The organism is Heliorestis acidaminivorans, assembly GCF_008933955.1.
Taxonomy (GTDB): Bacteria; Bacillota; Desulfitobacteriia; order Heliobacteriales; family Heliobacteriaceae; genus Heliorestis; species Heliorestis acidaminivorans.
This window is the reverse complement of sequence record NZ_WBXO01000006.1, coordinates 1-57,671: the sequence shown is the minus strand read 5'-3', so window position 1 is coordinate 57,671 and position 57,671 is coordinate 1. Positions and strand designations below refer to the sequence as shown.

At 40.6% G+C, this 57,671-nt stretch carries 51 protein-coding genes, 1 rRNA gene and 1 other annotated feature; of the genes, 44 read left to right on the top strand and 8 right to left on the bottom strand.

Annotated features, from left to right (window positions below):
- Positions 1 to 17: 17 nt before the first annotated feature.
- The 3 genes from F9B85_RS09050 to F9B85_RS09040 all read right to left on the bottom strand — a co-directional run bounded on the left by F9B85_RS09050 (position 18) and on the right by F9B85_RS09040 (position 4,586).
- Positions 18 to 791: a spore coat protein gene (locus F9B85_RS09050; RefSeq protein WP_243138131.1), complete on the bottom strand. Its 774-nt coding sequence runs from the start codon at positions 789 to 791 to the stop codon at positions 18 to 20.
- A 76-nt stretch (positions 792 to 867) separates the two neighbouring features.
- Complete coding sequence (locus F9B85_RS09045) at positions 868 to 3,360, bottom strand: DNA internalization-related competence protein ComEC/Rec2 (RefSeq protein WP_151620116.1); 2,493 nt, start codon at positions 3,358 to 3,360, stop codon at positions 868 to 870.
- Positions 3,361 to 3,422: 62 nt separating this feature from the next.
- The gene (locus tag F9B85_RS09040; RefSeq protein ID WP_151620114.1) at positions 3,423 to 4,586 is read right to left on the bottom strand and encodes a CotS family spore coat protein; all 1,164 of its coding nucleotides are present in this window, start codon (positions 4,584 to 4,586) and stop codon (positions 3,423 to 3,425) included.
- Positions 4,587 to 4,685: 99 nt separating this feature from the next.
- Here F9B85_RS09040 and holA point away from each other — a divergent pair, with 99 nt between their 5' ends.
- Positions 4,686 to 5,777 (top strand): DNA polymerase III subunit delta, encoded by a 1,092-nt coding sequence (gene holA, locus F9B85_RS09035; RefSeq protein ID WP_151620112.1) that lies wholly within the window; start codon positions 4,686 to 4,688, stop codon positions 5,775 to 5,777.
- Between the two features lie 39 nt (positions 5,778 to 5,816).
- Here the strand turns inward: holA and rpsT are convergent, their stop codons facing one another.
- A complete protein-coding gene (gene rpsT / locus F9B85_RS09030) occupies positions 5,817 to 6,086 on the bottom strand; it encodes a 30S ribosomal protein S20 (RefSeq protein ID WP_151620110.1) in 270 nt (89 codons plus the stop codon).
- 169 nt (positions 6,087 to 6,255) lie between these two features.
- On the opposite strand from rpsT, the gene F9B85_RS09025 reads away from it, so the two are divergent.
- From F9B85_RS09025 to F9B85_RS08860, 35 genes are all read left to right on the top strand, one after another.
- On the top strand, positions 6,256 to 6,612 hold the full coding sequence (locus F9B85_RS09025) for a phage holin family protein (protein WP_151620108.1): 357 nt from the start codon (positions 6,256 to 6,258) through the stop codon (positions 6,610 to 6,612).
- Positions 6,613 to 6,769: 157 nt separating this feature from the next.
- Complete coding sequence (gene spoIIP, locus F9B85_RS09020; protein ID WP_170270362.1) at positions 6,770 to 7,816, top strand: stage II sporulation protein P; 1,047 nt, start codon at positions 6,770 to 6,772, stop codon at positions 7,814 to 7,816.
- 130 nt (positions 7,817 to 7,946) lie between these two features.
- On the top strand, positions 7,947 to 9,575 hold the full coding sequence (murJ, locus tag F9B85_RS09015) for a murein biosynthesis integral membrane protein MurJ (protein ID WP_243138130.1): 1,629 nt from the start codon (positions 7,947 to 7,949) through the stop codon (positions 9,573 to 9,575).
- Between the two features lie 86 nt (positions 9,576 to 9,661).
- Positions 9,662 to 11,467 (top strand): translation elongation factor 4, encoded by a 1,806-nt coding sequence (lepA, locus tag F9B85_RS09010; protein ID WP_151620104.1) that lies wholly within the window; start codon positions 9,662 to 9,664, stop codon positions 11,465 to 11,467.
- A gap of 12 nt (positions 11,468 to 11,479) precedes the next feature.
- Positions 11,480 to 12,640: a radical SAM family heme chaperone HemW gene (hemW, locus tag F9B85_RS09005; protein WP_151620102.1), complete on the top strand. Its 1,161-nt coding sequence runs from the start codon at positions 11,480 to 11,482 to the stop codon at positions 12,638 to 12,640.
- A gap of 95 nt (positions 12,641 to 12,735) precedes the next feature.
- Positions 12,736 to 13,767: a heat-inducible transcriptional repressor HrcA gene (hrcA, locus tag F9B85_RS09000; RefSeq protein ID WP_151620100.1), complete on the top strand. Its 1,032-nt coding sequence runs from the start codon at positions 12,736 to 12,738 to the stop codon at positions 13,765 to 13,767.
- Between the two features lie 80 nt (positions 13,768 to 13,847).
- Positions 13,848 to 15,410, top strand: coding sequence for a TCP-1/cpn60 chaperonin family protein (locus F9B85_RS08995; RefSeq protein ID WP_151620098.1), 1,563 nt, complete (start codon positions 13,848 to 13,850; stop codon positions 15,408 to 15,410).
- Positions 15,407 to 16,048, top strand: a complete 642-nt coding sequence (gene grpE, locus F9B85_RS08990) for a nucleotide exchange factor GrpE (protein ID WP_151620096.1) — start codon at positions 15,407 to 15,409, stop codon at positions 16,046 to 16,048. The genes F9B85_RS08995 and grpE overlap by 4 nt, the downstream gene beginning before the upstream one ends.
- 40 nt (positions 16,049 to 16,088) lie before the next feature.
- Positions 16,089 to 17,927 (top strand): molecular chaperone DnaK, encoded by a 1,839-nt coding sequence (gene dnaK / locus F9B85_RS08985; protein ID WP_151620094.1) that lies wholly within the window; start codon positions 16,089 to 16,091, stop codon positions 17,925 to 17,927.
- Between the two features lie 69 nt (positions 17,928 to 17,996).
- Positions 17,997 to 19,118, top strand: a complete 1,122-nt coding sequence (gene dnaJ, locus F9B85_RS08980; protein WP_151620092.1) for a molecular chaperone DnaJ — start codon at positions 17,997 to 17,999, stop codon at positions 19,116 to 19,118.
- 35 nt (positions 19,119 to 19,153) lie between these two features.
- Positions 19,154 to 20,089 (top strand): 50S ribosomal protein L11 methyltransferase, encoded by a 936-nt coding sequence (gene prmA / locus F9B85_RS08975; RefSeq protein WP_151620090.1) that lies wholly within the window; start codon positions 19,154 to 19,156, stop codon positions 20,087 to 20,089.
- 2 nt (positions 20,090 to 20,091) lie between these two features.
- A complete protein-coding gene (locus tag F9B85_RS08970) occupies positions 20,092 to 20,841 on the top strand; it encodes a 16S rRNA (uracil(1498)-N(3))-methyltransferase (RefSeq protein ID WP_170270360.1) in 750 nt (249 codons plus the stop codon).
- Positions 20,838 to 22,160: a tRNA (N(6)-L-threonylcarbamoyladenosine(37)-C(2))-methylthiotransferase MtaB gene (mtaB, locus tag F9B85_RS08965; RefSeq protein WP_151620086.1), complete on the top strand. Its 1,323-nt coding sequence runs from the start codon at positions 20,838 to 20,840 to the stop codon at positions 22,158 to 22,160. Before F9B85_RS08970 ends, mtaB begins: the two co-directional genes overlap by 4 nt.
- Before the next feature lie 22 nt (positions 22,161 to 22,182).
- Positions 22,183 to 22,527 (top strand): histidine triad nucleotide-binding protein, encoded by a 345-nt coding sequence (locus F9B85_RS08960; RefSeq protein ID WP_151620084.1) that lies wholly within the window; start codon positions 22,183 to 22,185, stop codon positions 22,525 to 22,527.
- A gap of 161 nt (positions 22,528 to 22,688) precedes the next feature.
- On the top strand, positions 22,689 to 22,865 hold the full coding sequence (gene rpsU / locus F9B85_RS08955; protein ID WP_151620082.1) for a 30S ribosomal protein S21: 177 nt from the start codon (positions 22,689 to 22,691) through the stop codon (positions 22,863 to 22,865).
- 43 nt (positions 22,866 to 22,908) lie between these two features.
- A complete protein-coding gene (locus F9B85_RS08950) occupies positions 22,909 to 23,358 on the top strand; it encodes a GatB/YqeY domain-containing protein (RefSeq protein WP_151620080.1) in 450 nt (149 codons plus the stop codon).
- Between the two features lie 136 nt (positions 23,359 to 23,494).
- Positions 23,495 to 23,779 carry a sporulation protein YqfC gene (gene yqfC, locus F9B85_RS08945; protein WP_151620078.1) on the top strand — a complete coding sequence of 95 codons (285 nt, stop codon included), beginning with the start codon at positions 23,495 to 23,497 and terminating at the stop codon, positions 23,777 to 23,779.
- Positions 23,780 to 23,795: 16 nt separating this feature from the next.
- Positions 23,796 to 25,034, top strand: coding sequence for a sporulation protein YqfD (gene yqfD, locus F9B85_RS08940; protein ID WP_151620076.1), 1,239 nt, complete (start codon positions 23,796 to 23,798; stop codon positions 25,032 to 25,034).
- 51 nt (positions 25,035 to 25,085) lie between these two features.
- Positions 25,086 to 26,066, top strand: a complete 981-nt coding sequence (locus F9B85_RS08935) for a PhoH family protein (protein WP_243138129.1) — start codon at positions 25,086 to 25,088, stop codon at positions 26,064 to 26,066.
- A 14-nt stretch (positions 26,067 to 26,080) separates the two neighbouring features.
- Positions 26,081 to 28,291 (top strand): HD family phosphohydrolase, encoded by a 2,211-nt coding sequence (locus tag F9B85_RS08930; RefSeq protein WP_151620074.1) that lies wholly within the window; start codon positions 26,081 to 26,083, stop codon positions 28,289 to 28,291.
- Positions 28,292 to 28,305: 14 nt separating this feature from the next.
- Positions 28,306 to 28,797: an rRNA maturation RNase YbeY gene (gene ybeY, locus F9B85_RS08925; RefSeq protein ID WP_151620072.1), complete on the top strand. Its 492-nt coding sequence runs from the start codon at positions 28,306 to 28,308 to the stop codon at positions 28,795 to 28,797.
- The gene (locus F9B85_RS08920) at positions 28,787 to 29,152 is read left to right on the top strand and encodes a diacylglycerol kinase (RefSeq protein WP_151620070.1); all 366 of its coding nucleotides are present in this window, start codon (positions 28,787 to 28,789) and stop codon (positions 29,150 to 29,152) included. The genes ybeY and F9B85_RS08920 overlap by 11 nt, the downstream gene beginning before the upstream one ends.
- A gap of 12 nt (positions 29,153 to 29,164) precedes the next feature.
- Positions 29,165 to 29,635 carry a cytidine deaminase gene (cdd, locus tag F9B85_RS08915; RefSeq protein WP_207707089.1) on the top strand — a complete coding sequence of 157 codons (471 nt, stop codon included), beginning with the start codon at positions 29,165 to 29,167 and terminating at the stop codon, positions 29,633 to 29,635.
- Positions 29,636 to 29,726: 91 nt separating this feature from the next.
- Entirely contained in the window at positions 29,727 to 30,653 is a 927-nt protein-coding gene (era, locus tag F9B85_RS08910; RefSeq protein WP_243138139.1) for a GTPase Era, read from the top strand.
- 35 nt (positions 30,654 to 30,688) lie between these two features.
- The gene (gene deoC, locus F9B85_RS08905) at positions 30,689 to 31,357 is read left to right on the top strand and encodes a deoxyribose-phosphate aldolase (RefSeq protein WP_151620065.1); all 669 of its coding nucleotides are present in this window, start codon (positions 30,689 to 30,691) and stop codon (positions 31,355 to 31,357) included.
- 51 nt (positions 31,358 to 31,408) lie between these two features.
- Complete coding sequence (gene recO / locus F9B85_RS08900; protein ID WP_151620063.1) at positions 31,409 to 32,263, top strand: DNA repair protein RecO; 855 nt, start codon at positions 31,409 to 31,411, stop codon at positions 32,261 to 32,263.
- Positions 32,220 to 32,657 carry a DUF4342 domain-containing protein gene (locus F9B85_RS08895; protein ID WP_151620061.1) on the top strand — a complete coding sequence of 146 codons (438 nt, stop codon included), beginning with the start codon at positions 32,220 to 32,222 and terminating at the stop codon, positions 32,655 to 32,657. The genes recO and F9B85_RS08895 overlap by 44 nt, the downstream gene beginning before the upstream one ends.
- A 48-nt stretch (positions 32,658 to 32,705) precedes the next feature.
- Positions 32,706 to 32,928: a binding site (T-box leader), on the top strand.
- A gap of 130 nt (positions 32,929 to 33,058) precedes the next feature.
- Positions 33,059 to 33,955: a glycine--tRNA ligase subunit alpha gene (gene glyQ, locus F9B85_RS08890; protein ID WP_151620059.1), complete on the top strand. Its 897-nt coding sequence runs from the start codon at positions 33,059 to 33,061 to the stop codon at positions 33,953 to 33,955.
- An 84-nt stretch (positions 33,956 to 34,039) separates the two neighbouring features.
- On the top strand, positions 34,040 to 36,115 hold the full coding sequence (glyS, locus tag F9B85_RS08885; RefSeq protein WP_151620057.1) for a glycine--tRNA ligase subunit beta: 2,076 nt from the start codon (positions 34,040 to 34,042) through the stop codon (positions 36,113 to 36,115).
- A gap of 121 nt (positions 36,116 to 36,236) precedes the next feature.
- Positions 36,237 to 36,878: a transcriptional regulator CcpN gene (ccpN, locus tag F9B85_RS08880; RefSeq protein ID WP_170270386.1), complete on the top strand. Its 642-nt coding sequence runs from the start codon at positions 36,237 to 36,239 to the stop codon at positions 36,876 to 36,878.
- A gap of 84 nt (positions 36,879 to 36,962) precedes the next feature.
- Entirely contained in the window at positions 36,963 to 37,766 is an 804-nt protein-coding gene (locus tag F9B85_RS08875; protein ID WP_151620053.1) for a pyruvate, water dikinase regulatory protein, read from the top strand.
- The gene (ppdK, locus tag F9B85_RS08870; protein WP_151620051.1) at positions 37,759 to 40,443 is read left to right on the top strand and encodes a pyruvate, phosphate dikinase; all 2,685 of its coding nucleotides are present in this window, start codon (positions 37,759 to 37,761) and stop codon (positions 40,441 to 40,443) included. Before F9B85_RS08875 ends, ppdK begins: the two co-directional genes overlap by 8 nt.
- Positions 40,444 to 40,491: 48 nt before the next feature.
- Positions 40,492 to 40,638, top strand: a complete 147-nt coding sequence (locus F9B85_RS14395; RefSeq protein ID WP_170270358.1) for a hypothetical protein — start codon at positions 40,492 to 40,494, stop codon at positions 40,636 to 40,638.
- Between the two features lie 208 nt (positions 40,639 to 40,846).
- Complete coding sequence (locus F9B85_RS08865) at positions 40,847 to 41,629, top strand: CheR family methyltransferase (RefSeq protein ID WP_151620049.1); 783 nt, start codon at positions 40,847 to 40,849, stop codon at positions 41,627 to 41,629.
- 21 nt (positions 41,630 to 41,650) lie between these two features.
- The gene (locus F9B85_RS08860) at positions 41,651 to 42,172 is read left to right on the top strand and encodes a gamma carbonic anhydrase family protein (protein WP_151620047.1); all 522 of its coding nucleotides are present in this window, start codon (positions 41,651 to 41,653) and stop codon (positions 42,170 to 42,172) included.
- A gap of 9 nt (positions 42,173 to 42,181) precedes the next feature.
- On the opposite strand, the gene F9B85_RS08855 is transcribed toward F9B85_RS08860, so the two are convergent.
- A complete protein-coding gene (locus tag F9B85_RS08855) occupies positions 42,182 to 42,688 on the bottom strand; it encodes a 3D domain-containing protein (RefSeq protein WP_151620045.1) in 507 nt (168 codons plus the stop codon).
- Positions 42,689 to 42,890: 202 nt separating this feature from the next.
- Between F9B85_RS08855 and F9B85_RS08850 the strand changes: the two genes are divergently transcribed.
- From F9B85_RS08850 to F9B85_RS08835, 4 genes are all read left to right on the top strand, one after another.
- On the top strand, positions 42,891 to 43,136 hold the full coding sequence (locus tag F9B85_RS08850) for a type II toxin-antitoxin system HicA family toxin (RefSeq protein WP_170270356.1): 246 nt from the start codon (positions 42,891 to 42,893) through the stop codon (positions 43,134 to 43,136).
- 123 nt (positions 43,137 to 43,259) lie between these two features.
- A complete protein-coding gene (locus tag F9B85_RS08845) occupies positions 43,260 to 45,434 on the top strand; it encodes a cell division protein FtsA (RefSeq protein WP_170270354.1) in 2,175 nt (724 codons plus the stop codon).
- A gap of 292 nt (positions 45,435 to 45,726) precedes the next feature.
- Complete coding sequence (locus tag F9B85_RS08840) at positions 45,727 to 46,167, top strand: hypothetical protein (protein ID WP_151620039.1); 441 nt, start codon at positions 45,727 to 45,729, stop codon at positions 46,165 to 46,167.
- 181 nt (positions 46,168 to 46,348) lie between these two features.
- Positions 46,349 to 47,602, top strand: a complete 1,254-nt coding sequence (locus tag F9B85_RS08835; protein ID WP_151620038.1) for a LysM peptidoglycan-binding domain-containing protein — start codon at positions 46,349 to 46,351, stop codon at positions 47,600 to 47,602.
- Positions 47,603 to 47,707: 105 nt separating this feature from the next.
- Here F9B85_RS08835 and F9B85_RS08830 read toward each other — a convergent pair whose 3' ends face one another.
- From F9B85_RS08830 to F9B85_RS08820, 3 genes are read right to left on the bottom strand one after another with little or no spacing between them, the layout of a single operon-like run.
- Positions 47,708 to 49,402 (bottom strand): DUF2357 domain-containing protein, encoded by a 1,695-nt coding sequence (locus F9B85_RS08830; RefSeq protein WP_151620037.1) that lies wholly within the window; start codon positions 49,400 to 49,402, stop codon positions 47,708 to 47,710.
- Entirely contained in the window at positions 49,386 to 51,356 is a 1,971-nt protein-coding gene (locus F9B85_RS08825; RefSeq protein ID WP_151620036.1) for an McrB family protein, read from the bottom strand. Before F9B85_RS08825 ends, F9B85_RS08830 begins: the two co-directional genes overlap by 17 nt.
- On the bottom strand, positions 51,353 to 52,447 hold the full coding sequence (locus F9B85_RS08820) for a hypothetical protein (RefSeq protein ID WP_151620035.1): 1,095 nt from the start codon (positions 52,445 to 52,447) through the stop codon (positions 51,353 to 51,355). Before F9B85_RS08820 ends, F9B85_RS08825 begins: the two co-directional genes overlap by 4 nt.
- Positions 52,448 to 52,581: 134 nt before the next feature.
- Here F9B85_RS08820 and recJ point away from each other — a divergent pair, with 134 nt between their 5' ends.
- The 4 genes from recJ to F9B85_RS14605 all read left to right on the top strand — a co-directional run.
- Positions 52,582 to 54,282, top strand: coding sequence for a single-stranded-DNA-specific exonuclease RecJ (gene recJ / locus F9B85_RS08815; protein WP_151620034.1), 1,701 nt, complete (start codon positions 52,582 to 52,584; stop codon positions 54,280 to 54,282).
- Positions 54,283 to 54,603: 321 nt separating this feature from the next.
- Positions 54,604 to 55,782 carry an ATP-grasp domain-containing protein gene (locus F9B85_RS08810; RefSeq protein WP_151620033.1) on the top strand — a complete coding sequence of 393 codons (1,179 nt, stop codon included), beginning with the start codon at positions 54,604 to 54,606 and terminating at the stop codon, positions 55,780 to 55,782.
- 279 nt (positions 55,783 to 56,061) lie between these two features.
- The gene (locus F9B85_RS08805) at positions 56,062 to 57,219 is read left to right on the top strand and encodes an MFS transporter (protein WP_151620032.1); all 1,158 of its coding nucleotides are present in this window, start codon (positions 56,062 to 56,064) and stop codon (positions 57,217 to 57,219) included.
- 370 nt (positions 57,220 to 57,589) lie between these two features.
- A 16S ribosomal RNA gene (locus F9B85_RS14605) occupies positions 57,590 to 57,671 on the top strand; the annotation flags it as partial.

Genomic DNA, 57,671 nt, shown 5'->3' with positions numbered 1-57,671 from the left:
CTCTCTTAGCAGTGAAGTTACTGTAATGGCATCGTTCCCTGAGTGGTGAAAGTGCCGGTAGGCTGGTAAGTGTTAATCATCGTTTGTGTTGTATTGGAAGCTAGAGTGGGAACTTGGTACATACCTTTTTGGTTCATAAATTGGAAAGTTTCATAAGCTTGGTTGATGCAAGATTGGATGGTGCTGTTCATAATTTGACGTAGTGTAGGATCAGCACATTCCAAAGCGGCAACAGTTGTTTTCATTGCTAAAGATTTACTGCAACTGAGGATACCAGAAGCAATATCACGATCGTCAATTTGGTTAACGTTACTATTAGGTTGTTGTGGAGCGGGGTTACGAAGTCCGTAAGCAGGACTGCTTTGGATTGGTGTACGGTAGGAGTGAGATGATTGGTTTTGGCGAGTCTGTAAGAAACTTACTAAGCTTTGGTAGTTAGATTGCATGTGACGAAGCTGATTATCAACGATTTGTGAGAGACGTTGGTCTTTAATATGAGGGCGATAAAGTTCAAAAGTGTTGATGGTGTCAATCGTTGAGGTTAGAACTTCATGGGTCATTATTAACTCATGGGCACCAATTTTTTGCTCTGTGCCTCTCATATCTTGTTGCATGATGCCACCATAAGGAGATTGGGTGCCATAATTAATGCCTGTACTAATGTTAGTACTCATAGCAGGACCAATGTTGCCAGGACTAATATTAGTACCCATAGCAGCTCCAAAGGCTGTTCCCAGATTAGTTCCCTGTCCTGTTTGGTTTTGCTCTGTTCTAAATGTTTGATTTTGCATAGCCATCAACCTCCATAAGCATTTTTCCAAGTATTAATGTGCCACTGTTACTTGAAAAAATACGAACCATAAAGTGTTAAATATTCTCAATAAATCGTACCGTCTGATACCATAGTCTTTGGCCATCGCTCTCTATAAGAACCGCACCATGTTGGTCTGTTCTGAACAAGTCTGCTCCTAAGGATGTCCAAGCTTCTATAGCTTGTGGCGAAGGGTGTCCAAAGTTATTTCTACCTACCGTAATGACAGCAATTTCTGCTTTCGTTTCCTCAACAAAGGTAGAGTTAAAATACTTACTACCATGATGTGGTATTTTTACCACATGAGCTGCTAGATCGATAAGCTTGCGCTCCGCTAGAGAAGTCAGTGCTTCTTGTCCTTCCACTTCAAGATCGCCTGTAAAAAGCATTTTTACTTGGTCGTATTGTAGCATTAAGACAATAGAACTATCGTTGATCTTATCTGCTTGTGTATTTGCTAAGGGATATAGAACAGTTAAGGCTATTTTACGATCAGGGCTAATATCTTTGCCTGTAACAGGGCTTTCCCAGATCGGTATATTTCTAAGTTCTGCTATATTTTTGAGCTCTTCATAGGCAACTACTTCTTTTGGCGGTGGTGAAAGCACCAACTGCCCTATGGAAAAATTTTGAGCCAAATAAAGCAGACCACCAATATGATCTTGATCGGCATGGGTATTGATAACCAAATCAAGATGGCCGACTCCTTTATGACGAAAATAGGTGGCAAGGATTTTTTCTCCGGGATCGTAAGGTCGAGCCGTTGAATGAGTTGTCCAAAAACTTTCACGGCTCTGCTCTTCCCTTTGTCTTTGCGGGAAATTGACGGGTCCCGGGGCATCGATGAGGATTCTTTTTCCTTGTGGTGTCTCTATCAGAATACTATCTCCTTGTCCCACATCGATAAAAGTGACTTTTACAGTAGCTGCTGTAAAAAAGGAAGTTAAAACTATAAATGATAAGAATAGGGCTGAAGCAGGCAAAAAAGATTTTTGCAGGCGACAAAGTATTTTGGGACTTAAGTTGTTGAGAAAAACTTCTCGTCCTAAGATTAAAGCCATGTAATAGGCTAAGATAAGCAAAGGAGATGGTGTAGCTACCGTTAAAGCCGAACCAGGCACAGTAGCTAGTTGACGCAAGATGCGTGTAACCGCTTCAACGACGAGAGAGAGGGAAGCTAAGAGCCAGGAAGCACCTGTTTCCCAGATAAAGATTAGAACAAAGATGACAAAACCGAAGATGACTATTAAAGCGATAAATAGGCCTGCCAGCAGATTAGCAACAAAACCAGAAAGAGATAGCATGTTAAAGTAATAGATTGTTAAGGGTGCTACGGCAAGTTGAGCAGACAATGATAGAGCTAGTACGGCAAGAGGTGCTTTAAGATATAAGGAGAGACTACTGCGATTCATCCACTGATGAAAAAGGGGTAGAAAGTATAAGATGCCCCAGGTGGCGCCAAAGGACATTTGAAAGCCTATGTCACTAATCATGAGGGGGTTATAAAGCAGAATAGTTAAAGCCGCGGCAGCAAGTATGGTGGGTGGATCAACTTTTCTTTGTATGCCATAAGCAATGAGACCTCCAAGGGCCATTAATATTGCCCGTTGTACAGATGGTGGAAAAGCCGTCATAAAGCCATAAAACATAAGAACAGTTGTTGTAATTATGATGCTTGTCCAGATCGGTAATTGCCATTGACGCCATCCTCTCAAAAGCACCATAACAGTTCCAGCTAGAACTCCTACGGCAGTACCAGATACGGCAAAAGCATGGGCTACACCGGTAATTCGGAATACTTCACGATCTTCTTCGGTCAACTGATCTTGACCACCAAAGATAATGCCAGCAATGACGGCGCTTGCAGTCGGTGTTGCGTAAGATTTTACAAAAGCAACCATTTTTTCGCGCAGACTATGAGCGCGATTGCCGATGATCTCTAAGATTTTTTTGCCTTCTGAAGATTCTAAGAATACTATATCGTCAGCAGAGCGCAGGGTCATTTCTCGAGAAATACCTTGACGCCATAGATAAGCTTGATAATCAAAAGAGCCTGGATTTCTTCGTTGATTAGGTATATAAAGTTGCCCTGACAGTGATAACTTCTCACCAATGACGGGCTTTCTATCTAGTGCTGGACCTGTATACTTGACACGAACCTTTTCACCATCAGGGCGACGTAAGTCTAGTATCAACTGGTGCGGTTTTTCGTTGATCGCTACAATCGTTCCAGAGAAGGGAGCATTTTCTTCAAGCAGATAGTTCTGTGGAATAAGAGTATGTTGAAAGCTATAATACCAGCTTAGGCCAAAAAGTATGAAATAAAGTAGAAAGCGTCCTAGTGTTTTAGCAGGCTTAAGTGAAAAAGAATCTTGCGGAAAGAGGTGCTTATCTCCTCCGTAGAATAGAAGGGCTGTTATGATGGTAAAAGCAAGCCATAAGTGTATGGTCTCTGCAGAAATAGGGTATCGGTATATTTCTCCATGAACTACCCCTCCGGTAATACCTAAAGCTTTGAATAAAACAAAAACCACTAGAGGTCGTTGCATAAAATCACCTCGAGTGGCATTATTCTACAGAAAAACCAAATATCCTCTTGTGGTAACAGTTGTTAGTAAGTCGATTTAGCTATTTTTTTGTACAAACCTAGTTGATAAGCAAGACCTATACGGGATTCTTCTAGCCATTGAGAGATTTCTTCTCCTTCTGTTTGCTCATTGAGAGAAGGAATGGTAACTTTGTGACGGCTAAAAAAACCAAGACAATATTCTTCAGCAAAACGATGCAGGAAGCGGGTTTTTGAAGCAAAGTCAGAGCTGATAACTTTCATTCTTTCCAAAAAATCTTTTATGCTATGGACACTATTTTCCCGAAAAAAGCGGTGACAGAGACGCCAAAATTTTTGAGGAAATGTTAATAAAGCTAGTATTAAAGGGTACTCTGCAGGCTCAAGAGGGCGGATTTCATCGTAAGTTTTTATTATTTCTTGTCCTCGTTGGAAAGACCATCGATAGTAACGCAAGGAACGATCGAGTAAACGAACCAAGTCGCAGATATAGATGTCCCAGCGACAATAATCGAAGTCGATCAATCGTGCTTGATTATAATGGTCAAGTACGAAATTACGAGAGGCTATATCACGATGAACAAAAGTTGCTTCTTTTTTGGCATTATCGCTAATTTCTTGGTATTGAGAGTTTTCTAAAATCTTCAGAGAACTTTTTGCTTGTTCAATCGATTGATCAAGTAAAGCGAGCATTTTTTTCTGTTCTGTCATAGTTAAGAATATTTTTTTCTCTGCTACTAAAGCTCGATATTTTTGCAGGTCTTTTGTGCGACGGCTAAGGACTCTGGGCCAACGCTTCCAGTAGGCACGACGGTGATTTTGCTGAGGTGTTTTTAGTCCCTTGGCATGTTGATGAAACTGTGCAAGCGTTGCTGTAGCCGCTGTAAGATGACTTTCCCGCTGGAAGTCACAAGGTCGATCAGCAACCCAATCGGTCAAAAAAGCAAAGCCACCTTGGAAGGGTGTATAGAGTTTACCCTGCCAGGTGGGGATAACTTGGGGAGTGAGTGTAAAGTTTTGTTGTGTTAAGTGATCCATGGCCTGGCAGATAAAGTGTAGTTTTTCTTCTTCGTAGGTCACTTTTTTGAGGCAAAGCGGACCGAGCTCACTTTCCAATCGCCAGACTATAGAAAGCTGTTGAATGGCCCTAATATTGATCTGATATTGTTCCTTGAGCAAAGTGACCAATTCTTCTGCTAATAAATCCAACTTTGATCACCTGCTGTTTTGGACTTGAGAGGCTCTTGTCTTTCTATTACAATTATATGAGCAAGATATCGAAGTCGTTTCTAGGGAAAGGCGGGTATTATGGACTATTTAGCCATGCAGGCAACAATAAGAGGCCGTCTTTTTGCACCGATCTACTTGATTACAGGTGATGAAACCTATATTATGCAAGAATTAATAGAAGAGTTAACTGCCACTTTTACAGAACTATCGGGCGGCGACTTTAATACTGAACGATATGATGGAGAAAGTTCTGCTGAGACAATAATAGAAAGTGCCCAGATGATGCCTTTTTTTGCAGAGAAAAAGCTTATTCTCGTTAGAGATTCTCAATTTCTCCGACCTCCCAAAAAGTCTCAGGAAGAGGGGGAAGCAAAAAAAGAGAATCAGCCTTCAAAGAAAGGTAAAAGTCACCAAGGAGGTGCTGAAGAAGCTTTAATAGCTTATCTTGAGAATCCATCGCCAACGACTACCTTAATTTTTTACTCTCCCTCTGGTGTTGATAAACGCAAGAAATTTTACAAGGCTCTTGATAAGTGCGGCTTAGTAGTAGAGGTAAAAAAACCAACGACGGCTGGAGTTCAGGCATGGACTATTGAGAGAGCGAGAAAAATGGCTTTGCCTTTTGATCCAGATGCCTTAAATTTACTTTTGGAAAGAACAGATGGCGATATTGGGCGCATTGCTCTTGAACTAGATAAGCTTTATACTTTTTTGGGACAACCTTCACAGAAGCGCCGTGTTACTTTTGAAAGGGTACGTCGTCTTGTTCCAGCAGAAGCAGAAGATAATGTTTTTGCTATGGCTGATACAATAGGTGCTAAACAATTTGATAAAACACTGCTCATTCTTCGCGACCTGATCCGGCAAGGACAGCCTCCCGTTCGCTTATTATTTTTACTTGTTCGTCATATTCGTCAATTATTGTGGCTCAAAGACATGAAAGCCAAGAAATTTAAGGCTAGTGATTGTGCTAAAGAGTTAAAAGTACCGCTTTCAATAATTGGTAAGTTGGAACGGCAGGCTAATCAATTTAGTGTACAGGAATTACGCCATTTCTATCATGTCTTAAGTAAAGCTGACTGGGCTATTAAGACAGGTGCGGGGGAAGCAAAAACAGAGCTAGAACTAGCTATCCTTGACTTTGCTAAAAACAAAAAGCTCTTCTCATAAAAGTATGAGAAGAGCTTTTTTCGTTCATCATGACAAAGCTTACTGAGCGGAAGCTTTGTTAAGTTTTTGAGTAAGACGGGACTTTTTGCGGGCCGCCATGTTCTTATGAACCAAACCTTTGGACACAGCTTTATCAAGAGCTCGAACAGCCTTCGCAAGAGCTACACGAGCATTATCAACATTGGCGGAGGCCAGGGTTTCTTCAAAGCGCTTAATAGTGGTGCGCAAAGCAGAACGAGCAGATGCATTTTTTATGTTCCGCTCACTGCTGATTTTTACTCGCTTAATAGCAGACTTAATATTTGGCACAATCCTCACCTCCTTGCCACTTTACACAAATGCCATTTTATCATGAATTGCTGGGTCATGCAAGGAAGAGTTTACCGAATTATTGATTAAGTCTCTAATAGTATGGTTTTTTTTTTGGGGGGTCATACTATTTGACAATATTGAATGAACCACAAGGAGGAATTGTAACTTGATGGGCTTACTTGTTCGATTTTTAATTTCTGCCGTCGTTCTATTAGTAGCAAGTTGGATCATCCCTGGGTTCTTTGTCGCTGGTTTTGTCGGTGCTATCATAGCGGCCTTGGTCATTGCTCTGCTAGGTTACGCTGTAGAAGCAATTTTTGGAGAAAAAATCAGTGGAGGTCAGCGTGGTCTTGTAGGTTTTATTATTGCCGCCGCAGTGATTTGGGTAAGCCAACTTCTAGTTCCAGGTGCTATACAAGTTAGTATTCTAGGTGCTTTAATTGCCGCTCTAGTTATTGGTGTAGCTGATGCTTTTCTACCTACACCACTCGACTCAAGAGCTATAAAAGAAGGAGAAAAGTAAGACATAGTAATGCCCCCCTAATCATATCCATAGTAATGGAGGAAAGGGGGGGTATTGTTTGCTTTTTAGAAGGACAAACCATTGGGGAAGGAGAAGGCTCCGTCTTCTAGGACCAGTTTTTTTAATTCTTTTTCTACTTCTCGTGGTCTGGATGAGCATGGGAAGAGCCATAATCCCTTTTTGGTCTCTCCTACCGGCAAACGATCTAATGAAGCTGGCTATGCCTGTACTTGCTTTAGAATCGGATAAAGCTTTTGATGATGATTCTATTAATGTCTCCAGAACTGGATGGATGGAAAGCCTCAAGAAAGAGCCCTTCCATCTCTGGATGGAAAGTCAACTTCCTTTTCTGGGACAAAAGTCAGATCAAGTTGACAGTAAGGCATTACAAATTGAATCACAATACTATGTAAATTTACAAGATGAAGCAGTGGCGGTAACAGCCATGAATCATAGTTCGGAACAAAGCCCTCTCCTTCGTGAAGAAGGTGATGACTTCCCCGAGCTTCACATCTTACGAGAAGATCCGCGAGGTGATGTGCCGCCGATAATTGAGCGAGCGGCTCAAGAAAAAATGCCTCAGCGACCTATCGTCTTACTCTACCATACACATAACGGCGAAACATATGGGGCTACAGACGGAAAATTTCATCTAGATGGCCAAAATGGTGGTGTCTACTTGGCAGGAAAAAGATTTGCCGAGACCTTGGAAAAAGAATATAACATAGAAGTGCTTCATAATGATGCTATTCACGACTATCCTTCCTATGCCCTAGCGTATACGCAATCTCAAAAAACAGTTATTGATCTGCTCAATCAACATCCTAATCCTCTTGCTATTTTGGATATTCATCGTGATGCTGTACCTCGACGAGAAACAGTAATGATTGAAGGGAGAGCAGTTGCTCCAATACTTTTTGTTGTAGGCACTAATGCTCGTGCTCCTCATCCCCGGTGGCAAGAAAACTTGCGTTTTGCCGAAGAGCTATCCAAAAAACTTGATCAGCTTTACCCAGGGTTAAGTAAAGGTGTCATGACTAAGCAAGGACGCTATCACCAGCAAATGCATCCACGAGCTTTACTTGTAGAAGTTGGAGGTCACTTAAACTCAACTCCAGAGGCTTTAGCGGCCGCAGAATTATTAAGCCATGCCTTGGTAGAAGTCTTACAAGAAAGAAATCTTTTTGAAATTATGAAAGAATAGAGTTCTCATCAAAAGTAGATGAGAGCTTTATTCTTTCTATTTACACTGTCTTTTTCGAAAAATATTCTTGTCTTTATGTCGAAAGGCAATACAATAATGTAGTGAGTCTATTGACGAAAGGGGCTTGTTCGTGGACGATAGACCAGAAGATCAGTATCCTTACAAAGATAAAGAAAAAAAAACACCTACAATTGGTGGAGAGCAAGTTGCAACAGCCGCCGCTTCTATAATGATTGCCATGTTGATTTCGCGGATTCTTGGTTTTGTCCGTGAAGCTGTTATCGGAGCAAAGTTTGGTCAAAATGAAATTACAGACGCTTATATTGCCGCTTTTACCTTGCCTGATTTTTTATATTTTTTACTTGTAGGCGGAGCTTTATCTGCCGCTTTTATTCCTGTCTTTTCTTCTTACATAGCTACCCAAAATGAAAAAGAAGCTTGTTATGTAGGCTCTTCTTTTATTAATGCCATGATTTTAGCTATTACGGTAGGCGTTATACTGGGTATTATTTTTACACCTTATCTAATTCCTTTAGTTGCCTATGATTTCAAAGGTGAGACACTAGAAAATGCTATTTTTCTGACTAGGATAATGTTTCCCTCTGTTCTTTTTACAAGCTTAGCTGGCTTGGCTATGGGTGTCTTAAATTCTCATCGTCACTTTCTCATGCCTGCTGTTGGCTCTGTCGTTTATAATGTAGTTATTATTTTGTGCGGCCTTCTTCTGGCCGACCAGTTTGGAATTGCCGCCTTTTCCATTGGTGTTGTCTTAGGTGCTATGGCCAACTTTTTAATTCAAGTTCCAATGCTTAGAAAAGTAGGCTTCCGTTATTCCTTTACTCTTGATTTATCTCATGAAGGAGTAAGAAGAATCGGCAAATTGATGATACCAGCCATTATAGGGCTTTCTGTCCTCCAATTTCAGGAGATTATTACCCAAAACCTAGCGTCAGCTCTTGAAGCAGGATCGATTACAGCACTTCGTTTTGCCAATCGTTTAATGCAATTACCCTTAGGTGTCTTTGCTATAGCTATCTCTGTAGCTATTTTTCCAACGCTAACTCATAGTGCCGCGCGGCAAGAGTGGACAGAGTTTCGTCAAAATCTATCTTTAGGTCTGCGCAGTGTTATTTTCATCACTTTACCTGCCGCTGTAGGAATGGCTATATTACGCGTTCCTATTGTACAAGTTCTTTTTGAACATGGTAAATTTGATCATTTCGCTACTTTGACAACAGCTTCTGTATTACTCTTTTTCTTAATAGGACTTTTTGCGCAAGGTGCGAATCAGCTTTTACCGCGAATTTTTTATGCTATTCAACGCCCTCAAATACCTGTTCGCATTAGTATTGTAGTGCTTATCGTAAATACAGTTCTAAGTTTACTCTTTATTCCTTATCTTGGTGCTTCGGGCTTAGCTCTAGCTTTTTCGATTAGTGCCTTTGTAGCTTTTGGCCTTTCTCTTGTAATAGCGCGCAAAGCTTTAGGAGGCATTGATGGCAAGAAGTTGCTCTTTTCTATAGGAAAAAGTGCTGTTGCTTCTGCTGTTATGGCTCTTGTGTTAAAGGTTTCATTATTATTTTTGCCTTATATTTTTGATATTTCTACAAAAATCGGTCTAATAGCTTTCCTAGTAGTTGCTGTTACTATAGGGGCTTTCGTCTATGCAATAATAGCTATGTCGCTTAAGATGGAAGAAGCTCGACTTGTTCGGACGACATTTATGAGCCGCTTTGGTCGACTCTTTTCTCGTTCTTGATCGTTCCTTTATTGTTTATCAGTGGAATGGTCGGTTATAATAGTTTGGATATCTTTCTAAGATAGGCAAGGGAGGAAGCGAAAATAATGACACAAAGGTTAGATAAAATTCGGAATTTCTGTATTATTGCACATATTGATCATGGGAAGTCAACCCTTGCCGACCGTATATTGGAATATACAGGGGCTCTATCGGCAAGGGAGATGGAGGCTCAGGTTCTCGACTCCATGGATTTAGAGCGGGAACGCGGTATTACCATTAAGTTACAAGCAGTTCGTTTGCAATATAAAGCAAAAGATGGAGAAACATATATGCTCAATCTTATTGACACGCCAGGTCACGTTGACTTTACTTATGAAGTTTCACGATCTCTGGCTGCATGTGAAGGGGCTTTGCTTGTTGTTGATGCCGCTCAAGGCATTGAAGCGCAAACTTTGGCCAATGTCTATTTGGCTTTAGAAAACGATTTAGAGCTTATTCCTGTTATCAATAAAATAGACTTACCTAGTGCCGAGCCAGATCGTGTAAAAGCAGAAATTGAAGAAGTGATCGGCCTTGATGCTTCTGACGCTGTATTGGCTTCAGCCAAATCAGGCATTGGGATTGAAGAAGTTTTGCAAGCAGTCGTTGCAAAAATCCCTCCCCCAGAAGGTGGTTTGGACAACCCCTTACAGTGCATGATCTTTGACTCTTTCTATGATGCTTACAAAGGAGCTATCTCATATGTGAGAGTAGTGCACGGCAAGGTCAAAAAAGGAACAACTGTTCAAATGATGTCAACGGGTAAAAAGTTCGAGGTTACTGAAGTTGGGGTATTTACACCATCTCCTCGTCAAGTAGATGAGCTAACAGCCGGTACTGTTGGTTTTATTGTAGCGTCTATTAAGAATGTTAAAGATACACAAGTGGGCGATACTATCACCGATGCTAAAAATCCTGCCCCAGAGCCTTTGCCAGGTTATCGCAAAGTGACTCCTATGGTTTACTGTGGTCTCTACCCTGTAGAAGGAGCTCAGTATGAAGACTTGCGCGATGCTTTAGACAAGTTGCGCTTGAATGATGCAGCTTTGATATATGAGCCTGAGACTTCAGTTGCTTTAGGCTTTGGTTTTCGCTGTGGCTTCTTAGGCCTACTTCATATGGAAATCATACAAGAACGTCTAGAAAGAGAATTTGATCTAGAACTGATAACAACAGCGCCAAACGTTATTTACCGAGTTACTCAAACAGACGGTGAAGTAACGCTTGTAGATAACCCAACGAAATTACCACCAGTACAGAAGATCGAAACTATTGAAGAGCCTTACGTAAAAGCTTCTATTATGGTCCCTTCTGATTTTGTTGGTGCTATTATGGAGCTTTGTCAGGAAAAACGGGGTACCTTTATCAACATGGATTATGTATCAAGTCAAAGAGTTATGTTGACTTATGAACTGCCTTTAGCTGAAATCATTTATGATTTCTTTGATCAATTGAAGTCACGAACGAAAGGCTATGCTTCGCTGGACTATGAGATGATCGGCAATAAGGTCTCCAATCTCGTAAAATTAGACATACTGCTCAATAATGAGTTAGTTGATGCTTTTTCGGTCATTGTACATCGTGATCGAGCTTACAATCGTGGTCGTGGTCTTGCTGAAAAACTGAGAGAACTTATTCCTAGACAAATGTTCGAAGTGCCTATTCAAGCTGTTATTGGCAACAAGGTCATTGCCCGAGAAACGATCAAAGCAATACGCAAAAACGTTTTGGCCAAATGTTATGGCGGTGACATTAGCCGGAAAAGAAAGCTTCTAGATAAACAAAAAGAAGGTAAAAAGCGGATGAAGCAAGTAGGCAGTGTAGAGATTCCACAAGAAGCCTTTATGGCTGTACTGCGCGTTGACGACTAAACAGGTCTGTTCATGATGAAAACAGATTGGGGTCTCTATGTGCATATTCCTTTTTGTCAGAGTAAGTGTTATTACTGTGACTTTTACTCACATCTTTCCACAGCAACGGTGAGAGAACAGTATGGACAAGCAATTTTAATGCACATGAGGGAGTTTTTTAGTCAATCAAGTTTTGATAAGACTGGTCCACCTGCTACGTTATTTCTAGGTGGAGGGACGCCATCTCTGATGTCACCACTGTTTTTAAGACAGATAATGGCGCTTTTACGCACCTACTTTGAAATACCTCAAAATTTTGAAGTAACGATAGAAGCTAACCCCGGTACTTTAACGGATGCAGAAATGTATCAGTGGGTGGAGCAGGGTTGTAATCGTCTCTCTATGGGTGTACAAGCTTTTCAACAATCGAACCTAGACTTTCTAGGACGCAACCATACTCCTGAAGATGTAGATAAAGTTGTTCAGTCAGCAAGACACAGTGGACTTACTAATATTTCTTTTGATTTCATCTATGGAATACCTGGTCAGACTTTGGAGGATTGGCTTTTTACCTTAGAAAAGGCTTTGCAATTGAAACCAAAGCATCTTTCTCTGTATAACTTGAAAATAGAAGATCATACAGTTTTGGCTCAGAAGTTATCTCAAGGTTCCTTTAACCTTCTCTCTGAGGATGAAGAAGTTGCTATGTACGAAAAAGCTGTAGCATTACTGCAAGAAAAGGGCTTTCAACAGTACGAACTTTCTAACTTTGCTTTACCTGGCTTCGAATGTCGCCATAATATAAACTATTGGAGACGAGGCGATTACCTTGGCTTTGGAAGTGGCGCTGTGTCTATGAAAGGCTTGCATCGCTGGACTTGGATTAAAGACAGTAGAGCATATATGGAAGCTCTACAGAAAGGCTTCCAAGTTCCCAAAGCAGAAGAAGAACAGCTTAGCCCAATAGAAGGCGCTGAAGAAGTTCTCTTTCTCGGACTTCGTCATCAAGAAGGTGTTGATTTACAGCAGTTAGAACGAGAATACGAAGTACCTGCAGACATTATGGCTTTTTGGAAGAAGATTTCTAGAGAATTCTCCTTACAAGGCTGGCTTGATTATAAAGATCATCGCATTACTTTACGCCCTGCTAGCTACCTGTTATCAAATGAGGTTATGAAGCGCTATCTGCTTTAAGTGGTATTGACAAGACTTTTTTACAATGGTATTTTTTATCTAAAGAACGTTAGCACTCATTATCTAAGAGTGCTAACAACGGGAGGTTGTTGGGAATGCAGATGGATGAAAGAAAACAAAAAGTATTATCTGCCATCATCCGTGACTATGTTTCCACAGCTGAACCAGTTGGCTCCCGAACAATAGCTCGTAAGTATAATCTCGGTGTAAGCCCTGCGACGATTCGTAATGAGATGTCCGACTTAGAAGAACTGGGCTTTATTGAACAGCCTTATACTTCAGCAGGTAGGATACCATCGGATGGTGGCTATCGTTACTTCGTCGATTGTTTGATGGAGCGCGAACAGCTTAACGATTCAGAACTAATTGTAGTTAGAGAGTCGCTACATGATCACTTAGAAGTGAATATGCTCATGCAACAGGCAACAGACTTGTTGTCGCAGATGACCAATTACACAGCTGTTGTACTTAGCCCAGAGGTGGGCAAAACAACTTTTCGACAAATGCAGTTGATTCCCATACAACCTAACAAAGCTGTTGCGGTAGTCATTACATCAGCGGGAATTGTTGAAAGTAAGATTCTTGACATACCAGAATTCTTATCAGCAACTGATTTGAAGAAAGTAGCTCGCTTTATTAATCGCAGTCTAATGGGTTTATCCCTTGATAAAGTACGCATGGCTCTCTTTAGAGAGCTTGCCGAAAAATTAAAAAAAGAAGAGCAAGTACTGAGCCAGGCTCTCGAGGTCATTGATGAAGCATTGAAAGCTGAAGGGCAAGAAAGGGTCTATCTAAGTGGTACACTCAACATTTTTAAGCAACCAGAGTTCAAGGATGTAGAAAAAATCCAAACACTTTTGGGTATACTACAAGAACAGAATACGGTACGCCATATTCTGAATGAGACTTCAAAGCATGGAATCAATGTAAAGATAGGTCTAGAAAACGATCACCAAGGCTTTCGCAATTGTAGCATGATTACAGCAACTTATCAGGTAGATGGCGAAACCCTAGGTGTCATTGGATTGATTGGTCCTACAAGAATGGAGTACTCAAAAGCTATGGCGGCTGTTGAAACCCTAACAGATCAATTGTCGCTTGTATTGAGAAAATATTTTCGGCGCTGATTGCTTTAAAAAATAGGGGCTTTGCAAAAAGTCCCTATTTGCCTGCCAATCAAGCGTTGTCGATCTTGGAGGAAGTTTCTTTGAGTGTTAAGCAAGTAAGTAACAATGCAGATGTAGATGAACGTTTGACAGCCTTAATCACTAATTCAAATGCTATTCGTGCTATTACATCGGCTGTAGAAGGTACTTTAGGCCCTAAAGGTCTAGACACTATGTTAGTAGATAAGTTTGGCGATGTAGTTATTACTAACGACGGTGTAACTATTCTGCAAATGATGGAAGTAAATCATCCGGCCGCTCGCATGTTAATTAAGACGGCAAGAGCACAGCAAGATGAGATTGGTGATGGTACTACTACAGCAACAGTCTTAGCCGGTAGTCTAGTAGCAGAAGGTGTCAACCAAGTTAGCAAAGGCGTACCTGTATCTAGGGTAATTGAAGGACTCAAAGGTGGCGTAAAAAACGCTATTGATTTGTTTTATCAAAGTGCTCGTCCCATAGAGAGTCTACATGATCCTATGTTAGAAAAAGTAGCCCTAGTAGCTGGTCGAGAGCATCTTGATATTGCTGAGCTTATCATCGAAGCGGCAAGATTAATTGGAGAAGAGAAACTAAAAGAACATAATTTCAAGCTTTCTGACGCCGTAAAAGCGCAAGAAAACGCGGAAAATCAAGTTTTCTCTGGTGTTATTGTCAATAAATTACCGATGAACGAAGATATGCCTCGGAAGCTTGACGAAACTGCTATATTGATTGTCGATGATGCTTTAGAACCTGAAGAGTTAGGTGAAGAAGCTTTAAGCACAGAAGCAGGATTTGCCTGGTATCGCCAAACACAACAAGAATTCATTGAGAATATCCGTAAGATTATAGAGCTTAAAGTTCAGGTTGTGTTAGTCGATCGAGGTGTAGAAGCTATTGCCGAAGAAATGCTTGGTGACGCCGGCATTTTAGTCGTACAAAGAGTATCTAACAAAGAGTTAAAGAAAGTAGCCGAACACACCGGTGCTCGAGCGATTAAAAGAACAGGACTGAAAAAAGACCCAGCCGATCTAAAGCGCTATTTAGGCGTCTGCGGAAAAGTAATTGTCGATGAGAAGTTAGAACAGATTCGACTTTTAATGGGCAAAGGGAAGCCTGTTGCTACCGTTCTAGTTGGAGCCGCTACGGAAGAAGTAGTTGGTGAAAGAGAAAGAATTGCTAAAGACTCTGCTTCGGCAGTGCAAGCGGCCGTTAAAGCTGGTCTTGTTCCTGGTGGTGGCGCTATAGAGCTCAGTGTAGCGAGACAAGTAGAAGAACTAAGACGAGAAATGCGAGGAATGTCTGCTTATGGTCTAGATTGTGTAGTATCTGCACTGAAGAGACCTTTTTCGCAGATTGTGTCTAATGCAGGTTTTAATCCTTTAGAAAAACTAGGTGACGTCATTGCCGCACAAATGGAGAACAACAGTGATAGTCTTTCCATCAATTGCGACAATGGCGAAGTAACGGATATGTGGGAAATAGGTGTTATCGATCCAGTCCTAGTAAAGGTTCATGCCTTGAAAGCTGCTGGAGAAGTGGCAGAAGCGATTTTACGCATTGATACAATTATCAAAAAGCGTGAAGATCGAAAAGGAGAAGCAGGGGAGGGCAATTGGTGAGCCAAGAAAAAAATGTAGAACAATCAGATAAGCAAGAAGTACTAGACGCTATTTCTGAAACCGAAAGCTTTGAAGCAACGATGGAAGAAGATAGAGGTCAAGAGGCACAGCATGAAGAACAAGATGGAGGATCTGAAGAAGCGGCCAAGCGTTTGACTGCTTTTTTAGAAGAAGTAGCCAAGACAAAAGCTGAATTAGAGGAAAGCCAAAAAGAAATTCAAGAATGGGAACAACGCTACAATCGCTTGCGAGCTGATTTTGATAATTTCAAGCGTAGAACAGCTAAAGAAAAAGAAGAATTATCTTCTTATGCTACCGAAGGCTTAGTGACTAACTTACTACCTGTATTAGATAATTTTCAACGAGCCTTACAAGCTATGGATGGGGAAATAAACAGCAATTTATTGTCCGGTATTGAGATGATTTATCGGCAACTCATGGACCAATTAACCAAAGAAGGCTTAGAGCTAATGAATGCTGTTGGCCAACCTTTTGATCCTAATTACCACGAAGCAGTCATGTACGGTCCTTCAACAGAAGAATTCTCTGACGGTGTGGTTATGGATGAGCTCCAAAAAGGATATCTTCTGAAAAATAAAGTCATACGTCCTGCTATGGTAAAGGTAGCTCAAGGATAAATACTTAATTTACCTAAAAAATACGGAGGTTTCATGGATAATGAGTAAGATTATTGGAATTGATTTAGGTACAACTAACTCTTGCGTGGCTGTTATGGAAGGCGGCGAATCTGTTGTTATCGCCAACAAAGAAGGTGCACGTACAACTCCATCTGTAGTTGGATTTGCCAAAAATGGCGAACGTCTTGTAGGTCAAGTCGCAAAACGTCAGGCCATCACAAATCCTGATGGAACTATTGCCTCTATCAAAAGACATATGGGTACAGACTACAAAGTAACGATTGGTGATAAGAATTACACACCTCAACAAATTTCTGCGATGATTTTGCAAAAGTTAAAAGCAGATGCTGAAGCTTATCTAGGTGAAACAGTTACTAAAGCCGTCATTACTGTTCCTGCTTATTTTACAGACTCACAACGTCAAGCAACAAAAGATGCAGGTAAAATTGCTGGCTTAGAAGTAATGCGCATTATTAACGAACCTACAGCGGCCGCTCTCGCCTATGGTATCGACAAAGAAGAAGATCAAACTATTCTTGTCTATGACTTAGGTGGCGGTACTTTCGACGTATCCATCTTAGAGCTTGGAGAAGGCGTATTCGAAGTAAAATCCACCTCTGGCAACAACAAGCTAGGTGGAGATGACTTTGACGATCGCATCATTGATTGGATGGTTAAAGAATTCCAGAAGGAAAAAGGCATTGACTTAACTAAAGATAAAATGGCAGTACAGCGCCTCAAAGAAGCGGCCGAAAATGCCAAAAAAGAACTTTCAACAGTTCTTTCTGCAAATATTAATCTTCCCTTTATTACAGCCACAGCTAGTGGTGCAGAACACTTGGAAATGACTTTAACAAGAGCTAAGTTTGACGAATTAACGGCTGATCTAGTAGAAAAAACGATGATTCCAACCCGTCAAGCTCTCTCTGATGCTAACCTAGAGCCTAACAAAATTGACAAAATTATTCTTGTAGGTGGTTCAACTAGAATACCTGCTGTCAAAGAAGCTATTCGCAAGCAATTTGGCAAAGATGCTTTCCAAGGCATCAACCCCGATGAAGTTGTAGCCATGGGCGCGGCCATTCAAGGCGGTGTCATTGGCGGTGAAGTAAAAGGTATTATTTTAGCTGATGTAGCGCCTCTATCCTTAGGTATCGAAACACTTGGTGGTGTTTGTACCGTACTTATTGAAAGAAATACACGCATTCCTTCCTCCAAAAGCGAAATATTCACCACAGCGGCAGACAATCAAACTTCTGTAGAAGTTCACGTCCTACAAGGGGAAAGAAAATTTGCAGCTCAAAACAAAACGCTAGGTCGTTTTCACTTGACCGGAATTCCACCAGCGCCTCGCGGTATTCCTCAAGTAGAAGTTAAGTTTGATATTGACGTAAATGGTATTGTTAACGTCAGTGCGAAAGACATGGCCTCAGGCAACGAACAGAAGATTACGATTACTGCATCTACAGGCTTAGGCAAAGATGAAATTGATCAGATGGTCAAGGATGCGGAACTTCATGCAGAAGAAGATCGTAAGCTACAAGAACAAGTAGAGATTCGTAACCGCGCTGACTCTTTAGTCTATCAGACCGAAAAAACAATTAGTGAACTTGGAGAAAAGGCAGAGGCAACAGAAGTAGAAAAAGTAAATAAAGCTAAAGAAGAACTGAAAGAAGCCTTAACTGGTGAAGACTCTGAAGACATTAAGAACAAGACAGAAGCTTTGACAGTAGTACTCTACGAGCTCACTACCAAAATGTATCAGCAAACTGGACCTGCAGGTCAACAACAAACAGAAGCAGAACCAGAACCACAAGATCCTAACGTGGTTGACGCAGAGTATACTGTTGTTGATGAGGACAAAAAGAAGGAATCGTAAGGTTTAGCATGATCGGGGAGGCACTACAAGGGCCTCCCTGTCAACGCTTTTATTGGAGGGAGGGGCAAGATGAGCAAGCGCGATTACTATGAGGTCCTTGGTATTGGAAAGGATGCCTCAGAACAAGAAATCAAAAAAGCATATCGTAAGCTATTAAAGCAGTATCATCCTGATGTACATCCTAATAAAGAAGAAGCAGAAGTAAAAATCAAAGAGATTAATGAAGCCTACGAGGTTCTCTCTAATCCGGAGAAGCGTGCTAAATACGATCAGTTTGGTCATATGGGACCAGGCGGCGGCTATGACTATGGCAACATGGGACCTGATATGGGCGGCTTTGGCGACATCTTTGATATGTTCTTCGGTGGAGGTTTCGGAGGAAACCAACGTCGAGGCCCACAAAGAGGTGCTGACCTTCGCTTCAACTTACGCATTTCTTTTGAAGAAGCTGCTTTTGGTCTAGAAAAAGAAGTTGAAATTGCGCGCATGGAATCATGTGATGTATGTGATGGAAGCGGCGCTGAACCAGGCACAAAAGCAACAACTTGCCCCACTTGTAAGGGAACAGGGCGTATGGCTACAATAAAAAAGACCATTCTTGGTCAAGTACAAACAGTAAGCGCTTGTTCTACATGCCATGGGGAAGGCAAAATTATAAATAGCCCTTGCAAACATTGTTCGGGACAAGGTAAAGTTCGTAAATATAGAAGAATTAAAGTAAACGTACCTGGTGGCGTTGATACAGGTAACCGAATTCGTGTTCAACAAGAAGGCGAAGCAGGCACGAATGGTGGCCCACCTGGTGACCTTTACGTGTTCATTGAAGTAGAGCCTCATCCTTTCTTTGATCGCGAGCAAGATGATGTCATTTGCCAAGTTCCCATTAATGTTGTGCAAGCGTCACTAGGTGATGAAGTAGAAGTTCCAACGCTAGATGGCAAAGTAATCATCAAAGTTCCAGAAGGAACACAAAATGGAGCTATTATTCGTGTTCGTGGAAAAGGCTTAAAGCGCTTGCGTGGTACAGGTCGAGGAGATCAAAAAATTCAAATAAAAGTGTCTATACCTACCAATCTGACAGAAAAACAAAAAGAACTGTTGCGGAACTTTGGGAGTACATTGAACAAAGATAATATGAGTTCAGATAAAGAAAAGTCTTTCTTTGAAAAAGTGAAAGACGCCTTTATGTAACCGATCCTGTCAACTATGGGAAGGGTGTGGCAACTTTGAAATGGCGAGAACTATCCATTACGACCTGGCAGGCCAACATGGACGCCTTATCGGACATCTTCGAATCAGTAGGCGCTATAGGCATGGTCGTTGAAGATCCTCAACTGATTGCTGATTACATTGCCAGCAACAGTTGGGACCATTACGATGTGGAAATACCAGACGTTCCTCCAGGCATGGTTCGGTTAAAAGCGTACTTACCTGTAGACTCTCGCCTTGACGAGCGTCTAAACCTTCTACAGCATGAGTTACTAGCTAGAGAAAATACAGAAGGATGGTCTGGACACACTGTTACCTTTAACGACCTTTTAGAAGAAGACTGGGCAAATGCTTGGAAAGCTTTTTTTAAGCCCGAAAAAGTCGGCCAGAGGATAGTCATCCGCCCATCTTGGGAAGATTATGAAGCTAAAGATGACGAACTGGTTATTTCCATCGACCCTGGAATGGCCTTTGGAACTGGAAACCATCCTACAACGGTCATGTGCATTCGCGCTTTAGAAGACTACCTGAATACAGATGAGCTAGTTATGGACGTAGGCACAGGGTCTGGTGTGCTAGCTATTACAGCAGCTTTATTAGGGGCTTCATCCGTAAAGGCCTTCGATAATGATCCTATTGCTGTAAATGTTGCTAGAGAAAATGTTGCTATGAATGAGCTTGATTCGATTGTTAAGGTAGAAGAAAAAGATCTTCTCCAAGGTGTTGAAGAAGAAAGTCCTGACATTATCGTTGCCAATATAGTAGCTGATATAATTATCCGCTTCCTCCCCCAGGCTCAACAAATTCTTCGGAGTGGTAAACTTCTTATCACTTCAGGAATTATTCAACATCGTCTTGACGAAGTTGTGGAAAAGCTGACAGACCATAATTTTATTGTAGAAGAACTGATCAGTCATGGTGAATGGGCGGCCATTGTAGCACGGAGAGAATAAAAATGCATCGTTTTCTATTTCACCCCGACGAACGCAAAAATGATCTAATCTATCTCGATGAAGAAGAAAGTCGCCACCTTATCAAAGTGCTTCGTCTTAATGTAAGTGATGAAGTAATAGCTTTTGATGGGCAAGGACAGGAATTCAAGGCAACCATAGTAGAGAAGAGCTCCTCAAAAGTTATATTGTCTCAGTTAGTTCCTACAGGATTTATGAGAGAAGCTCCTATTGAAATAGAGTTAGTTCAGGGTATTGCCAAAGGCGAAAAAATGGATTGGATTATCCAAAAAGCCACTGAACTAGGTGTGCACCGTATCACACCTGTTTTTACAGAGAGGACGGTTGTTCATCTAGATGAGAAAAAGGCTAGAGAACGACAAGGTCGATGGCAAAAAATTGCTCGTGAAGCTGCTAAACAAAGTTGGCGTACTATTGTTCCCCATATAGAGATCCCTCAGAAGCTACTACATTGGTATGATAAGTCATGGAATAAACAGCTCTTAATCATTCCCTGGGAAGAAGAAAAAAGCAAAGGATTGAAGGAAGTAGTAGAACAATTAGCTACTAACAGACCTTCTCAAATTGCTCTTCTGATCGGTCCTGAAGGCGGTATAACAGAAACAGAAGTGACAGTAGCTCTGCAAAAAGGTGCTGCTCATTCTGTACGTTTAGGACCAAGAATTCTGCGCACAGAAACAGCAGCAGTAGCTGCCCTAGCGCTATTGAACTATGAACTGGGGGATTGGGGATGATAGAGCAGTCCACAGTCGCCTTTTACACACTAGGCTGTAAAGTAAATCAAGGTGAAACAGATGCCTTATCAGGGCTATTCAAAAGACGTAATTATCAAATTGTTTCTTTTGATGAACCTGCCGATGTTTATGTCATCAATACATGTACAGTAACCCATCTCAGTGATCGCAAGTCAAGACAAATTATTCGCAGAGCTCACAGAATGAATCCCCAGGCTGTGGTAGTTGTAACAGGATGCTATGCCCAAGTGTCACCTGAAGAAGTACAATCTATCGAAGGGGTAGACGTTATTGTTGGCACAGATCAACGTAAAAAAATAGTTGATCTTGTCGAAGCCCATCGAGAAGCAGGGTCTCAAGTCAGTGCTATTGAAGATATTAAAACTGTGACGGTTTTTGAAGAATTTTCTGCCCATGCAGAAATATCACGAGCTCGTGCAACCATGAAAATTCAGGATGGATGTAATCTTTTCTGTACCTACTGCATCATTCCTTATGCTCGTGGACCAGTAAGAAGCTTGTCACCTGTAAAAGTACTAGAAGAAGCCAAACGTCTTATTCAAGAAGGCTTTCAAGAGATTGTAATAACAGGTATTCATTTAGGTGCTTACGGCACAGATATTGATGCTGATCTAGGTGAGTTAGTCAAAGCACTATGTCGCCTAGATGGTTTACAAAGACTACGTATCGGTTCAATTGAACCTCAAGAATTTACACCTTCTTTGTTAGAAGCTATGACAGAGAAGGTGCTTTGCCCCCATTTTCATATTCCTTTGCAATCTGGATCTGATAAAATCCTAAAAAGTATGGGAAGACGATACAATAGGCAGGATTTTGTTGATATATTCACGAAGATAATGGTAATCCTACCAAATGTATCGATAACGACGGACCTTATTGTAGGTTTTCCAGGAGAGTCAGAAGTAGACTTTCAAGAGACAGAACAATTATGTCGTACCTTGCCTTTAGCAGGGATTCACGTTTTTCCCTTCTCACCTCGAAAAGGCACCAAAGCAATAAATTTTCCTGACCAAATTGCCAAAAAAGTTAAAGAAGAGCGAGTTCAACGCATCGGTGAGATTTCTCGCAACCTTACAATGCAATATAGCGAGAAATTTATTGGATCGACTAGAGAAGTACTATTAGAAGAGAAAGCCGCTTCTTTTTGGATTGGCCACACCGATAACTACTTGAAAGTTTATCTTTCTATTCCTGACAACTTCATGGAAGAAGAGAAGTTACGAGGATCATTGCAGAAAGTTAAACTGCAAGCTCTGCGAAGCGATGGTGCTATAGAAGGTAAAGTTATAGTTTCTTAAGTCGGCAAGGGAGGTGAGAGTAATGGAAGATTGTATCTTCTGTAAAATTGTGAACAGAACCATTCCTACGCCATTAATTTATGAAGACGAAGAGGTTGTTGCCTTTAATGACATCAACCCTGTTGCACCTGTTCACATCTTAATTATTCCGCGCCAACACATTCAATCTGTTGCTCATAGTGCAGAAGAAGATGAGAAAACCTTAGGTAGACTATTTGTAGTAGCTAGAAAAATAGCACAAGAACAGGGCTTAACGGAAAAAGGCTTTAGGCTTGTAGTCAATACAGGCACAGATGGTGGACAAACTGTTTTTCATCTTCATATGCATCTATTAGCAGGTAGATCAATGGAATGGCCTCCCGGTTAAAAAAGAATTGCAAATTATTAATAGGTTTCAGTTGACGCTCCTGCTCACTGGAAGTATAATTTAGAATGTGTGTACTTTAGAAGAAGCTCACACTCCGTTCACCGCACCATGAGTAGCCTGGACCTACCATCATAGATACCAGTGGGGGGAGGGAAAGCGGAATGAGCGAAATTAGAGTTGGAAAGAATGAGACCTTAGATAGCGCCTTACGTAGATTTAAGCGTTCTTGCCAGAAGGCAGGCGTTCTCTCCGAATATCGTAAACGCGAGCACTATCTGAAACCAAGTATTAAGCGTAAGAAAAAATCAGAGGCAGCCCGGAAACGGAAGTCTACCTAGTTTTATCTAATAGACTTTAAGAATAAGTGAGGTAGTGTTTCCGATGTCCCTTAAGCAACAGTTATCCGAGGACATGAAAGCGGCTATGAAGGAAAAGGAAGCTGGCAAGTTCAGACTTTCTGTTATCCGCATGGCTCGATCTGCCATACAAAAGTTAGAAATCGACAAAAGACGTGAATTGACAGACGAGGAAGTCATGGATGTACTGTCCAAGGAAGTCAAACAGCGTAGAGATTCTATCCATGAATATGAAAAAGCAGGTCGCTCTGAAGTGGTAGCCAAGTTGAATGAGGAGATCGCCCTCCTAACCGCTTATCTTCCCCAACAGCTTTCAGAAGCTGAAATCCGCTCTCTGGTTCATGAGGCTGTAACGGTGACGGGTGCACAAGGTCCCAGAGACATGGGTAAATTAATGAGCACCTTAATGCCCAAAGTCAAAGGACGAGCCGATGGTAAAATCGTGAACCAGATTGTTAAGGAAATTCTCAACTGATAAAGCTGTCTTACTGCTTGATAAAACCCCGAAGGTTTAACCTTCGGGGTTTTTAACATTTTCAGGCAAGGTCATCTTTTCTTTCTATCTAGCATACCAATGGGACAAGGGGAAAGGAAAAAAGGAGGCCACAGCCTTGGCTTGGGAAAAAGGAAAAGAACGCTTACAAAAAGCACTATCGGGCTTTCTAGAGATGCCTAAGGACGTGCTAATGGATTACCCCAAGTTAACTATGATTGGCAACGTTCAGCTCGTACTAGAAAATCATCGTGGCATTGTAGAGTACTCGGAAGAAAAAATGAGGATTCTAGTTACAGGCGGACAAGTTGAGATTCGGGGGCAACAACTAATCTTGAAAACTATTTTGCCTGAAGAGTTGGTTGTGGAAGGTCGAATCAAAGAAGTCATCTTTGATCTGTAAAAGGGGGTGGTGAAAGATGAGAAAATGGTGGTCTTTTTGGCTTGGCTTTTTACGCATTCGTATTGAAGGTAAACATTTAGAGAAATTTATTAACCTATCGGCAAACAGAGGCGTACCCCTCTTTGACTTGCGTCGAGAAGGGCCCGACCGCATGAGTGCTAAAGTACGCCTAGATGGCTTTCGCTCTTTGCGGCACGTGGCTCGCAAGACAAGGAGTAAAGTTCGCATTGAAGAACGCTCTGGCTTTCCCTTCGCTATGACAGTTGTTAAAAATAGGAGATCCATATATATTGGTGCACTACTCTTTATTTTTACTTTATACATATTATCAACTTTCATTTGGGATGTAGACGTTGTAGGCAACGAAAAAGTGGACAAGCAAATCATTCTAGAAGTGGCCCAAAGTCAGGGACTTCATGTAGGTCGCTGGAAACCTACTATTGACTTACGAGAATCAGAAAGAGCCATTATGAACAATGTCCCTGGTCTTGAATGGGTCGGTGTTTATGCTAAAGGAACTCGAATCGTAATTGAAGTTGAAGAGAAGGTAATGCCTCAAACCCCACCAGTTGCAGGTGTTCAACATATTGTAGCTGCCAAAGAAGGTATAATTCAGCGTATACTAGTCCTAGTTGGAGAAGGTAAAGTAAAAGAAGGAGATAAAGTACAAAAAGGAGATCTACTTATTTCCGGCTTGATCTATGCACCTGAAAAACTTGACGATCCTTCCCAGAAAGAAGAGGACAAGCCTCAAGACCTCGCTATCTTAGAAAAAGTACAAGCCAAAGGAGAAGTATGGGCTCAAGTATGGTATGAAAAAATAATAGAAGAACCAATTCATCTAGAAGGCGCTATACCTACGGGTGAAGTAACCAGTCAATGGCGCATAAAATGGAGAAATCAGGAAACCATCATAAAAGGACCTTCAGAAAGTCCTTATGAAGTGTCAAAAGAAGAGGTTTATATAAGAACCCCCCTGCTTTGGAGGAATCTTCAAATTCCCGTCGAACTAGTAGAGAAGGAATTCTATGAATTACGGCCTTATCGTCAGGAGCGCTCTGTCGAAGAAGCTATTGTATCTGCACAAGACCGCTTTCAACGAGAAGTAAAAGAAAATCTTACCCCAAGTGCTCGAATTTTGCGAGAAGTGGTTAGCCCACAGCCTGCAGAACCGAACTTGGTCAAAGTAAAAATCACCATAGAAACGCTCGAAAACATTGCTACGTCACAAACTTTCGAAGGAGCGAATCCCTAAGATTTTTTCTTTTACGTAAGGCGTAATCATTTAGGAGGTTGGGTCATACTGTTGGCATCGTGCCATGAAATTAGAATTAGCTTAGAAAACAACTGGGAAGCGGCTCAGTTATTTGGCCATCGTGATGAAAACCTACGTTTGATTGAGAGACTGAGTGAAACTAGGATAGTTGCTAGAGGCAACGAGTTGATTCTCACAGGAAACCAAGAAGATGTTGAGTGGATAGCTCATCTTTTTGAACAACTTCAAGCGATGGTACGAGATGGGCAAAGAGTTGGTCAATCTGAAGTTGAATATGCATGGTCATTATTACAAAAGGGGAAACAACCTTTGATCGCGGCTACCCTTGGCGATGTGATGTTTACCACAGTTCGCGGCAAGCAGATTAAAGCGAAGACGATTAGCCAAAAAAAATACTTAGAGACAATCCAAAAAAACCAAATCGTCTTTGGAATCGGCCCAGCAGGGACAGGCAAGACTTACCTGGCCGTAGTTATGGCCGTTCTGGCTTTGAAGAACAAAGAAGTGAATCGTATAATTCTAACGCGGCCTGCTGTAGAAGCTGGAGAAAAATTAGGCTTCTTACCAGGCGATTTGCAAGAGAAAATCGATCCTTACCTTCGTCCCCTTTATGATGGGTTATTTGATACAATTGGTATGGAAACAGCAGAAAAGTTTATGGAACGTGGAGTTATCGAAATTGCTCCATTAGCCTATATGCGCGGTAGAACCTTAGATGATTCTTTTATTATTCTTGATGAGGCTCAGAATACGACACCAGAACAGATGAAGATGTTCCTCACTCGTATAGGCTTCGGCTCAAAAGCTCTTATAACAGGTGATATTACTCAAGTTGATTTACCACGAGGATCTAACTCCGGCCTTATTGTAGTTCAGAAGATTTTACAAGGAATTGAAGGAGTGGGCTTTCATTCCTTTACCGCTGGTGATGTGGTGCGGAATCCACTGGTCGGTCGCATAATCCGGGCTTATGAAGAGTTTGAGAAGCAGAGTGGGGTACAGGGCAAGTAAATGAGGTGACAACGGTGGGCTTACGCCGGATAGGTACCCTGTTAAAAATTGCGATCGCTAAAGCGTGGCAGTATCCCCTAACCCGTCGCATCACCATGGGGCTTCTCTTTATTATGGCCATTACGGCCATAATGTCTTTTGACTACCTTTCGGATTTAGAGACTCTCGAAGTGGGACAAGTAAGCGCAAAAGATATTAAGGCACCAGCATCAAGAGATATTATCGATGAAGAAAAGACTTCAATTGCTCGGGAACAAAAAGTACGAGCCACGCCACCTGTCTACACTCATGATCCTAATATAGTGGTACGGGTAAAAAGCGATATCGATCAATTTTTTACCACTCTGATTAATTGGCGTCAAACAGAGCAAGATGGCTTAGGAGAAGGCGCTGTTCTAAATGACGAGACTCCTGGCGAGCGAATGGATAGACTCAAAGCACAATTGCAAATAGCGGTGCCAGAGAATATATTGCTGAAATTACTAGCAATTTCACCAGAGTTACTAGCTTTCACTCAAATCGAAACAGAAAACTTAATTGCAGAAATGCTCAGCATGCCAGGACTGACGGAAGAACTAAACCGTCTGTCAGAAGGAATGCCTCCAAACCGTGCGGCTGGTAGAGTTTTGCCTTATAACATGGAAGAGGCTAATAATCTTGTTCAAGAGCGCATTGAAAATGCTAACTTATCTACGGAGATAAAAGATATATTAAGTGGTACGGTACCTCTTTTTCTAAGACCGAATGCTTTTTTAGATGTAGAAGCAACAAAGAGATTGCATAATGAAGTGCGACAGACTGTAGCTCCCGTAACTTTCCCTGTTCGTCAAGATCAAATGATTTTGCGTGCAGGAGATGTAGTGACAGAAGAACATATTGAAATATTATCGCAGTTTGGCTTATTAAGAACAGGCGATATTTGGCTTCAATCAGCTGGTATGGCTTTATTAGTCTCGTTGAATATGGCTTTACTAGTTTATTTTCTACGATCTTATCGACGCGATCTACTCAAAGATGAGCGCATGCTCTGGTTGCTGGGATTAATGATTACCTTGTCTTTAATTACAGCTAAAGCCATAGCCTCCGTTCAACTTCATGAACAGCCTGATGTGATGTCTCAATTGCTTTACGTAATACCAGCTGCAACAGGGCCTATGTTATTAGCCCTCTTGTTAGATGGACGTATTGCAATTTTTGCGTCCATTGTAACGAGTTTGTTCATTGGTCTTATGACCGACTACTCAATAACTCATGCTATAGTTGCTTTTCTAGGCTCGCTGGTGGGGATTTATAGTGTTTCTCGCTTCAGTGAAAGAATGGATTTTGCAAGAGCTGGGATTAACGTTGCTATAGTAAATTCAATAGCTATTCTCGCTTTAGGATTAAGTACGAATAGTAATTTTGCAGTTGTAGCGGCTTATGGTATCCCTGCGGGCTTAGTTAGCGGCATATTATCTTCAGTATTTATGATTGGTTCCTTACCTTATTTGGAATCGGCTTTTAAGATCACTACATCAGTAAAACTTTTAGAGTTGGCTAACCCTAATCACAAATTACTACGTAAACTTTTAATGGAAGCACCGGGGACTTATCATCACAGTTTACTTGTAGGTAATTTAGGTGAAGCGGCGGCAGAAGCTATTGGTGCTGATCCTCTATTAGTTCGTGCTGGTGCTTATTATCATGATATCGGCAAAATCAAGCGCCCACCTTTCTTTATAGAGAATCAGAATCAAGGGCAAAATCCGCATGATAAGATAGCACCGTCTTTAAGCACATTAATTATAACTTCCCATGTCAAAGATGGCGTAGATCTCTGTCGTGAAGCAGGATTACCATCTACAGTCGTTGATATTGTGGAACAACATCATGGTGATACACTTGTATCTTTTTTCTATCATCGTGCTGTAGAATCTGATCGGACAGAATCAATACAGGAGCAAGATTTTCGCTATGAAGGTCCTAAGCCACAAACGAAGGAAGCTGCTCTTGTTTTATTAGCAGACACTGTGGAAGCGGCAGTGCGAGCATTGCCACAACCTACTTCTGGTAAAATTGAGGGATTGGTACGCAAACTGATCAAGGATAAATTGAATGATGGTCAATTGGAAGAATCAGACTTAACTTTTAAAGATTTAGATCTAGTAGCCCAGTCTTTCTGTCGTGTATTAAATGGTATATATCACACTCGTATTGAATATCCCGATTCTGTGTCTAAGGAATAGGAAGGAAGATCTAGATGGAACTATTTATAGTTAACGAATTAGCTGAAGAACTAGAAGAGGAAAAGGAAGAAAGCTGGCAACTTCTCTTAGAGCAACTTGCTTTTGCTTGCTTGGAAGAAGTAGAATATCCTGTGGATGATGTAGAGATCAGTTTGTTATTAACAAATGATCATAAGATAAAAGAACTAAATAAGTCTTATCGCAATATCGATAAAGCTACTGATGTGCTCTCTTTTGCTATGGAAGAGCAAAGTGATGAAGAGCTAGACTTTGATGATCCTACAGAAGGTCAGATTTTAGGAGATATTGTGATTTCCTTAGATCGAGCGAAAGAGCAAGCAGAGGAGTATGGACATACTCTGGAAAGAGAGTTAGGCTTTTTATTCGTACACGGTATGTTTCATCTGCTAGGCTATGATCATGAAACAGAAGAAGAGAAAGAAGAAATGAGAGTCTTAGAGGAAAAAGTATTGAACGCCCATGGTTTGAGCAGGGATGAAGGCTAAGAAGATTTTACAGGCTTTTTATTATGCTGGACGTGGTCTCTGGGTAGTTGCACAGCAAGAGCGGAATATGAAGATCCATCTCGTTGTTACCGTTGCCGTTTTAATGATGACTCTTTATTATTCTTTAGAGGGTTGGGAACTGGCTTGGATTATTCTTTCTACTTTTCTTGTACTTTCAGCAGAAATGTTCAACAGTGCTGTAGAGGCCGTTGTAGATCGTTGTGGAGAGGACTATCACCCTCTGGCAGCTCTGGCTAAAGATGCGGCGGCTGGAGCTGTCCTCTTGCTAGCTCTTCAGGCTTTAATTGCAGGAATTGTTGTTTTTGCTCCTAAGATTTTAGTGCTTTGGCGATAAGGGGAATGGATTATGAGCTATCATGAGGAACGAATTGATAAAATTGCTCGGCAACTGCAGATTGATGAAAAGCTGATAGAAGATTCCATTACCTTGGCTCGACTGATGCGAGATAGAGCTTATGTGCCTTATTCTCACTTCCCTGTTGGAGCTGTTTTGGCAGGAGACAATGGCCAGCTTTATGGTGGCTGTAACGTTGAGAATAGCTCTTTTGGTTTAACTAATTGTGCAGAGCGAACAGCTTTATTTAGAGCTGTAGCTGAAGGCTGTAAAAGTTTTCAATTGCTTGTGCTAACAACGGTAAGAAAAGAAGCAGTAACACCTTGTGGTGCTTGTCGTCAAGTGTTAACGGAATTTGCCAAAGAACTACCTGTTCTTTATGTTAACGATGATGGCGAGAGAGTATGGATGGATCTTACCGTATTATTTCCACAAGCTTTTGCTCTGCTAGATTCAAATGAAAAAAAGGAGAAAAGTGACTGACTTGACGGAAAAGTATAAATTTGTAAAACGTTTTGTTCGACCTAAAGAAGAAAAGAAAAAAAAGCCTCATGCAAGCGAAGCAACGAAGACTTTGGTAGAGCAAACTGTTGTAGAAAAAAATGAAGACTTCAGATCCGGTTTTATTGCTATTATTGGGCGACCTAATGTAGGCAAATCAACTTTAATGAACCAACTAATTGGTCAAAAAGTTGCCATTATGTCAGATAAGCCACAGACGACTAGGAATCGTATAGTAGGCGTTCTGCATAGCCAAGAGGGACAAGCTGTTTTCTTAGATACGCCAGGTATTCATAAGCCCAAGCATAAACTTGGTGAAATCATGGTTACAACAGCCCGCAAGACTCTTAGTGAAGTAGATCTTATTTTTTATGTAGTTGATGTAACCATGGAACCTGGTGGCGGCGAAGAATATATTAGCAACTTGTTAAAAGGTTTAAAAACACCTATTTTTCTAGTTGTTAATAAGATGGACGCCATTGGACGTGAAGAAGGGTTACAAAGGATTGCCCAATACAGCACTTTAGTTGATTGGAAGGAAGTAATCCCTATCTCGGCGATTAAGAATAACAACCTTGATCGCTTAAAAGAATTAATATTTCAAATTCTGCCAAGAGGACCTTTGTACTATCCTGCTGATGCCATCACTGATCAGCCAGAAAAACTACTGATGGCTGAATTAATTCGTGAAAAAGTTTTAATAGCTATGCGCGAAGAAATACCTCATTCCGTAGCGGTGGTCATAGAACACTTGCAGGAACGGCAGAAAGGTCCTCTCGTCGTGCATGGTACTATTTTTACAGAACGTAAATCACAAAAAGGAATGCTCATAGGTAAAGGTGGTTCCATGCTAAAACAAATAGGTATGGAAGCACGTATAGAGATTGAGAAACTGCTAGGTACTTCAATATATCTTGAGCTCTGGGTCAAAGTAAAAGAAGATTGGCGTAGTAGGCCCGACGTGCTTCGCTCTTTTGGCTATGATGAGAAATTCGAGTAAGTGAAGAAAGGACTCTAATTGTGGAGAATGCTTCAGTGATTCAAGATCTGGCCGTTAGAATCGATCATACCTTGTTAAAAGCGGAGGCTCAGGAAAAAGAGATCAGCAAGCTCTGTCTAGAGGCTGTTCAATATTCCTTTGCCTCTGTTTGTGTAAATCCCTTATGGGTTGAAAAGTCTGCACAGCTTTTAGCTGGGAGTCCCGTTAAAGTTGCAACAGTAATTGCTTTTCCTTTAGGTGCTACTCTACCAGCTTTGAAAGCTTCTGAAGCAAGAGAAATGCTTCAGAAAGGCGCACAAGAGTTGGATATGGTTATGAACTTAGGATTAGCAAAGGCTGGTAATTGGGATGCTGTTCAGGATGATATAAGTGCTGTTGTAGAAGAAGCAAGGTCTTATTCGGACATTATTGTAAAAGTAATACTAGAAACAGCCTTATTAAAGCCCGAAGAGATAGAAGAAGCTTGTCGTAGAGCTGTCCAAGCAGGTGCTGACTATGTCAAGACATCTACGGGTTTTGGTCCTGCCGGCGCAACCTTAGAAGATGTTGCTTTGATGAAAAAGACTGTAGCAGGAAAAGCAAAAGTAAAAGCATCAGGCGGTATTCGTTCAGCCCAAGAAGCTCTAGCAATGATCCAAGCAGGCGCTGATCGGTTAGGTACGAGTGCATCTCTAAAGATCATAGAGCAAATAAAAGCGACCTAAGGTATAGGATTAAGAACACATTATTATGCTAAGGCTGGGGGGAGATGCTTTATGGCCTTACTACGAGTTCAAGGATTAGTCATTCGAAGCCGTAGTTATGGAGAGGCCGATCGTCTTCTCACTTTACTCACCTTAGAAAAAGGGAAAATTAGTGCCATTGCCAAAGGTGTTCGAAAACCAACAAGTCGCTTAAAAGCTGGTATTCAGCTCTTTAGTCATAGTCATTTAATGGTTCATGAAGGAAAAAACCTACACACAGTAACACAAGCAGAAGCGATAGAAGCCTTCTATGCTTTACAGATCGATCCCGATCGCTTTGCCCATGCCTCTTATATGGCCGAGCTGGTAGATAAGTTTACCTTAGAACAAGGTGGCTCTGATCTTTATCCACTCTTACTAACCTTCTGGCACTTATTGACAGTCTATGATATAGCAATGGTAACTCGATTGTTTGAACTACGTTTTCTAGATCAACTCGGGTATGGACCTGCTTTTTCTGCTTGTGTAATTTGCGGTAATCCCTTGATGGAGGATCTAGCAAGACTTACTCAACCTTATCTCTACGCACCCTTAAGAGGTGGTTTTATTGGAAACTGTTGCAGTAACTATGAAAGAGGCAAAGTTGATCGTGATAGTGAAATCATCATAGCACCAAACACAGTAGCCTTATTACGATATTTACGCAACATGGATCCTCGTCAAATTGGCAAACTAAAAGCAGGAATAAAGACTGCAAAGCAAGCTAGAGAGCTCTTGCAAGAGACAATAAAATGTCGCTATGAAGGCAGAATGCGCTCTTGGTCTGTTTTAGAAGCCATTGAAGTAGCAGAAGAAGGTCACAACAAGGAGGGCAAGACGTCTCATGGATCAATACACAACTTTAGAAAAAATCGATCTAATCCGTAGTCGCATGGGTGTTTCCTATAAAGAGGCACTAGAAGCCTTAGATTATTGTAATGGTGATGTAGTAGAAGCACTTGTCTACCTAGAAAACCGCTCAGAGCAGGAAGGTAATTGGCGCTTTCAAAGTCAAAAATGGTGGAAGCAGTTAAAAGAGCTAATCCAAGAAGGAAACGTAAGAAGTGTACGCCTTGTCAAAGATGACAAAATTCTAGTTAAGATTCCTATTACCATTGGTGTTTTAGGCGTTGCAGGCGCTTTATTAAGTACACAACTAGCTTTATTAGCCGCTCTGGGCACCATTACAGCTGTTGCTACAGGCTGTAAGTTAGAAGTCGAACGAAAAGATGGTTCAGTAGACTGGATTAATATAGATAGGGAAGATCGAGATATTCGATGATTGACACTTTTTGTCGAACCTGATAATCTTGAGTAGAGAAAATGGTATAGCTAGGCAATGAAGGAAAGTAGTAACGGGGACCACCATTACAGCGAGCCGGGGTAGGGTGAAAGGCCGGCATGGTAAGGCCATTGTGAAGGCGTTCTGGAGCTTGGGGAAGAACACAGAGCGTACTCTGTTAGTAAAGCCCCATTACACTTTTGAAAGCGGACTGTGTACATGCTCAGTCAATCAGGGTGGAACCGCGGGAGATCAACCTCTCGTCCCTGGCGAAGAAGCCAGAGACGGGAGGTTTTTGTTTTTTTCTGAACAAGCAGGTTTATCAAGTAGGTTCATTAAAGAAGTTTGTTGTGAAGAAATCAGGTTTAGGTAAGAAAAGATAAAGCTAAGGAGTGAAAGGTATGAACTTTCAGCAAATTATTTTAACACTTAATCAGTTTTGGGGTGAAAAAGGCTGTATTATCCAACAGCCCTATGATGTAGAAAAAGGCGCTGGAACGATGAATCCAGCTACATTTTTACGGGCTTTAGGACCAGAACCATGGAATGTAGCTTACGTAGAGCCTTCTCGTAGACCTACTGATGGTCGCTACGGAGAAAACCCCAACCGCTTGCAACATTACTATCAGTATCAAGTGATCTTAAAACCTTCTCCTGACGATGTATTAGAATTATATCTAGAAAGTTTACGACGCCTCGGGATTGATCCTCTAAAGCATGATATTCGCTTTGTAGAAGATAACTGGGAATCACCCACATTAGGTGCCTGGGGATTGGGCTGGGAAGTATGGCTAGACGGTATGGAGATTACACAGTTTACCTATTTCCAACAGTGTGGCGGTATTGATTGCAAGCCCGTATGTGCTGAAATTACTTATGGTTTAGAAAGAATCGCTATGTTTATTCAACAAAAAGATTCAGTTTACGATATTGAATGGGTTGATGGCATCACTTATGGAGACGTGCATCACCAGGGGGAAGTAGACTACTCTCATTACAACTTTGAAGTAGCAGATACGAATGCACTCTTTACCTTCTTCGATCTATATGAAAAAGAAGCCTTGCAAGTAATCGAAAAAGGATTAGTTCAACCAGCCTATGACTATGTATTGAAATGTTCTCATACCTTTAACCTCTTAGATGCTCGAGGAGCTATTTCTGTTACCGAGCGAACTGGATATATTGCAAGAGTACGCAACTTAGCAAGAGCTTGCGCTACAGCCTATGTAAAGCAACGAGAAAAACTAGGCTATCCCTTACTAAAAGATGAAAAATTGCGCAGTGCCTTAAACTTATAGGATTATTGCACTTATTGACAAAATCTGCTGTGTCTGTTTCAGATTAGCAATATCGTTTGACGTTATTAAGGAGGAAGTAACATCGTGAAGCAAAGCGATCTACTTTTAGAAATTGGTGTAGAGGAAATACCGGCAAAGTTTATGCCCGCTACCTTAAAGCAACTTAAAGGATTAGCTGTAGAGGGTTTGCAAGAAGCACGCTTGTCTTATCAAGAGCTCCATGTTTATGGCACACCACGTAGAATAGCCATCAAAGTAAAAGGCCTTGCAACGCTACAGCAAGACTTACAAGTGGAAGCAAAAGGTCCTTCCGTTAAAGTAGCTTATGACCAAGAAGGCCAACCTACGAAAGCTTTACTTGGTTTTGCTCGATCTCAAAGTGTAGAACCTGCGAATATGATCAGCAAAGAGATTAACGGTGTACCTTATCTATTCGCCCTACGCACTGAAAAAGGGCAATTAGCGATAGAAGTTCTACCTGGACTTTTAAAAGATTGGATAGGCAAACTCTCTTTTCCCAAACCAATGCGTTGGGGTTGGGGAGAGATGCGCTTTGCTCGACCCATTCGTTGGCTTGTAGCTCTTTATGGAGAATCTGTATTACCCCTAGAGTTAGAAGGAGTGCAAGCTGGACGGAGGACTTATGGACATCGTTTTCTGGCGGAAGAACCAATTGACCTTGCGCATCCAGAAGAATATGAAGCAAAACTAGAATCAGCTTATGTAATTGCTGATCCAGACAAGCGGAGACAAGAGATCTGGCAACAGATACAAGAGCTTGCAGTTTCCGAAGGCGGTCAAGTTGCAGAAGATAAAGACCTATTAGAAGAGATTAACTATCTCGTTGAATATCCTACAGCGCTTTGCGGTAGAATCGACGAAAAATATATGCAATTGCCTGAAGCAGTGCTAATTACACCAATGAAAGAACACCAGAGATATTTTCCTGTTATTTCTGCAGAAGGACGATTACTGCCTAAGTTCATTACTGTTCGCAACGGTACAACAGAACATCTGGAAATTGTGCAAGCAGGCAATGAAAAAGTATTGCGTGCACGCTTAGCTGACGGAGCTTTTTTCTATGAAGAAGATCAAAAAGTCCCCTTAGATAAGCAAGTAAAAAGACTAGAAAAAATCGTTTTCCATGAGAAACTAGGCACAGTTTATGAGCGTGTAGAGCGGGAAAAGGCTTTGACCACTTGGCTCGCTCAGCACCTAGAGGTAGAGCAAAGTATTGCTCAACGCGCTTATAGAGCCGCAGAATTGGCAAAAGCAGACCTTGTAACATTGATGGTCTATGAGTTTCCCGAATTACAAGGTCTAATGGGCGAAAAATATGCCCTCCTATCAGGTGAAGCAGAACAGGTAGCTCAAGCAATACGCGAACATTACCTACCTCGTTATGCTGGTGACACCTTACCAGAGACAATGGAAGGCACTCTTGTAGCAATAGCTGATAAAGTTGATGCTATTGTAGGTTCATTTGCCATAGGTATTATACCAACAGGTTCACAAGACCCTTATGCTCTTCGACGTCAGGCGCAAGCATTATGTCTTATCGCTATGAAAAAAGATTTATCCTTATCTTTGTCAGAGTTATTTAAGAAGTCCTATGAACTTTACAGTGAGAAAGTAGAACTTTCTAGAAATGTACCTGAAGTTCTAGCAGACCTTCTAGACTTCTTCTATCAGCGTCTACGCTTTTTGCTGAGTGAAGAAGCTATTCGCTATGACGTCATCGATGCAGTGCTAGAAGCTGGAATCGATAAACCTAATGAAGTCTACAAGAGAGCAAAAGCGCTAGCAGAATTTCGTGAAGAAGAAGCCTTTAGTGCATTATTAACGACCTATACAAGAGCCGCTAATTTGGCCAAAAAAGGCGGTCAAAAAGAGCTGTCAAAAGAACTCCTCCAAGAACCTGTAGAAAAGACTCTTTATGAGGCTATTATGAAGGCACAAGGCGAGATAGACTCAGCCCAAGGTGACTACGCACTTGCTTTGCGGGTAATGGCACAATTACAAGAACCTCTTGATGCCTTCTTCGATCAAATAATGGTAATGGTAGAAAATGAGCAAATAAGAGAAAATAGGCTGGCCTTACTCAAAGCTGTCGATGCTTTGATGGACGGTATTGCCGATCTTAACAAAATTGTGAATTAATTTCTTCAAAATAAGCAGGAAAATAAAAAACGATATAGTATACATTATTGGGAGTGATAAGTAATATAGTATGTCATAATTGTGTCTTCCAGGGAAATTATTACGTAGGGTGGTGACAGCGATTGAACTGACGGATCGTCAGATTAAGATCGTGGAGATCGTCAAAGAACGAGGTCCGATTACGGGGGAACAGATAGGCGAAATCCTTAATTTGACACGCGCTACTTTGCGACCTGATTTAGCCATTCTAACGATGTCTGGAATCCTGGAAGCACGTCCTCGTGTTGGCTATTACTACAATGGTCAGTCTGGTAATACACTGGTGGCTCGAGCGATAGGTAAAATAAGGGTAAAAGATGTTAAGTCATTGCCCGTAGTGGTGAGAGAAGCTACTACTGTTTATGACGCCATTGTTACCCTTTTTACAGAAGATGTAGGCACCTTGATTATTGTTGATAATGAAGGTGGTCTTATTGGTGTCGTATCGAGAAAGGATCTTCTGAAGATCGCCATTGGAGGAAACGATGCACAGAAGATCCCCATTAGTATGGTCATGACTCGGATGCCAAACATTGTTACCGTTACACCTGAAGATACGATCTACCAGGCGGCCAAACGTCTTATTGTCCATGAGATTGATACCCTTCCGGTAGTAAGGACTTTTGCACTTCCTAATGGTCATGAACGACAGGAGGTTGTAGGTCGTATTACCAAAACAACAATAACAAAATTATTAGTTGAGCTTGGAGAAGGGCATAATTAGATGGAAAATATCGTAAAATTATGGTGACGTTGAAAGGCAACCGAGGAGGGGAAGAGCATAAATAGCGTCAGCAGTGAGAAACCCATTATCTATGTCGTTTCCGACTCAATTGGTGAAACGGCAGAATTTGTAGCTCGTGCAGCAGCAAGTCAATTTGATGGTGAAGGTGTAGAGATTAGAAGAATTCCTTATGTCTCTGACGTCAATCATATTCACAAAATTATTGAAGAAGCCGCTAGCACATCAGCTATGATTGCATACACCCTTGTTGTAGCTGATTTACGTGATTACCTCTTGCGCTTAGCTAATGAGAAAAACATTGTAACTGTTGATATTTTAGGACCTATGATCCAAGGAATTCAAAAGATATCACAACTAGAACCGGCCATGAAACCAGGCTTGTTACACCAACTTGATGAACAATATTTTCGCAAAGTTGAAGCCATTGAATTTGCTGTGAAGTACGATGATGGGAAAGATCCTCGTGGTATCGTACATGCTGATGTGGTGCTTGTTGGTGTGTCAAGAACTTCTAAAACGCCTGTTTCTATGTATTTAGCTCACAAAAGGGTAAAAGCCGCTAACGTTCCTCTTGTACCAGAAGTAGGTCCTCCAGAAGAATTATTTCAGATGCCCAAACGTAAGATTGTAGGACTTACCATATCACCACAGCTCCTATATGGTATTCGAACAGAAAGACTAAAAGCTCTAGGATTAGTTGGCAACGCTGATTATGCGAGCCTAAAACGCATCTTAGATGAATTAGACTTTGCTGAGGCCATTATGAAACGAATCGGTTGTCCAGTCATCGATGTAACCAATAAAGCCGTAGAAGAAACAGCGGCAAGAGTGTTACAGATATATTACAGGGGGGAACGTAATGTCTAACAAATGGGTTTATTTATTCGAAGAAGGTAAAGCTGATATGAAATCGCTCCTAGGGGGTAAAGGAGCTAACCTGGCTGAGATGACTAATATTGGTCTTCCTGTACCTCCAGGCCTTACAATAACTACAGAAGCATGCAATGCTTATTATGATAATGATAAAAATTTCCCCTCTGACTTGATGAACCAGGTCAAGGAAGCTCTGCAAGATGTAGAAACTAAACTAGGCAAAAAATTTGGAGACTCTAAGGATCCTTTATTGCTGTCCGTACGCTCAGGCGCTGTTTTTTCCATGCCTGGTATGATGGACACTATTTTGAACCTAGGTTTAAATGATACGACAGTGCAAGCACTAGCTACTGCTACAGAGAATGAGCGTTTTGCCTTAGACTGCTATCGCCGCTTTATTCAGATGTACTCAGGCGTCGTATTAGATGTAGAGCATGACGACTTTGAACATATTTTGGAACAAGTACGTGAAAAACAAGGTGCTAAGTTTGATAACGAATTAACACCTGCCTCCTTGCAAGAAGTAGTGGAAGGTTACAAAAGCTTAGTTCTACAAAACACCGGTAGATTGTTCCCACAAGATCCTATGGAACAACTAGAAGGTGCTATTCATGCCGTTTTCGAATCTTGGAACAATGACCGCGCCAAAATTTATCGTCATATTCACAAAATTCCCGATAACCTAGGCACAGCTGTCAATGTTCAGTCTATGGTATTTGGTAACATGGGTAGCGATTGCGGTACAGGTGTTGCCTTTACCCGAAATCCTTCTACAGGCGAAAAAATTCTCTACGGAGAATACTTGATCAATGCTCAAGGTGAAGACGTGGTAGCTGGTATTCGTACACCTAACCATATCTCGACACTGCAAAAAGAAATGCCTGTAGTTTTTGACCAGTTTGTAGAGATCTGCCAAACTCTAGAAAAACATTATCGCAATATGCAAGATATTGAGTTCACCATTCAAGGTGGAAAGCTTTGGATGCTACAGACTCGTAACGGAAAAAGAACAGCGGCGGCGGCTGTAAAAATTGCCGTAGACATGGTTGATGAAGGGCTCATTACCAAAGACGAAGCTATCATGCGTGTAGAACCTGAACATCTAGATCAACTACTTCATCGTCGCATCGATCCAGAAGCAAAACTAACAGTCGTTACAACTGGTTTGCCAGCATCACCCGGTGCCGCTTCCGGTACTATCGTCTTCAATGCTGATGAAGCTGATGCTCGTAACAAAGCAGGCGAGAAAATCATTCTCGTGCGCACAGAAACTACTCCAGATGACATCCATGGAATTATTGCAGCTCAAGGTGTTTTAACTAGTCGTGGTGGTATGACTTCTCATGCCGCAGTTGTAGCTCGCCAAATGGGTAAAGCTTGCGTTTGCGGTTGCGAGTCAATTCGCATTGACTATGCTAAAGAAGAGTTTAGCGTCTTCACCGAATCAGGTGCTAAGCAAACTTTCAAAAAAGGCGAATTGATTTCTATCGATGGTGGCACGGGACGTGTTATTGATGGCGAAGTTCCTATGCTTGAGCCTGAGCTTACTGGTGAATTCCAGACCTTATTAACCTGGGCTGATGAAGTCCGTAAACTTGGCGTAAGAGCTAATGCTGACAATCCAGAAGAAGCCAAACAAGCTCGTGAATTTGGTGCTGCGGGTATCGGATTAACCAGAACAGAGCATATGTTTATGGCACAAGATCGCTTACCTATTGTACAAGAAATGATTCTATCTCAATCACAAGAAGAACGACAAAAAGCATTAAACAATCTTCTGCCTATGCAACAGCAAGATTTCTACGGTATTCTCAAAGAGATGTCTCCATTCCCCGTCACTATTCGTCTACTCGATCCACCTCTTCATGAATTCTTGCCAAACGCAGAAGAGCTACTTGTAGAGATTACTAAGCTTAACTGCGCTTTAGAGGTAGTTGCTGAAGAAGAAAAAGAAGCCATTCGTACAGAGATTGATAATAAAGAAGTACTCCTTCGTAACGTTCGTCAACTTCATGAATTTAACCCTATGCTGGGACACCGCGGATGCCGACTTGGCATTACCTACCCAGAAATTTATGCTATGCAAGCGCGCGCTATCTTCCAAGCAGTAGCTCAACTAGTTCAAGAAGGCTTTGAAGTAGAGCCAGAAGTAGAAATTCCTCTGGTAGTCCATGTAAATGAGCTAGCACATCTACGTAAGCTCGTTGAAGATGTAGCCGACGCCGTATCAGCAGAAACAGGTGTTACTATTCCCTATACCGTAGGAACGATGATTGAAGTGCCCAGAGCCGCACTAACAGCTGAAGATATTGCTCTCAAAGCTGACTTCTTCTCCTTCGGTACTAACGACTTAACCCAGACAACTTTTGGTTTTTCAAGGGATGATGCAGAAGGCAAATTCCTTGGTTACTACACAGAAAACAAGATCATTACAGACAATCCTTTTATCGTACTTGATCGCCAAGGTGTAGGTGCACTGATGAAAATGGCGGCAGAAAAAGGCCGTGCCGCTAATCCCAAACTTCTTGTTGGTATTTGTGGTGAGCATGGTGGTGAGCCTTCATCTATTGAGTTTTGCCATTTGATTAATCTTGACTTTGTATCCTGCTCGCCTTACCGTGTTCCTATTGCCCGCTTAGCCGCCGCTCAAGCTGTTATCAAAAATAGATAAATTTCCCTCTAAGCAACTGTATAGCTCTATCTATCAGCAGGGCATACTATGGCCATGATGATAGAAGAACATGACGATCAACTATTTCAAATTGAACTTCCTGGTGAACGCATTCCAATGGTGTCAATGAGTAATAGAATCACCAAAAAGGAAGAAAAAAGTCATGAAACCCCTACCTCGTTGCATAAAATATAATTGAGTCCTCTCAAAACGCAGGTGGGGCAGCGGAGCCACTGCGTTTGCAACCCCTGGCATAACAGCCAGGGGTATTTTATATTTTTTCTTGAGAAGGATTTGTAATTTGCCATAACGAATTGTATTTATATAAATTTACAAGCTTAAAAATCTCTAGGCTGTAAGGCTTATGAAAAGGGATTTCGATTAACTAAGAGGAGGCAGTAAAATGGCCATAGGTGACGACTATGAGATTTTTATAAAGAAGGTTCATACTAAAAGTGGTCTTGATTTATCAAATTATAAAAGACCTCAAATGGAGAGAAGAATTCGAACATTAATGCGCTCACAAGGTGCTAGTGACTTGGTGAGCTACTTTTCCATCATAGATCGTGATAGTAATCAGTATCAAAAGTTCATTGATCATCTAACCATCAATGTTTCTGAATTTCTCCGTAACCCTAGTCAATGGGATGTATTGCGTAACAAAATATTGCCACAATTACTTAAAGAAAATCCCAAGTTAAAAGTATGGTCTGCAGGTTGCTCCACTGGAGAAGAACCTTATAGTTTAGCAATAACCATGTTAGAAGCACGCTGTGATATGACTCATAAAATCATAGCTAGTGACATAGATCGAGAAGTATTGAGAAAAGCCCAGATAGGTCTTTACGGATCTAAATCTTTGGCTAATATACCGGATGCTCTAGTGAAAAAATACTTTATAGAGCAAGGTAGTGGTTTTTATCAAGTTAAAGACGAGTTAAAAAAGCATATTAAATTTCAACAGCACAATCTACTCAAAGATTCTTTCGAGTCTAACGTAGATCTTATTCTCTGCCGCAATGTAGTCATTTACTTTACTGAAGAAACTAAATCGTTGCTCTATAAGCGTTTTTATCAATCTTTGCGCAAAGGTGGCATCCTTTTTACAGGCTCTACGGAACAGATTTTTCAGGCTAGAGAGATTGGTTTTTCAACAGCGGCAACCTTCTTTTACCAGAAGTTGTAGTAAACTAGAAAGGGAGTCTTTATGCCTGTCTACAAAATCGGCGACAAAGAACCGCAAATTGACAATAATACCTATATTGCACCAACGGCTGTTGTAGCCGGCGATGTCATAATCAAAGAAGGAGCAAGTGTCTGGTTTTATGCTGTAGCTAGAGGAGACTGTGGTTGGCCCATTACAATAGGTCGAAATACGAATGTACAAGATCATGTAATGATTCATACAGACTACGATTGGCCTACAGAAATTGGTGATTCTGTTACTATTGGTCACGGTGCTATTATTCATGGAGCAAAAATTGGTGATAATTGCTTAATTGGTATGGGTGCTGTGCTTTTAGATCGTTCTGTTATAGGGGAACATTCCGTTGTAGGCGCTAATACATTAGTTCCACCGGGCAAAGAATTCCCAGCTTACAGCCTTATTCTGGGTAATCCTGGCAAAGTAGTAAAGACTTTTACACCGGAAGAAGTAGAACCATTCAAAAGAAATGCTCAGAGTTACGTTAAATTATGGCAACAAGACTATAAAGGGAAGGTCAAATAGACCTTCCCTTTAATAATTGCTGTCTGGGCCTGTCAATAAATAGATTTCTAACTCTTGCCTTCCAAAGATAATAGCTGATTCATGGTCAGGCAGAAAGAAATCGATACGGCGTCCTCGAATTTTTCCGCCTATATCTTGAGCTTCGAAAACACGACCAAAGGCAGGCACATATATTTTTGTTCCTAGTGGTATTAGATCGGGATCAACAGCTACAGTGTACCATTCTTCAGCTAGATGACCAGACTTGGTAATGCCATCTGTTTTACCACAACAAATAATACAAGCATCATAAGCAGTAGCTTCAACAACCATGGGTACAGAAATGCGATAACCATTCATGACCATTTGATCCATTGTCTTTACTGGTTCATGATAAACTGGTAATGCAGTAGGAACTCTCCACTCAGCTATAGCTTCTTCTGTATCGACGATGAAGAGTTGAATGCTCATTAAGGCGGCAAAAAAGATATAGAACCATGGCTTTTGCCACCAAGGATGGGCATACAGAATAATCATCTCCTTTTATTCATGACAGGCCTACTTCTATAATGTACTTTTTAGATGCTTTTATTCTTTTTTTGTTTAGTAAAAATAGGAGAATGATACTTTGCTGAATTAATAAAGTGCAGATAGAGTCTATACGTAAAAAATGTTCAAAAGGGAATCCTTAAATATAGAGACTGCTACACCTCCTGAAGAAACTGGAGGTGACGCTGTTTTGAAGATAGCCCACCGTTTACCTACCCTGTCAGGAATGGAAGTTGCTAGGGTGCTTTGTCGTAATGGCTTTGAACAGCGACGACAAAAAGGGAGTCATATGAGATTTGTAAAAAAAGGCCCCAGAGCAGTTTTTTCAGTGACCATTCCAAGTAACCAAAAAAACCTTAAAAAGGGAACGCTCATGGGCATCTTACAACAAGCAGGCCTCAGTAAAGAAAAGTTTCTTAGTCTTTTATCCGCCTAAAGCCACTTACTGAGGCAGGGAGGGTGAAGATGGGAGGTGTAGCAGTTTCGCTACTATGGCAGGAAAATGATGCCGCAAAGTCGAAGCAAGACGGGCGGCATTTTGCATGCAGGGGGATAGATGATGGACTACAAAGAAGATTTGATTTTTGCTTTAGATATAGGCACTCGCAGTGTAGTAGGTTTAGTAGCGAGAGAAAAGGAAGAGAGCCTAGAAATACTACATACGACTATGGAAGAGCATCGCACACGGGCTATGCTCGATGGTCAGATCCATGATGTCGTTCAGGTAGCTAAGATCGTTAATAAAGTCAAGCAAGCTTTAGAAAAAGAGCTAGACGTAACTTTAGAAAGTGTTGCTGTAGCGGCCGCCGGTAGAGCATTAAAAACAGCTAAAGGGAAAGCTCAATTAGAAAGAACAGCTTTACAAGAATTTACAGCAGAAGATCAGCTTGCTCTTGAATTAGGGGCTGTACAGAACTCTTTACAATCCTTAAAAGAGCAAGAAGTAGCCAATGTACAAGATTACCATTGTGTTGGCTATAGCATTGTGCACTACTTTCTAGAAGGACAGGCTATTGGGAATTTAGTGGGACAGCGCGGTTTATTAGCAGAAGTAGAAGTGATTAGCACTTTTCTACCTCGTGTTGTTGTAGACTCTCTTTTCTCTGTTCTTGATCGCGCTGGCTTAGCTATGAAAAGTTTGACCTTAGAGCCAATTGCGGCTATTAATGTGGTCATTCCACAGAATATGCGTCAGTTAAACTTAGCTTTAGTCGACATAGGCGCAGGTACTTCTGATATTGCCATAACTGCTGAAGGGACTATTAAAGCTTATGCCATGGTTCCTATTGCAGGAGATGAAATGACAGAAGCAATCTGTCAGAAATATCTTTTAGATTTTCATGAAGGCGAAGATATAAAAAGAAAACTACAAGCCTTACTATTATCAGGTAATCAGGATGAAAAGATTGTTTTTCAAGATATTCTTGGTTTTGAGCAAGCTCATAAAAGCTTGGAACTTACAGAAGCTCTCAAGTCTCCTGTAACTAATCTAGCTCAACAGATTGCTGAAAAAATTATAGCTTTAAATGGTAAGAGTCCGCAGGCGCTTATACTTGTTGGTGGTGGTTCTCTTACACCTTTACTACCAGAGAAAATAGCAGAAGTCCTCAATTTACCTAGAGAAAGAGTGGGAGTACGGGGACGAGAAAGTTTGAAAGGCTTAAGTGGGAATGTTTCCAATATGATAGGACCTGAATACGTAACCCCTGTCGGTATAGCTGTAACTTCTCTCAACCATCAAACTTTAAGTTTTTACGAAGTAACACTAAATGGTCAGAGAATACGTCTTTTTAACATGGGTCAGGGAACTGTAGGAGACGTTCTACTCTCTGCTGGAGTTAATGTAAAAAACTTACATGGACGACCAGGTCTAGCGCTTACGGTACAAGTAAACGGCGAAGTTAAAATATTACGAGGTACTTTAGGAGAGCCCGCTTACTATACTGTTAATGGCGAAGAAGCCCGACTAGATAGCCCTGTTCAGCAAGGTGATCTTATAGAATTTGTGGAAGCAAAAGCAGGAAAAAATGGACAAGGCATAATTCAGGATGTAGTACCTAAGTTAGAGCCTATTCAGGTCGTTCTTAATGAACAAAACATAACTGTTGATCCAATAATCCTCATGAATGGCAAAAAAGTAAACCTAGAAACTAAACTTATAGACGGTGCTAAAATACAGTATTGTACAATCGATACTGTAGCTGATCTATTAGACACAGTTGGACAGTTAGATTCAATTAAAGATCAACATTCAATAAGGTACAGCATAAATGGGGAAAAGAAGAAAGTGCTTGTATCTACCCCAGAAGTTACATTAAATGGTCAAGTAACTTCTCTAGATAAGCCTATTCAAAAGGGCGATCAAATTAATGTAGGTCACTCTTCTATTTCAAACTTACAGATTAAGGACATTGTCGATTTAGAACGATGGAATGGTGGAGAACTTTTTGTTACAGTTAATGATAAAGAATGGGTTTTTTCAGGGGAACAAGCAGAATTATATCTTGATAATCAAGTTGCCACAGGAGAAGAGTGGATTAAAGAAGGAGATGATATTGTAGTTAAAGCTGGTAAATCAGCCGATCTTATCTTATCTGAACTATTAGCTCGCATTAATTTCAATCCAAAGCCCCCCGAAGGGAAGAGTAAACTACAGATTAAAGTCAACGGTTTTGTAGGTGATTATACTACGGCTATTCCCAACCGAAGTAGAGTAGAATTGTATTGGACTTAAGCGTAGCAGAGAGCAAAAAAATACCTGCCAGGGCAACTGGCAGGTAATACTTATGTGACACCTCCTAATTACAGCATTTAGGTTGGGATTAGGATTGGCTAGGCCAAAGAGCAGAAAAAACAGGTTCTGTGAAAAATATATCAAATATTAATAGAGATAACATGAGGCTTCTGTCCTTCCTTAGGAGGACTGAAGTCTTTATTTTTATCACAATTACACAGAAAATAGAAATAAATGGTTAATTATCGCCTTGTAGGGGTATGCTATTAAAGCATAGAAGAGGAGGGGCTACATGGATACCCATAAAATATTTTTTCGTTTATCGGCATTTTTAATTGTTGTTTATCTATTTTTAGCAATTGTTATTCCAGGAGGCGTCGGGACAGCTTACTTAGCCATTGCGGCAGCTTTATTACTTTTAGGTCCTATGATGCTTCAAATATGGCTATCATGGAGAAATATGTCTAATAATGATATAGAACATTTGTTGATGAAAGAAGATAAGGAGAGGGAAAGCCTAGTAGATTTAGCAGAAGACAAAGATATAGACAGAGATAATCTTTCCTCAGCGATGGGAAAAGCAATGCCTAGATTACTATTTCTAAGCTTAATATTAATCTTGTTAGGTTGGTGGTGGGATTTACTTCTTTACTATGGGATTGCCGCAGTATTTAATTTACTTTTAGTTATTTACTTGGCTATACGAAAACTATCTCTACGAAGAGAGATATAAGAAGAGCTGTGCTTGATTAGGCACAGCTCTTCTTACTTAAAAATGGTATTAGTTCCATTGTAAGACCAAGGCTTTCTCTACCGAAAAAAAATACTTTACCAGAATTATTATAAAGAGCCCAATCAACCTGAAATAGTTTGACAGTCTTTATCTGCCCCTGTTTCAGAAAGTGGTGTAATAGTTGCGAAAAGGTAGCAAAAAGTTTTTTCTCGGTATGACTCTCTCTGCCTTGCTTTTAGGTATGCCTGCTACGACAACAGCTAACTCTGTTCCTGCTACATATACTGTGGAAGCTGGCGATAGCCTTTGGAAGATTTCACGCACTTTTAACGTGACTGTAGAAGAGATAAAAAGATTTAATAATTTAGAGAATGATTTTATCTATGCCGGTCAGCAGTTAAAGTTAAGAAATAATCTTACCGTCACTCACACAGTACAACCTGGTGAAACGCTCTGGATCTTATCGAGACAATATGGTGTGACTATCGATAGGATAAAAAGCATGAATCAACTTAAGAGTGATGAGATCAGACCAGGACAAGTTTTAATTGTACGTCAAGATGGAAATGGGACTTCAAGTAACTCTAGTATAGTAAACTATATTGTACAGCCTAATGATAGCTTGTGGAAAATAAGCATGCAATTTGGTGTTTCTATTGAGGCTCTTCGTTCCCATAATCAGCTCACTAGTGATATGGTTTGGGTTGGTCAAAGGCTTCTTATACCACAGACGGGTGCATCTCAACCGGTGACTACACCAAGCCCAACTCCTACGCCAACACCAACACCAACACCGTCGCGTGGAGGTCAAAGTAATGTAACGCAGTGGCCATCAATTACTTATATTGTATTGCCTGGCGATACTGCTTCATCAATTGCCCGACGCTTCGGTGTTTCTGCTCAAGATATTTTGCGCTTCAATTACATGGAACCACATGAGTGGTTTAATGCAGGAGAAAAAATAGCCATTAATGGTTACGCACCTCGTCTCTACACCGTTACACCAGGACAGTATCAGTCACCGGCTCAAGTAGGTCATATTGTGGACTGGTTCTTAGAAGGAAAGTACTTGCTGAGACGTAACGATGTCTTTACTGTTGTCGATGTACAAACGAATAAGAGTTTTAAGGTGAAAATGTTAGGCGGTTATAATCACGCTGATGTAGAACCCTTGACGAGGCAAGATACGGCAGTCATGCGCGAGATCTTTAACCATCAATGGACCTGGACACCTCGAGCTATTGTAGTATACAAAGATGGCATGAACATAGCGGCCTCATTATCAGGTATGCCGCACAGCTTTAACACCATCTCGGATAACGGTGTTACGGGACATTTTGATATTTATTTGCTCAATAGTACAGCCCATGGTAGTGCTTCTGACGTTTATATTCGTCAGCATCAGGACATGATTCAAAAAGCAGGCGGTCGATAAAAGAACAGGTCATACATATCAGGATCTTGGTGCTCTTTTTTTCTATAATAAAAGGCTCGTCAGTCATATATCTGACGAGCCTTTTATATTTCTCTTAGCTATATATCAGCCAATATGCTTACTTTGCAGAGAACTATAAATATCAAGTCGATAGAGAATTGCTTTAACAACTTGATTTATTTCTAATCCTACATGATTGAGATCAGTTCCGGGACACATTTTAATTAGGCGTAAGTCGTAATCCTCGTAAAAACGAGAGCTTACAACTTCATCGTAATCGGTAGGATAGATAGCCCAAACTTCAGGAACTGGTCCAATATGGCGTCGTAAAAAGTCATCTACATCACCCATCAAGTAAGGTGATTTGCAATAAGCACCATATGCAAGCAGTTGTCGCATAGCACCGGGACGGTTAGGTGCATCAATTTTTTGTGGATCCCAGAAGTTCTTCAGAGGTCTATACTTAAAATCAAAGAGCACGCTTCCCGCATAAATCTCTTCTTTGTAAATATCAATACGACCATCAGGCCGGTCGTGCGTTCCTTTGATGTACAAAGGAGCAATATACTTATCGGTTTGTTCACTTTTACGAGGAATTAGAGCATCGTAGACAAGATGAAGCTTTATTTTGTCTTTTTCTAAAATGATAGTCGTCCCCGAAGGTAATGATGGAATTAAGAGATGGTTGTTAGTAAAGTTAAGGTCAAAAAGCCATCCACTTTTCACTTCAAAGTTAAGAGGTTCTTGCATTAGAGCACGACATATTTTTAGAAAACCCCAGTTTTCATATAATAGATCTGTCCGTTTCCACTGGTATTGATAAGTTCTGTCTAGTGCAACTTCAACTTTCTCTTTTTGCAAATCTTTATAGAGTTTATAGAGAGTTCGATAACGAAAATCAGTCATCATCACAAGAGGTATTTTACTATATACATTAAGGCCTACTTGATTAAACCAGGGAGCTTGTCGTATGAAGCGAAAGCTATGTAAGAGCTTTATGCATTGTTCTTGATAATTTTTGATAATAGGTAGTCTTTTGTCTGCTCCAGGAAGTCCATTTCTTTCGATTCTTTTTGTTTTTACCGTATCTTCTTGTTCCTGTAAAGCTAAGGCAAATTCCTGTAGATTTTTTTCAATAGTTCTAATAATTCTACGAAGCCAGCGGTTTTCAGGAAGGTCATAGTCAAAGGTGCGGTTTTTGGAAACTTTATAATTGGCTTTGCTGTAGAGATCGTTAAGAGCGGAAATGATTACATGGTGAGATTTTTGAATCATCATAAATCGAAACCAGAGTCGAGAAGGCACGTCTTTGAGTGCTGGTATAGCTTGACCTAAATTTTTGCTAAAAAGGTGAAGAGCTAACTCTTGCAACTCTTTCTCTAATTCTTCTTTCATGCTTTCCCACTGTGCTTGTGTCATTTGCTTTGGTAGCACTTGAAGTAGGGCATGATAAGTTCTGTCAGAAGTGACAATTGTTATCTTATAATAACCGGGAATAAGAGGATAATCTTCATAGCGAAAGAGTAGACATTCTTGTTCACCAGGTGGTAGATAAGCTTGCCCTTCTTCATCTCGTAAGACCATTCTTTCGGGAAGTGTCTCTAGACCATCCATATAGAAGCGTGCTTTGGAATCAGAACAATAAAAAATAAGTGATAGATTGAGGTTTTCTAGAATTTTAATAGATGCTTCTGCCTGATAAAGCTCTTTTTCCTGCTCATAAAAATCTTTTACAGCGATGAAACGATCTCCATTCATAAAAGCGAGGGAAAAGTTAGTCTGCTCAGACTGTATAGCCATAGATATTCAACTCTTTCGCCTTTTGATAGAGTATCTGGCGAGTCTCCTGAAAGGATGAAAGATCTTTGTATTCATCGAGAAGTCCTAGTAAAGGTTCGCTTACGACTTCTTGACGCTCCATAAGAGATACACCAAGAAGTGATTTTAATTGTTCTTCAGGACCTCTAACTTTTGTTAATATGCGTTGTACGATTTGACGATCAAAGGCTTCACTTCTAGTTATAAAAGGATTGCGGGGAAGATTTTTTAGATATTTGTCTATTTGTCTCAAAATCCGAAAACCAATGCCTAAGTTTTTGTTAGCTCTTTGGAGTTGTAGATGAAATTGCCTTAAAAATGAAAGCTCTCTATCTGTTAGCTCGCAATCTTCTGGCTCTTTAATAAAAGATTGATAAACAGGCAGTGTCCATTTTCTGGAGATACTTTTTCGACTTTTTTCTTCCTTTAGCTTCTTAAGATCTTCAAAAGGCATGATGTTAAGTTGAATCACATTAGCTCGGTCTAGAACTTTATCGGAAAAATGATAAGTTGATTCATCTATGTTCACAGTACCGACAAAAAGCACATTGTCGCTTATAGGGATGGTTGGGGGGTATTGTGCGGCATTGTATAGTTGGCTTTCTAGATCCTCGTTGTATAGGCGTAGCAAGCGTTTGTTAGCATCCATTTCTAGTACCGAGAGAAACTGAGAAAAATAGTGTTCTACGCGAGCTAAGTTCATTTCGTCAAAACAGACAATGTATAGTTTTTCTTTTTTATTTTCTTCTTTGCATGCTTGTAAGAGGATGTCGATTAATCCAGAGTTAGCAGGTTGAAAAACTTTATGGGTAAAGTTTACTGAGCCAATTAGATCAGCATCATCATTCCAAGCGGGTCGAACAGGGATCATCGTAAATTGATCTTCTGTTAACTGTAGTGCTTTTACGTAAGATTGAACTAATCTTGATTTTCCTGTTCCACTCATGCCAGTTAAGACGACTAACGTGGAGGTTTTCATAGCTGTATGAAAGTGAATAAGATCTTTCCAGTCATAAAGTAAGCCTTGTTCGCGCGTTATCTGCATGAAGTTTTGGATAAAAAGATCTTCACTTATATCTTCCTTGTTTGTTTCTAAGGCCGAAAGTTGCTCTTCCCATAACTGTATATCTAGCATTCTATCAACAATAGGAGCTTCAAGGCTTGGAGATAGGTTAGGAGCTTCTTTTTCACTAACAGAAGTACATATGTGAGTAGAAGCTTTCATGAGACTATAGATCTCGTTATATTTTTCCGATGATAAAAAGAGTAATGTATCGTTACCAGGGACTTCAAGAGCTTCTTCAAACCACTCTTCGGGGAATTCACTTTTCTTAAGGACGTCATATTGAAAGGAAAAACCACTTTGCATACTATGACGATGTCGTCTAAACTCACCAAAAATCGTGAAAGAATGATCTTCATTGCGCCATAGTAGAAAAGTTGGTGTTGACATAACTTCTGGCAAGGCTTGAATAAAGCCAATTGACTCTTGTTCAGTAAGCTTCTGAAGAAAGTCCTGATAATTTAAGCCATGTTGTTCTTGACTGAAAAAGGGTATCCAAAGATAAGTCGACTCTTCTCGATAAGACAATGGCTTAGGTACAAGTCGTACATCTTTTATATAAAAGTAATCGCCGCGACGTTCCGGTCGAAAAATAAATAATTTTTCAGCAAGAAATTCTTTAAGGTCTTCTATTCGTTGGTAATCATCAGCAAAGTATTTTTCTTCGAAACCATATCTCTCTATATCGGAAGCATAGCCTGTATATAGACTATTGCTAGGAAAGCCTTCAGGAGTTTGAGAGATTAACTTTACCGAAAATTGAAGTGAATTTTGGCGGTTAACAAAAACAGCTCCACCGTTCATTTTAGTCGCCACATATTCGTCGCTAGCTAATACACCAATTACATCAAAAGGCCATTTTGTGATCCTCATATCGCTGATTCCCCTTGTTTTAGATATCGTTGCAATTCAGCGAAGCTGTTGAATTCAAGATATTTTTCTATTTTAACTTCTCTACGTAGTTTTCTTTTAATAACTAGAGGAATGTCATAATTCAGTACCCATACTTGATCAGATTTTGCAAATAAACTTTCTTCAAAAGCTCTGGCAATGTCTCCTGTTGTAATATTTTGTATAGTATAGCGGTTTAAGTTGTGTAAGCGATTTATATTGTGCGGTAATTTGCCAACTAAAGCTATTTGCTGTTTTTTCAAGTTGTTTTTTTCTGATACCTTTTCCTCTGCTAGGGTTTTCTTTTCTATAATTTCTGTTGAAGCGACTTCTGCCTCGGCTGGCGAAGTAATATTCCAAGTAGGGCTGTTTTGTAAAGTTTTTTGTAAGGTATCACATAACTCTGCTAAGCGTCCTATTTCTTCTTCTTTGTCTTTTATTCGTCTATCTTTTTCCTTGATTTTTTGTAAAAGGCTTTGTCTTTCGTGTTGCCATAAGCTTTTTTCATTATCAAAATCATTTTTTTGTTTTTCAAATTGTTGATTTAGTTTTGCTATTTTTTCTTCTGTTTTTTGGATTTTCTTTTCCATTTCTTGATATTGCTTTTGTAATTGGTCCGTTGATTCTATTACTTTTCTCTGCTCGGCTTCAGATTTGCGATTTTCTTGTACATGATTTTCATATGATTGGAGTTGGCCTGATTCTTGCAACTGTGTAAAGAGAGCTTCTGCTTTTTCTTGATGACTTTGCTCTGAGCTAGAGGCTAGCACGCTCAAGACAGTGGCGGGATTAGAGCCCAACTGGATGATTTCTAGCAATTCTGACGTTTCTTTTTCGCGACAAGCTAAAAAGTGTGCTTGTAATTGCATATGTTTGTCCATAGCTTCTTGTAGTTTAATAAAACTTCGACTGCTTAGAATAGTTTGGATTAACCGAGGTCTGAGCATAGTAAAGCGTTGGTCCATTACGATTTGACGAAATCCTGGAACTTTTACTTGCATAGCTCTAGCAAGACTAACTAGTTCTTCGTGAGCCATCATATCCAAAAGCCATTTCCAAAGAGTTTTATTCACATGGTCTCACCTTCCTAAATCATTTTTTTAGTATTTTTTGTATATTCTCTTTAAGAATGGCGAATACCTTTCTTTGCTTTTGTAGGAATTGAAGAAAAAAAGTCGAATGATCGTCTTTAAGAGGTGATTTTTTGATGAAGTGGCTTTTGCCATCCCTTTCTCTGCCAGATTATGACGGTGTAACAGCCATGCAGGGGGCTATTTTACATCAAAATGGAATAAAAGCAGAAGAGAGTGAAAGTTTTCTTCGTGCTTCGATAGAAGATTTAGAAGATCCTATATTGTTAAAAGACGCAAAAAAAGCGGCTTCTTTCATCAGAGCCGCTATTGATCAGTCTATACCGATCACTATATACGGTGATTATGATGCTGATGGCATTACGGGGACAGCACTTTTCGTGGAAAGCTTACGTAAACTTGGTGCTGACGTAGACTGGTATATTAATAGTCGTTTTGTCGGTGGTTTTGGCATGCAAGCGCAAGGTGTAGAAGAAATTGCAGCCCGTGGCATACCTCGTCTAATTGTGACTGTTGACAATGGCATTAATGCTTTCGAGGGCGTACAAAGAGCTAATGAGCTAGGAATGGATGTAATTATTACAGACCATCATGAACCAGACAAGACAACTCCACCGGCGAAGGCTATTGTGAACCCCAAACAGCATGACTGTCCCTATCCCTTTAAAGATTTAGCTGGTGTTGGTGTTGCTTTTAAGGTACTACAAATTTTATTTGAAGAAATAGATAGACCTAAAGCGTTGCTTCGCTCCCTTGATCTGGTTGCTTTGGGCACTGTTGCTGATGTTATGCCAATTCGTGGGGAGAATAGGATTTTTGTTAAAAACGGTCTAAAACTGATCAACTGGGGAGAGAAAAGCCGTCTTGGTTTTCAAGCCCTCAGGCAAGTAGCAGGCTTAAAAGGTGAAGTGAACAGCCATTATCATCTGGGATTTATCTTTGGTCCGCTCATTAATGCTAAGGGAAGACTAGAAGGTGTACCTGTGGAGGCTGTAGAATTATTGCTGACTTCAGAGCCAGCTCGAGCTTACGAGTGGGCTGGTAGCTTAAAAAGAATAAATCAATTACGGCAACAATGGACAGAGACACAAACAGCAGTGGCCCATAATCTTGCCGCAGCTGACCATTCTTTTCATGTGCTATATGATCCTGCTTTCCACGAAGGAATTGTAGGTCTCATCGCTTCAAGATTAAAAGAGCGCTTCTATAGGCCTATTTTGGTATTAACCGATAGCACTGAAAAGGGGATTGTCAAAGGCTCAGCACGATCGGTAAAAGGATTTTCATTAAAAAAATATTTGGTCGATGCTTGTGCGGACCTGTTAGTCAAAGGTGGCGGTCATGATATGGCGGCCGGATGCTCATTATACAAAAAAGATATCCCTTTGATAAGAGAGCGCTTGCAAGGCTTTGCAGGACAAATTGCACATGATATCTTCGAGCCAGTTGTGGAAATAACAGCTTTAGTTAGACCAGAAGATATTTCAGTTGGTTTAATTGAGGAGATTGAAGCATTAGCACCTTATGGTGTTGGCTTCTCCAGACCTCAGCTTTTGCTGGCTCCATTTGTTCCCGAAAAAGTTTCTTTTATGGGAGCAGAAGAAAAGCATCTTAAGATGGGCAGTCAGAAATTAGAAGTTATTGCTTTTCAACAGGCAGAATCCTTCCGGAAGTTAGCTACACAAGAGCCCTTAGCTTTACTAGGCTTACCTGAGATTAGTAGTTATAATGGTGCTATACAATTTAAAGTTAAAGACAAGGGTATTCGTTTATACGAAGATATTTTGTCATCGCAGGTTGTCAGTCCTAGTCAATAGAAATATCATTCTCGTCAACATTTTCTTCGCTCTGTAATGTAGATATAGCAAGAGCCAAAGAAATTAAAGAATACAGAAGAAAACGAAGGAAAGATTGAATTAACTCACCAAATAAACCCATAGGACAACACTCCTTTTGCTTTACTATAAAAGTACAACTTCAGATGTTTTTTTAAGAAATATTTATAGTTTACCCTCTCGATGTAAATTAATGAGAAAAATTGATTAATAATGCAAATAAGCAAATTTACTCAAAATCAGAAAAACAAACATATTCGCTTACAAGGGTGGATAAAAGAAATAGAGAAAGGAGGAGAACTAATGAATGTTCTTTTTTTGTCACCTCATTTCCCCCCTAACTATTACCAATTTGTCGTAGCCCTAAAAAAAGCAGGAGCAAATGTTTTGGGAATTGCTGATAGGCCCTACGATGACTTACCTTTGGAATTGCGAGAAGCTTTAAACGATTACTATCAAGTTCCTACACTAGAAGACTACGATCAATTGGTACGAGCCTGCGGTTATTTTACTCATCGCCATGGAAAGATTGATCGCCTAGACTCTTTAACGGAGTACTGGTTAGAAAAAGAAGCAAAACTTAGAACTGACTTCAATGTTTGGGGTATTCAAAATGAAGGTATAGACAAGGTAAAAAGTAAATCACGGATGAAAGAAATGTTTCTCCAAGCAGGAATTGATGTTCCCCGTGGTCGCGTCGTTCGTAATATTGAAGAAGCTCGAGCCTTTCTCAAAATTGTCAACTTTCCTGTAGTGTTAAAACCTAATTCTGGAGTAGGCGCTGCTAATACTTACAAAATTCATACCCGACAAGAGTTAGAACGCTTTTTTCAAGATAAAGAGAGCTCAGGTAATTTTGGCGACTATATCATGGAAGAATTCATCACTGGGACGATCTACTCTTTTGATGGGTTGACAGATCGAGAAGGACAGTTAGTTTTTTATACATCTCACCGTTACGGTCAAGGGGTAATGGAAGTTGTAAATGAAGATCTTCACGTCTATTACTACTCCTTACGGGAAATTCCAGATAAATTAGTAGCGGCAGGGAAGAAGGTTTTAGAGGCTTATCAAGTACGGGAACGGTTTTTTCATTTTGAATTTTTTCGTACTGCTGATGATCGTTTTATTGCTTTAGAAGTTAATATGCGACCACCAGGCGGATTAACGATGGATATGTTTAACTATGCCCATGATATAGATCTTTATCAACACTGGGCTCGTTTAATCGTAGAAGGTACTTTACCTCTTCACTATACAAGGAAATATCATTGTGCTTATATAGGTAGAAAAAATAATAAAAGCTATGCACTTACTCACGAAGAAATACTTCGCGAGTATGGACATAAGATTCCCTATCATTGTGATATAAATCCTGCTTTTACTCGCGCTATTGGTGATTATGGATACTTATTTCGTTCACCACACTTAGAAGAAATTAAGGAAACTATAGATCATATTCTGGCGCTTAAGAATCAATAAAAAATCTATAAAGCTGTGTAGATAAAATTTTGTAGGGACAGCTTTTTATTATTGAGAGCTGTCCCTGAAGGGTTGATAACTGCCTCTGAAGGCTTCAAGGCGCTTAAATAAATAAACATCTTAAAGTTAATTTTTTGGGTATTCCAATTATTTTTTTAATTATGTATTCTAGAGATGTAGTAAAAAAAATAGCAAAAGGCTATAAGTTATAAGCGTAACTTATGAAGATGAAGTATTTCTAACTTATGTACAAGCAATGACAGCTTAGGAGGGTTGCGTTTGAAGTGGGTTATTTATGGTCTCGTAGTGATCGCTTTTATGGACACTTTCGTTCAGTTGCCTGTTATGCCAATTTATGCTCAAATGCTAGGTGCGGGTTTGTTTCTAACAGCAGTTGTTACTTCCGCTTATTCAATGGCTAATATGGTCGGTAATATTGGTGCTGGTTGGTTTATCGGCAATATTGGAAGACGAAATGCCATATTTTTTGGACTATTGCTAGCGGCCCTTGGAGTTTTCAGTTATTCATTAGTAGATGATGCTAATACTTTATTAGCTGTTCGCTTGATTCATGGTTTAGGTATGGCTGTTGTAACACCTGCTGCTTTTTCTTATCTCGCTGATTTAGCTTCTCCGAGTGAGCGAGGAAAGCAAATGGCCAAATCAGGCATTGCCATTGCTATTGCTGCTTTGCTAGGTCCTATGGTAGGCGGTATTGTTCTTGACCAACTAACGGTATATCATCTTTTCTACATAATGTCTGCCTTGTTAGTTATTACAGCTTTTGTTGTTCGTCAAGTATTACCGGCTACTTCGGTGAAACAGGAAGATCGATCCGTTAACATAGCTTCTTTATTACGCAGACCTTATTTGCTAATGGCTTATGTATCTGCCTTTATTCTTTTGTTTGCTAAAGGTACTATGGCCTATGCTTTACCTCTGGCAGCACAAGCTAATGGATTATCAGCTACATCTATCGGTATATTATTTAGTGCCTTTGCAGCTGTGGCTATTTTAGTCTTTGTTACGCCACTAAGTCGCCTATCAGATAAAATAGGACGACAAGTACCGCTCTTGCTGGGCATGATTATTGTAATGATCGCTATGGTTGGCCTATCTTGGGCCTCAACACTGCCTACTATGGTAGGTATGATGGTCATTTATGGTTTTGGCTTTGGCATCCTCTTTCCTTCAGCTACAGCTACAGTCGTTGACAATTCTGATGATGGAGAACGCAGTGCTGCCTTCGGTCTCTTCTATGCTATGTTCTCATTTGGCGTCATCCTCGGACCACTTGCTACAGGTTACTTCACACGTTGGGGCATAGACCCATTTATATTCGCTAGTATTTTTGTATTTATTACAACAACAAGTCTATTCTTTTTATTTAGAGATCTCTTCACAACTAGAACAATCAGCTTCGAAAGTAAAAGCTAGGTCAAGTAAAAACCTCTTTGCTTCTCTAAGGAAGTAGAGAGGTTTTTGCTTATGTTATTGTTTTTATAAAAAAAATGAAATTGGAAAAAAATGATGGTTGCATTTTATTCTAAGCTGTGTGATAATACTCCTTGTCGCCGCGAGAGAGCGAACGACAAAAAACAACAGAAAGCAACAAAAAGCTTCTGTTCTGGTCCTTGAAAATCAAACAGTTGTAAAAAAAGTCAAGCGTGCGAAACGTCGAAGCTGAAAGGCAGAGACAGCAATCAATTTAAGTCAATTAGAGCTTGTCAAAGCTCCGGGATATAAGGATATAAAGGATGTTAACCGCTATTGCCATCCATGGCGCGGTTAACTCCGTAAAATCCATTTTACGGAGAGTTTGATCCTGGCTCAGGACGAACGCTGGCGGCATGCCTAACACATGCAAGTCGAACGGAGTCGATTAAGTA

What these genes read in the sequence shown, in the direction of transcription:
- F9B85_RS09050 (WP_243138131.1), bottom strand. Translation starts at nt 791, where the DNA reads ATGCAAAATCAAACATTTAGAACAGAGCAAAACCAAACAGGACAGGGA.
- F9B85_RS09045 (WP_151620116.1), bottom strand. Translation starts at nt 3,360, where the DNA reads ATGCAACGACCTCTAGTGGTTTTTGTTTTATTCAAAGCTTTAGGTATT.
- holA (WP_151620112.1), top strand. Translation starts at nt 4,686, where the DNA reads ATGGACTATTTAGCCATGCAGGCAACAATAAGAGGCCGTCTTTTTGCA.
- spoIIP (WP_170270362.1), top strand. Translation starts at nt 6,770, where the DNA reads ATGGGAAGAGCCATAATCCCTTTTTGGTCTCTCCTACCGGCAAACGAT.
- lepA (WP_151620104.1), top strand. Translation starts at nt 9,662, where the DNA reads ATGACACAAAGGTTAGATAAAATTCGGAATTTCTGTATTATTGCACAT.
- hemW (WP_151620102.1), top strand. Translation starts at nt 11,480, where the DNA reads ATGATGAAAACAGATTGGGGTCTCTATGTGCATATTCCTTTTTGTCAG.
- hrcA (WP_151620100.1), top strand. Translation starts at nt 12,736, where the DNA reads ATGCAGATGGATGAAAGAAAACAAAAAGTATTATCTGCCATCATCCGT.
- dnaK (WP_151620094.1), top strand. Translation starts at nt 16,089, where the DNA reads ATGAGTAAGATTATTGGAATTGATTTAGGTACAACTAACTCTTGCGTG.
- dnaJ (WP_151620092.1), top strand. Translation starts at nt 17,997, where the DNA reads ATGAGCAAGCGCGATTACTATGAGGTCCTTGGTATTGGAAAGGATGCC.
- F9B85_RS08970 (WP_170270360.1), top strand. Translation starts at nt 20,092, where the DNA reads ATGCATCGTTTTCTATTTCACCCCGACGAACGCAAAAATGATCTAATC.
- mtaB (WP_151620086.1), top strand. Translation starts at nt 20,838, where the DNA reads ATGATAGAGCAGTCCACAGTCGCCTTTTACACACTAGGCTGTAAAGTA.
- F9B85_RS08960 (WP_151620084.1), top strand. Translation starts at nt 22,183, where the DNA reads ATGGAAGATTGTATCTTCTGTAAAATTGTGAACAGAACCATTCCTACG.
- rpsU (WP_151620082.1), top strand. Translation starts at nt 22,689, where the DNA reads ATGAGCGAAATTAGAGTTGGAAAGAATGAGACCTTAGATAGCGCCTTA.
- F9B85_RS08950 (WP_151620080.1), top strand. Translation starts at nt 22,909, where the DNA reads ATGTCCCTTAAGCAACAGTTATCCGAGGACATGAAAGCGGCTATGAAG.
- yqfD (WP_151620076.1), top strand. Translation starts at nt 23,796, where the DNA reads ATGAGAAAATGGTGGTCTTTTTGGCTTGGCTTTTTACGCATTCGTATT.
- ybeY (WP_151620072.1), top strand. Translation starts at nt 28,306, where the DNA reads ATGGAACTATTTATAGTTAACGAATTAGCTGAAGAACTAGAAGAGGAA.
- F9B85_RS08920 (WP_151620070.1), top strand. Translation starts at nt 28,787, where the DNA reads ATGAAGGCTAAGAAGATTTTACAGGCTTTTTATTATGCTGGACGTGGT.
- cdd (WP_207707089.1), top strand. Translation starts at nt 29,165, where the DNA reads ATGAGCTATCATGAGGAACGAATTGATAAAATTGCTCGGCAACTGCAG.
- recO (WP_151620063.1), top strand. Translation starts at nt 31,409, where the DNA reads ATGGCCTTACTACGAGTTCAAGGATTAGTCATTCGAAGCCGTAGTTAT.
- F9B85_RS08895 (WP_151620061.1), top strand. Translation starts at nt 32,220, where the DNA reads ATGGATCAATACACAACTTTAGAAAAAATCGATCTAATCCGTAGTCGC.
- glyQ (WP_151620059.1), top strand. Translation starts at nt 33,059, where the DNA reads ATGAACTTTCAGCAAATTATTTTAACACTTAATCAGTTTTGGGGTGAA.
- ppdK (WP_151620051.1), top strand. Translation starts at nt 37,759, where the DNA reads ATGTCTAACAAATGGGTTTATTTATTCGAAGAAGGTAAAGCTGATATG.
- F9B85_RS14395 (WP_170270358.1), top strand. Translation starts at nt 40,492, where the DNA reads ATGGCCATGATGATAGAAGAACATGACGATCAACTATTTCAAATTGAA.
- F9B85_RS08865 (WP_151620049.1), top strand. Translation starts at nt 40,847, where the DNA reads ATGGCCATAGGTGACGACTATGAGATTTTTATAAAGAAGGTTCATACT.
- F9B85_RS08860 (WP_151620047.1), top strand. Translation starts at nt 41,651, where the DNA reads ATGCCTGTCTACAAAATCGGCGACAAAGAACCGCAAATTGACAATAAT.
- F9B85_RS08855 (WP_151620045.1), bottom strand. Translation starts at nt 42,688, where the DNA reads ATGATTATTCTGTATGCCCATCCTTGGTGGCAAAAGCCATGGTTCTAT.
- F9B85_RS08845 (WP_170270354.1), top strand. Translation starts at nt 43,260, where the DNA reads ATGGACTACAAAGAAGATTTGATTTTTGCTTTAGATATAGGCACTCGC.
- F9B85_RS08840 (WP_151620039.1), top strand. Translation starts at nt 45,727, where the DNA reads ATGGATACCCATAAAATATTTTTTCGTTTATCGGCATTTTTAATTGTT.
- F9B85_RS08830 (WP_151620037.1), bottom strand. Translation starts at nt 49,402, where the DNA reads ATGGCTATACAGTCTGAGCAGACTAACTTTTCCCTCGCTTTTATGAAT.
- F9B85_RS08825 (WP_151620036.1), bottom strand. Translation starts at nt 51,356, where the DNA reads ATGAGGATCACAAAATGGCCTTTTGATGTAATTGGTGTATTAGCTAGC.
- recJ (WP_151620034.1), top strand. Translation starts at nt 52,582, where the DNA reads ATGAAGTGGCTTTTGCCATCCCTTTCTCTGCCAGATTATGACGGTGTA.
- F9B85_RS08810 (WP_151620033.1), top strand. Translation starts at nt 54,604, where the DNA reads ATGAATGTTCTTTTTTTGTCACCTCATTTCCCCCCTAACTATTACCAA.